Origin of the sequence: Onishia niordana, assembly GCF_004798965.1 — a bacterium.
GTDB classification, from domain to species: Bacteria; Pseudomonadota; Gammaproteobacteria; order Pseudomonadales; family Halomonadaceae; genus Onishia; species Onishia niordana.
Map to the genome: position 1 here is coordinate 56,745 of NZ_SDSD01000010.1, position 56,005 is coordinate 112,749.

The following is a 56,005-nucleotide window of genomic DNA, read 5'->3' on the forward strand; positions in this document are numbered from 1 at the left end:
AGGGCAGTAGCGCTCCAGGCTGTGCCTGGCGGGTGCTGAGCTGCCCGCTGCCGGAAGGACATTACCTGCAGATACTGGCCATCGATCCGAGCCGGTGTGCGCCAACAACTATTAGCCCCACCGCCACGGGCGCATGAGCGCTCGCCCTCGGCGAGCTTTCTCAGTTTGGCGATCAGCCACGCTCCGTGCGCTTGCGACGGCGGTTGCGACGATAGGTTCGCGCCAACGCCAGCACAAGCGCCGCCGCCACCATCAGCCCAAGCGTCAGCCCCTGCCAGGGCCGGGCGGCATCCCCCATCACGGTCTCCAGGGTGATGACGGCAGTCAGACCAACGGCCTGGCTGCCGATTGCCAGGGCACGCAGAATGTCGAAGGCAGGCTTGGCCATGAAAACTCCGGATGTGGATAACGGGATGAGTGTGGGCAGATAGGCGGGGCGATGAGACGCCCCCCCCCAAGCATGGGGCCTCATCATACCCAAGATCGCCGCCGACGAGGCAGCAAGGGAAACCAGCCGGATTAGCGCCCCGGTTTCAGCACCAGCTTGCCGGGTTGGATATCCAGGGTCACGGCGCGTGAGGCCAGACGCTCCTTCCAGCCCCAGCCCATGGCATCAGGGTCTAGACGATAGACCGGCACGTTCTCAAGCGTCTGAGCGACCAGGCGCACCACCAGGTCGGTGACCGGTGCGATATCCATCGGCAACCAGGGCGCATCGATACGGCTATCGAGCAGCGACAGCCGGCGCAGGTAGATCGCCCTTTCATCGCTGTCGTAGTAAGGCGTGCCTTCAAGGCTGAGCGCCACATCGGCGGGCAGGTTGGAGGCGAAGGCGTTGACGGCAACGCGGCCGGCCACCGCCAGGCGTATCACATCGCGACCGTCGGGACCGACAGCGAGATCGGTCGACTCAAGCGTCAACGACAACGGCGAACCAGACTTGAGCTGGGACCGATCGAAGCCTTCCACGGCCGCCGTCAACTCCTCTTGCATGGTTGCTTCACTGACCGAGTAGGACAGGCTGGAGCATCCGCTCAGGCCAAGCAGGCAAATCAGGATCAGGGGAACGAGATGGCGCATCGGGCAGACTCCGTGAGATGAGTGGGGCCATCCTGTCCCATTCCAGCCCTGCCGCCAAGAGGCAGGGCTCGCTTGGCGGTCTACCTTCCTCCAATACCGCCCAGCCCGCCGCCAGGCAGGTAACCGGCAGACAGCAAGCGAAGATCATCAGCGTGACAGCCAACGGGCGAGACAGTAGGCTGACCTGCCCGGCCGCTTCGCGGCGCGGGGCTGCTTACCTCGACTGCCTATCGCTTCTCACGATTCCCGGAGCCCGATGACATGGATGCCCTGGCCCTTGGTCCGCTGCTGATCTCACTGCCGCGTCTCTATGCCCTGGCCGCCGCGCTGCTGCTGCTGGTGCTGAGCCTTGCGCTGCTCGGCCTGCCCCGTGGCCACCACGTGCGCTGGTTCAATGGTGTACTGCTCGTCTGGTTGATCGGCGCGCGCCTGGGGTATGTGTTACTGCACCTGGATAGCTTCACCGACGCGCCGCTGGATATCCTCAAATTCTGGCAGCCCGGCTATCAGGGCCTGGCGGGACTCATCGCCGCCAGTGTCTGGACGGCCTGGACGCTACGTGCCCACATGGGGCGCATGTTGGGCGGCCTGGCGCTGCTGCTCGGCTGTTCGGCGCTATGGCTGGCCCTGGTCGGCTGGAATCCGCTGAGCAGCGGCTCCAGCCTGCGTTCGCTGCCCGAGTTGACGCTCGAGAATCTCGACGGCGAGCCGGTGGCACTCGAGACACTCACCGGCCAGCCGGTGCTGATCAACCTATGGGCCACCTGGTGTCCGCCCTGCCTGCGAGAGATGCCACTGCTCGAGAAGGTCGCCAACCGCGACGACATCACTGTCATCGTCGCTAACCAGGGCGAAGAGCTTCTTCAAGTGGTGCGCTATCTGGATGACCAGAACCTCTCATTCGACCAGGCCCTGCTCGACCCGCAGCAGCGTCTAAGCGTGATCGCCGAGTCACCGGGGCTGCCCACCAGCCTCTACTTCGATGCCGACGGCCGGCTGGTCGAGCACCATGTGGGCGAGCTCAGTCGCGCTCAACTCAAGGCCTGGACGAGCCCTTGAACATGCTATCGTCGGTTTGAGCCCCACCACCTACTTAAGCCGCGCCCCGCTTTGCTGTAAGATACCGCGCCCTGTCGTCGCCGGCTTCTTGTGCCGGTTGCGTGCGCATCGACCCTTTCAGTATCCGAGGCAGCATGAGCGAATTTTCTCCCGGCCAGCGCTGGATCAGCGACGGCGAAGCCGAGCTGGGTCTGGGCACCGTCCTGAACTGCGATTTCCGTACCGTCACTGTGCTGTTCGCCGCCAGCGAGGAAACCCGGACGTACAGCGTGCGCCAGGCGCCGCTGACCCGCGTGGTCTTCGGCAGCGGCGACCGCATCCAGTCCGCCGAGGGCTGGCAGATGCTGGTCGACGACAGCAAGGAAGAGCGTGGCTTGATCGTCTATATCGGCGAGGACGACCAGGGCCAGCTACGCGAATTGCCCGAAGCGCGGCTCGCCGACACCATGCAGTTCGACCAGGCCCGCGACCGCCTGCTGACCGGCCAGGTCGACCGCAATGACTGGTTCAACCTGCGCTTTCGTACCCTGCACCATCACAACCGCATCGAGCAGAACCCGGCATTGGGCCTTGCCGGCCCCAAGGTCGACCTGATCGATCACCAGCTCTACATCGCCGACGAGATCACCGGGCGCCACGCGCCGCGGGTGCTGCTGGCCGACGAAGTGGGCCTTGGCAAGACCATCGAGGCCGGCCTGATCCTGCACCGCTTGCTGCTCACCGGCCGCGCCGAACGGGCGCTGATCCTGGTGCCTGACAGCCTGACGCACCAGTGGCTGGTCGAACTGCTGCGCCGCTTCGCCTTGAAGGTCACCCTGCTCGATGAACACCAGAGTCAGGCGCAAAGCGAAAGCAACCCTTTCGACAGCGGCCAGCTGGTGCTGGCAAGCCAACAGTGGCTGTTCAACAACCCGCACCGTCAGTCGCAGGCCGAGGCCTGCGACTGGGACATGCTGATTGTCGACGAGGCCCATCATCTGGATTGGACGCCGGACGAACAGGGTCCCGGCTACGCTTGCGTCGAGCGCCTGTCGAAGACCATCGACGGCGTGCTGCTGCTCACCGCCACCCCTGAGCAGATGGGGCTCGAGAGCCACTTCGCACGGCTGCGCCTGCTCGACCCGGACCGCTACCAGGACCTTGAGCGTTTCAAGACCGAGGAAGCAGGCTACGTGCAGGTCGCCGAGGCCATCGATGCACTGGACACGCTGCCCGCCGCCACTCCGGCTGAAGGCAATGAGGCCCGGGCGCTGGTCGATGCGGTGATCGACGACGCCGACAGCCAGGCACTGCTCGATACGCTGGCCGAGGCCGAGAGCGACGACGCCCAGCGCGAGGCCGCAAGGCGCCAGCTCACCGAACAGCTGCTCGACCGCCACGGCACCGGCCGGGTGATGTTTCGCAACAGCCGTCGCCACGTCGGCGGCTTCCCCGACCGTGAACTGCACGTCAGCGAACTCGCCCTGCCCTCGTCCTATCGCCGGGTGCTGCGCCGCATCGAGCGCGACGAGGACTATCTCGACGAACTGCTGATCGAAACCGGCCTGGATCATCCGGACGTACTGATCTACCCGGATGCCATGTACCGGGCGCTGAGCGAAGACCCGCTGAATGCCGAGCCTTGGTGGCAGTTCGACCCCCGTGTGACCTGGCTGCTCGAGCAGCTCACCGAAGTCGGCGACGACAAGGTGCTGGTGATCGCCCATGGTCGCGATACCGCGCTGGAACTCGCCGAGGGCCTGCGGGTGCTGGGCGGCGTACAGGCGCCGGTGTTCCACGAAGGCTTGACCCTGGTCGAGCGCGACCGTGCTGCCGCCGCCTTCGCCGACACCGAGGACGGCTGTCAGGTGCTGGTGTGCTCGGAGATCGGCTCAGAAGGTCGCAACTTCCAGTTCTGCCGTCATCTGGTGATGTTTGACCTGCCCCAGCAACCGGACCAGCTCGAACAGCGCATTGGCCGGCTGGATCGCATCGGCCAACAGCACACCATCCAGCTGCATGTCCCGGTGTTCGAACAGAGCCCCGGTGCCCGACTGCTGCGCTGGTACCAGGAAGGGATGGACGCTTTCAGCGCCCCTCACGGTATCGGCAGCGAACTCTTCGCTGCCTTCGGCGATGACCTGGGTGAGGCGCTGCTCGACGAGGAAGGCCTCGAGGAGCTGATCACCGAGACGCGCGCCCTCTTCGAGACCAAGCTCAAGGAGCGCGAGGCCGGCCGCAACCGCCTGCTCGAGTACAACGCCTGCCGGCCGGCGCGTGCCGCCAGGATCATCGAGGCGATCCGTGAGCTCGACGATGACAAGGCGCTGCCACGCTACCTGGAGCAGGCGCTGGATATCTTCGGCGTCGATAGTCAGGACCTGGGCGGTGATGTCATGCATCTGCAGCCGAGCCCGCAGATGCTCGACGGCCTTCCGGGCCTGGTGAAAGGCGAAGACGGCTTTTCGGCGACCCTGTCTCGCCCCAAGGCCCTGGCTCGCGACGACGTCCAGCACCTTTCCTGGGAGCATCCGCTTATTCGCGAGATGATGGCGCGCCAGCTCGATGGCAACATGGGCAACACGGCCCTTGCCCTGCTCAAGCACCCGGCGATTCCGGGCGGTCGCCTGATGACCGAACTGGTCTTCCGCACTCACTGCCCGGCGCCGAAGAAGCTGCACGTCAACCGCTTCCTGCCAGCGACAGCGGTACGCGTGCTGCTCGACGAAAACGGCAGCAACCTGTCTTCCAAGGTCTCCTTCGGCGGTCTGGCCAAGAACCTCACCAAGGTCAAGAAGGCAGTCGCCCGCGACCTGATCAAGGACCGCCACGACCAGCTGCGCGAACTGCTGGTTCAGGGCGAACAGGAGGCCGAGCGGGAGCTGCCGAGCATCGTCGAGGCCGCACAGACCCGCATGCGCGAGACCCTGGACGGCGAGCTGTCGCGCCTCAAGGCCCTGTCGCGTCACAACCCGGCGGTGCGTGAGGATGAAATTGATGCCCTCGCCGAGACACGCGCCTCGCTGGATACCGCCATCGAAGGTACCCGGCTGCGCCTGGATGCCGTGCGGGTGATCGTCACCGTCGATACCGACTAGCCGCGCGGCGGCGCTATCCGCATGGCGTCACCTGCACGGCGCCAGCGAGCGAACACCTAGATAGAACGCCATGCGCCCGGCCATCTCGGCCGGGCGCACTGCGTTAGGGCGAAACGTTCAGGCGCATGGAAAAGAAGCGAGAAAGGCGTAACGGAGAAGCGTTACCGAGAAAGGATCGCGGTCAGCGCCTGATCGAGCGTCGGGTACGCAAAGCTGAAACCGGCGTCTTCAAGGCGCACCGGGCGCATGTCGGCACCGGTCAACAGCAGGTTGGCCATCTCGCCGAGCCCGGCCTTGAGGACAAAGGACGGTACCGCCATGAATGCCGGCCGATGCAGATGTTTCGCCAGGGTGGACGTGAACTCGGCGTTGGTCACCGGGTGCGGCGCCGAGGCGTTGAAGGGGCCGCTGAGGTCCTCGCGCTCGAGCAGGAACTCAAGCAGCGCCACCATGTCGTCGCGGTGTATCCAGGGCATGAACTGACGACCGCTGCCGAAGGGGCCGCCGAGCCCCAGCTTGAAGGGCGTCAGCATCTTGGCAAGGGTGCCGCCGTTCTTCTCGAGCACCAGCCCGGTGCGTACCCGCACCACTCGCACGCCATGGGCCTCTGCCGCCTGCGCCTCGCGCTCCCATTGCTCGCAGAGGCGATGGGCGAATTCGTCGTGGGGCGGCGTATCCTCGCTCACCCGGGTATCGCCCTGATCACCGTAGTAGCCCATTGCAGAGCCTGAAATCATCACCTTCGGTGCCGCACCGGCCTCGGCCAGCTGGCCACACAGGTTGACCAGCGCCCGGGTGATGTCGACGCGGGAGTCCACCAGGCGGCGCTTCTGCTCATCGCTCCAGCGCTTGCCGGCGATCGATTCACCGGCCAGGTTGATGATCGCCTCCGGTTGTGACTCGGCAAAGGCCATCACCGAATCCGCGACCGCCGTGTCTGCCGGCAGCAGGTCACGCGCCTTGGCGGGATCCCGGGACACCACCAACAGCTCATGGCCCGCCTCGACCAGACGACGACATAGGGGTCTGCCCACGAAGCCGGTACCACCAGTGACCAGAATACGCATGCTGCCTCCTGAAATACTGAGTTGTGTGCCCTCACCTACGCCAAGCGTGGCGCAAGATACATCAGTCGTGCCAGCGCCGGCTGCCTGTAGCAAGTGCGATGCCCCTTCATCTGCCCCCTTACAGAGCCTTGATCAGCCACCGGGTAGCCTCGACGGCATCGCGGCACTATCAAATGTTATACAGGTTTTGTACGATACTGTTAATCTGATCACGTTTCAGGCTACACCAGCCACTGGGAGGATTGATGTCCGCCAACTCTTCCATCGCCATCATCGGCGCCGGTCTCTCCGGTCTTGCCTGTGCCCGGGCACTCGCCGATTGCGGCCTCTCAAGCGAGATCTTCGATAAGGCCCGTGGCCCTGGCGGTCGCCTGAGCAGTCGACAGTTGCCCGGCGCGGTCGTCGACCTGGGCGCTCAATACTTCACCGCCCGCGAGAAACGGTTCGCTTCCCAGGTTGATGCCTGGTGCCATGAGGGGCTGGTCGCCCCCTGGCCACAACGGTTGTGGCGAATTGACGCCGAGGGCTGGCAGCTGCATCAGGACGCGCAGAGGCGCTACAGCGCCGTACCGCGCATGAGTGCCCTGACGAGAGCATTGTCGGAAGGGCTTACTCTGCATGCCCAGACGCGCATCACCGGCCTTGAGCAGTGTGCCGACGGCTGGTGGCTGGCCGACGACAAGGGGCATCATTATGGTCCCTATATGCGAGTGGTGATCACGGCACCCACTCCCCAGGCGTTAGAGCTGATCGCACCCCATGACGCGACGCTCGCCGCCGACTGTCGCGCCGTCACGCAACAGCCCTGCTGGGCTGGCTATGCGCTCTTCGATGAACCGCTCCCGGCGCTACCCGGCGTCGATGCCGATTGGCAGGCGGCCTTTGTCAATGTGGGACCGATTGGCGTGGTCAGTCGCAACGACGCCAAACCCGGCCGCCAGACACAGGGCGAAAGCCTGACCCTGCTGGCCGGCGCCGCGGCCAGTGCCGACTGGCTCGAGGATGACGCCGATACCGTCGCCTCGCGATTATTTTCGGCCTTTGCGTCGCTCTGTGGTCAACCGCTACCGACGCCACGACTGCTCGGCGCCCACCGCTGGCGCTATGCCAAGCCGATTGGAGAGACCACCGGCCCCGGCTACCGGCTCAGCACGCTGGGCCTGGCGCTGGCCGGCGATGCCTTCCGCGCCTCCCGAGTCGAGGATGCCTGGCTCTCCGGCCATGATCTGGGCCAGGCCCTGGCCGTCGAAATTGGCCAATGATCAACCGCCAGTTCAGACAGCAAACGCTAGTGTCGATGGCGATTCATAAACGCTATCGATCAATAAGCCACCATCACTACGGCACACTCCGTTCATCAAGAGGTTTTCCATGTCACACGCCCTGATCCTGCTCGCCCATGGTTCCCGTGACCCGCGCTGGAAGGCGCCCTTCGAGTCACTTGCCGACACGCTGAAGGATCGGCGCTCCACGCCACTGCGCATGGCCTACATGGAGCTTTGTGAACCGTCGCTTGAAGCCACGGTGCAAGAACTGAGCGATAGCGGCATCACTCGCGCCGACATCCTGCCCCTATTCTTCGCGGCCGGTCGCCATCTTCGCGAGGACGTCCCGGGCCAAATCACCGCTCTGGGCGAGGCACACCCCGATATCGAGCTGACGCTGCTGCCGCCGGTAGGCCAACATCCGGCCTTCGTCGATGCCTTGGCCGGCATCATCGACGAGCGAGCCGGTGACTGACCAGACATGGGAACAGGACGCCTCTCCTCCCGCAATTTGTACAACATCATTGCCTTGTATAATAATTTGCACCATTCTTAGGCCCATCAGCGACGTCGCGCAAAGCATCGGTACGTCGCTGATTCGACGACACAGCGAGAGGCTCACCAGCGCATGACTACCAAGGCGACCCATCCGGCCGATACGCCGCTCTACCCCATTCGTGAGGTCTCGCGATTGACCGGCGTCAACTCGGTGACCCTGCGCGCCTGGGAACGGCGCTACGGCCTGATTCGCCCGCAGCGCACCGCCAAGGGCCACCGCCTATATGCCTACGACGATGTGGAGCGCGTCGAACAGATACTGCAATGGCTCAACCGCGGCGTGCCCGTCAGTCAGGTGCGGGAGCTACTCGACCAACCTGCTCCAGCCGAGCCACAGGCACCGGCCATCGGCGATTGGCTAGGTCAGCGCCAGCAATGGCAAGCCGCCGTCGAGGCGCTGGACCTTGGCCGCCTGGATACGCTCTATCACCAGGCCATGGCGCTCTACCCGGTCGCCACCTGTGTCGGTGAGCTGTTCAAGCCGCTCATTGCGTCTCTCGAAGAGAGCTGGGGCGAGCAACTGGGCGCGGCCCTGCAGCGCGCGACCCTGGAATCCTTCCTACGCAGCCGCATCGGCACGCGTCTCTATCATGGCAACCAGATCAATACCGGCGGCACGGTATTGATCAGCCGACTGCCGGACGCCCATGGCATGCTCTGGGAGCTATTGATTGCCCTGACGGCAAGCGATGCGGGCTATCGTGTCCAGCTCTTCGACGATGCACTGCCCTTGAATGAGATGCCGCTGGCCGTTCAGCGTCTGGATGCCTCGGCCATGCTGGTATGCAGTGGGCAGGCCGAACGCACCGAGCTGTTTCGCCGCCAGCTGCCCAAGCTCGCCGAGCAGATCAGCGTGCCGCTGGGCCTCTGCGGGCCGGTGGCGCGTATCCGCGAACAGGAACTGGCCGACACCCAGGTGGCGGTACTCGGCGATGATCCGCTGCAGGCGATTGCCCGGCTCAAGCCGCTGACAAGGGTCCGGTAGCGCCGGGGCCGCCCCTTACCGGGCACCACCACCAGGCACCTCTCACACGGCTCTCCCACACCGTCTTCTCTCACATTGGCAGGAGCGATCATGCAAGGTGCGACTCGGGCCGGCGTGCCCCCTCGACTGGTCTGGCTACGCAGCGACCTGCGACTTCACGACAACACGGCGCTGAGCGAGGCCGCTCGCCAAGGGCCGGTGGTTGCGGTCTTCCTGCGCTGCCTGCCCCAGTGGCAGTCCCATGGCCACGGTGCCAACAAGCTCGATTTCCTCAACCGCGGGGTCGCCGCCCTGGCCGAGGATCTCGCCGGGTACAACATCCCGCTCCTGCACCGCGAGATCGCCCATTTCGACGCGGCCCCGGCCACCCTGCTGGGGCTCGCTGAAGAGGTCGGCGCCAGCGCCCTGCACTTCAATCGCGAGTACCCTCTCGACGAGTGGCGCCGTGACCAAGCGGTCATCGCCGCCTTCGAGCACCAGGGCCTGTCGGTGCGGGCCCACACCGATGCCATCGCCTTCGCCCCCGGCGAATTGCGCACCGGGCAGGGCGACTATTACAGCGTCTTCACGCCCTTCGCCAAGGCCTGGCATCGGGCGCTGACCCCGGAACAGCTGTCGCTGCGTGACGCTCCCCCCGTACAGGACCCGCTGGGCATCGAGACCGAGCCAGTGCCAACGCTTCCTGCCCTGGACGATACGCCCGCCGCGCCCAAACACTGGCCTGCCGGCGAGCAGGCCGCCGCCGACCGCCTTGAGCGTTTCCTGCGCTTCCGCGGCCGCCACTACAAGGAACAGCGTGACCTGCCGGCCGTGGCCGGTACCAGCGAGCTATCGCCTTACCTGGCGCTGGGCATGATCTCCTGGCGTCAGTGCTGCCAGGCGGTGCTGGGTGAGAACGACGGTCAGTTGAACGAAGGCGATGCAGGCCTCACCGCCTGGGTCAACGAGCTGGTCTGGCGGGAGTTCTATCAGCATATCGTGGTCGGCTTCCCCCGCGTGTGCCGCCATCGCGCCTTCCAGCAACACACCGAGGCGTTGGCCTGGCGAGATGATGAGGCCTCCTTTGCCGCCTGGTGCGAAGGACGTACCGGCTATCCGATCGTCGATGCGGCCATGCGTCAGCTGGTCGAGACCGGCTGGATGCACAACCGGCTGCGCATGATCACCGCCATGTTTCTTACCAAGCACCTGCTGATCGACTGGCGGCGCGGCGAGGCCTTCTTTCTGCGCCACCTCATCGACGGTGAATTCGCCGCCAACAATGGCGGCTGGCAGTGGGCCGCATCCACCGGTACCGACGCCGCCCCTTATTTCCGCATATTCAATCCCACCACCCAATCCCAGCGGTTCGACCCGGACGGCGCTTTCATCAAGGCCTACCTTCCCGCACTGACGCACCTTCCCGCCAAACAGCGCCATGCGCCCCCGACCAGTGATCTTCTCGGTCAAGCCGACTACCCGGCACCGATCGTCGATCACAAGGCGGCCCGCGCGCGTGCACTGGATGCCTTCAAGGCCCTCAAGAAAGACGCGTCCTGAGAGGCGCGCCCTGTACAGGAGTCATCATGTCTAACGACACGGCACTGGACACCTTCTGCGCCTTTTTCAATAAGCTAGACAAAACCTGTACAGATAAGCTGTACAACGTATACACTGACGATATCGTCTTCCAGGATCCCTTGCACCGTATCGAGGGGATTGAAGCGCTGGAAGGGTACTTTGCTGCCTTGTACACCCATGTCGAGGAATGCCGGTTCACCTTTCACCACCGCCAGCGATTAGGTGATACCGCCTTCGTCACCTGGACCATGACCCTGCGTCATCCTCGCCTGGCCGGTGGATCCTCCTATGCCGTGCACGGATGCTCACAGCTGACATTCGCGACAACAGCGGCAAATGACCCGGGAGGACAGGAGAAGGTGAAGTGCCACCGCGACTACTTTGATGCCGGAGAGCTGCTCTATGAGCGCCTGCCCGTGCTTGGCGGCGTCATCCGTCATCTCAAACGACGCGCCGGCACCTGAAACCCATTTGCCAGTGCCAACGTAGTTTACAAGACGGCCATCGTCACAAGGACTGCAGGGCAGCGTGCCCATCCAGGGCGACACGGCCGCCTGGCCAGGAGGAAGCATGACCCCATTAGCTCATCCGCAGCGTATCTGGTTGACCGGTGCGACCTCGGGCATCGGCCGTGCCCTCGCCGAGCGCCTGCTCGATGATGGCCACCGGGTTGCCCTCAGCGCCCGAAGTGCCGAGAAGCTCGAGGCACTGACAGCGGGCCGTGACAACGCACTGGCGGTGCCGCTGGACATTACCGACCGCGACGCCGTGGCCTCGGCCGGTAAGCAGATCATGGACGCGTTCGGTGGCCTGGAACTGGCCCTGCTCAACGCCGGCACCTGCGAATATCTGGATGCCCGCGACTTCGATGTCGATCTTGTCGAGCGGGTCTTCGCCCCCAACTTTCACGGCGCCCTCTACGCTATTGAGGCCGCGCTACCGCTGCTTCGCCAGGCGCGGGACGTTGACGGCAGCCGCCCGCTGCTGGCAGCCACGTCCAGTGCCTCCGCCTATCTTGCCTTGCCGCGCGCGGAAGCCTACGGCGCCTCCAAGGCAGCCCTCAGCTATTTCATGGAATCGCTGCGTCTGGACCTCGCCGCAGAAGATATCGGGGTCAGCGTGATCCACCCAGGCTTCGTCAAGACCCCGCTCACCGAGCGCAACGACTTCCCGATGCCGATGCGCGTCAGCGTCGATACCGCTGTCGAGGCGATTCTCAAAGGCCTCGAGAAGCGCGCGCTGGATATCCATTTCCCCAGGCGTTTCACCTATCTGGTCAAGCTGATGGGCATCCTGCCGCCGGGGCTGCGCTGGCGGCTCGGCAAGCGCATGACCCGCGATCGCGACAATCGCGCCTCAGGAGAGCCGTCATGAGCCGACAACGCATCGCCGTGATCGGCAGCGGCATCAGCGGCATGGCCGCGGGTTACTACCTGTCGAAGCACCACGACATCACCCTCTTCGAGGCCGCCGACCGGCTGGGCGGACACACGGCGACCATCGATGTGACGCTCGATGGTCGCGACTATGCCATCGATACCGGTTTCATCGTTTTCAATGACTGGACCTACCCGCATTTCCAGGCCCTGCTTGCAGAGCTGGATGTCCAGAGCCAGCCCACCGAGATGAGCTTCTCGGTGCACGAGCGCGCCTATGACTTCGAATATAACGGCCATACGCTGGGCTCGCTCTTCGCCCAGCGCCGCAACCTGATACGCCCGCGTTTCTATCGCATGCTGGCCGACATCCTGCGCTTCAATCGTACGGCCGTGCGCGATCTGGAGCGCGGCCGCCTGGACCCGGCACTGACTCTTGGCGACTATCTGGATGCCGGCGGCTATGGCGAGGACTTCCGTCACCGTTACCTGCTGCCGATGGGGGCCGCCATCTGGTCAGCCAGCATTCGTGACCTGATGGACTTCCCGCTGACCTTCTTCGTGCGCTTCTTCAAGAACCACGGCCTGCTGTCGATCAGTCACCGTCCCCAATGGCGCACCCTGGTGGGTGGCTCGCGGGCCTATATCCCAGCGCTGACCGCGCCCTATGCAGAAGGCATTCGACTCCAGAGCCCGGTAGACGGTATCCGCCGACACGCGGATGGCGTCGAGATATCGAGCCGCCACGGCGTCGAACGCTTCGACCAGGTGGTGATGGCCTGTCATGCCGACCAGGCGCTCGCGCTGCTCGAGGATGCCAGTGACAGCGAGCAGGAGATCCTCGGAGCCATGCCCTATCAGGACAACGAAGTGGTCCTGCACACCGACACCCGCCTGCTGCCGAAACGCCCGCGCGCCTGGGCGAGCTGGAACTACCGCATTGATGGTCGCGGCGAGAGCGCACGCGTCTCGGTCACCTATGACATGAATATCCTGCAGCGTCTGGAGGCACCGCATACGTTCTGCGTGACCCTCAACGACAGCGCCAGCATCGACCCGCGCCAGATAGTGGGGCGCTTCAGCTACGCTCACCCCTGCTTCACGCTCGCCGGCCAAGCAGCGCAGGCGCGCCACGACGAGATCTCCGGCGTCGCGCGGCGTACTCACTTCTGTGGTGCCTACTGGCGCAATGGCTTCCATGAAGACGGCGTCTGGAGTGCCCGGCGGGTGGCGATGGCACTGGGCGATACGCCCGACCCGACCGACGAGAGCAGCGACGCCCGGGCCGAGGCGGGCAGCGTCACGGAGACACCGGCATGAGCACCACGCCCCGCTCCCGGATCTATCATGGCACCCTGCGTCATCGGCGCTACCGGCCCAGGACGCATGCCTTTCGCTATGGCCTTTGGATGGCCTGGCTGGATCTCGACGAGCTGCCAGGGCTGTTTCGCGGCGTGCCGGGGTTCGGAGAGGGCCGGCTGGCGCTTGCCCGCTTCCGCCGCGCCGACTACCTGGCACCCCACGAGCGGCCGCTCAAGGAGGCCGTCAAGGACGAGCTCGCGTGCCAGCTCGGCGATGCCCCTGTCGGGCGCGTGTGCATGCTGACGCAGTTGCGTACCCTTGGGGTCGCCTTCAACCCGATCACCCTCTATTACGCCTATGACGCCGACGACCGGCTGGTCGCGCTGCTGGCAGAGGTGAGCAATACCCCCTGGGGAGAGCGAGTGCGTTACGCCTGTCGCGTCGACCCTGAGCGCCACAGCCACCAGGCCCATTTCGACAAGGCGATGCACGTCTCACCCTTCAATCCCATGGACATGATCTACCGCTGGCGTTTCTCGACGCCCGGCGAGCACCTGATGATGCATATGGAAACCTGGAAGGACGATGCCCTGCACTTCGATGCCACCCTGACCATGAAGGCGCGACCCGCGACCCGCGGTGCCATGGTGGCCACCCTGGCCAGACAGCCCTTGATGAGTATCAAGACCCTGGCCGGCATCCACCTGGAGGCCCTGCGACTCTGGGCCAAGCGGGTGCCGATCCATGACCACCCCCATCGCGAGGAGACACCGCCGTGAGTGCGACCCGCTCTGCCACCTCAGCGCCGCAGCCGGAAGCGAGTGATCGCCTTACCCGACTGCTCAAACCCCGCCTGCTTGCCCAGCTAAGTGCACTGGAGGGCGGCCAGATCATTCTGATAGAGGGTGACAGGAGCCATACGCTCGGCCGCGGCGGCCCCCTTTCCGTCACGGTCGTGGTCAAGCATCCGCAGGCTTGGCGCCGCCTGGCGCTGGGCGGCACGGTGGGTGCCGCCGAAGCCTACATGGATGGCGACTGGGAAACCGACGATCTGGTCGGCCTGACCCGGCTGTTCGCCGCCAACCTGGAGCGGGTCAACGGCGAGGTCGAAAACGGTAGCGCGCGCCTCGGTCGCTGGCTCTTGACCGCTGCCTACTCACTGCAGCGCAACACGCAGCGCGGGGCCAAGCGCAATATCTCGGCTCACTACGATCTGGGCAACGAGCTGTTCGCTACCTTCCTCGATACCGAACACTGGATGTACTCAAGCGCGGTCTTTCCGCACCCGGAGGCAAGCCTCGAAGAGGCCTCGACGCACAAGCTCGACGTGATGCTCGACAAGCTCGACGTCGGACCCGACAACCACCTACTGGAAATCGGTACCGGCTGGGGTGGGCTTGCCATTCATGCCGCCAAGAGCCGTGGCTGCCGGGTTACTACCACGACCATTTCCGACGAGCAGTACGCCCATACCGCCAAGCGTATTGAGGAGGAGGGACTTAGCGAGCGCATCACCCTGCTCAAGCAGGACTATCGCGACCTCGAGGGTCGCTATGACCGGCTGATCTCGGTGGAGATGATCGAAGCGGTGGGGCATCAGTACCTCAACACTTACCTGGCGACGCTGGACCGGCTGCTGACCGATGATGGCCTGGTGATGCTGCAGGCGATCACCATCCGCGACCAGCGCTTCGAGGCCGCCAAGCGCGAGATGGATTTCATCAAACGCTACATCTTTCCCGGCGGTTTTCTGCCATCCCATCGCGCCATCCTCGATGGCATCACCCGCCACACCAGCCTCAATGTGCTCGGCCTCGACGAAATCGGGCTGCACTATGCGCGCACCCTGCGCGAATGGCGTCATCGCTTCGAGGCGAGCCTCGATCGGGTTCGCAAGCTCGGCTATGACGAGCGTTTCATCCGCATGTGGCGATACTACCTGTGCTACTGCGAAGGGGGGTTCCTTGAGCGCAGCATCGGCACCTGTCATCTGCTGATGGCAAAGCCCGGCGCGCGTCGGGATGCGTTGACGGGGGTGCCATGAGCCGGTTTCGCCTCAGCGGCTGGAAAGCCGCCGTGGCCAACATCGCGGCCTTCCAAATTGGCTGGTTTGCCTGTGTGCTGGGGGGGAGTGCGGTAGGTGGCGTGGTTGTAGCAGTGATCCTGGGCGCACACCTTTACTGGCTCGGACGTCCCGGCGAATGGCGGCTGCTGGCGGCGTTCGCCACTCTTGGGCTGATCATCGATGGCAGTTTAGGGCTGCTGGGCGGCTTTGATTTCGCTGCCAGCACCGGCGGTGAGGCTGCCCTGGCGGACGACAGTGCTGGGCCTTGGGGGGCGCTACCGCTGCCTCTCTGGCTGTGGCTACTGTGGCCGCTGTTCGCCACCCTGCCGCAGCACTCGCTGGCCTGGCTGTGGCCTCGGCCCTGGCTGGCAGCACTGGGGGGAGCGACGAGTGGCCCGTTGTCTTACCTGGCCGGCGCACGACTCTCGGGGGTCGAACTGGCACCCTGGTTGTTGCCAGCGGAAGCCGTGGTATGGGCCTTGCTGTGCCTCGGTCTCAGCTGGCACTACAGGAGCGCCGTGTGAGCCGATAAGCGGTAGCTTCGTTAGTGGGAGAGCCTGTTAGCCGTAGAGCGCCATTAGTGGGAGAGCTCGGTTGGTGGGAAAGCTCTGGTAGTTGAATCGTTCTTTGAACTAAACCGGCAGACTCGCCATGTTCCCTGCAGATGATGTCGAGTTCCTCCCACTCAGGCGCGCCTCGATCTCACTGGCGGGTACCGGCCGCGAGAAGAGGAAACCCTGGACCTCGGGGCAGCCTTGGTCGCGCAGGAAATCTCGCTGCGCCGGTGTTTCGATGCCCTCGGCCACTACCCGCAGCAACAACCCCTCGGCCATGGCCAATACCGCGCAGACGATCGCCGCATCCGCCTTGTCGTCCGGCAGGGCCCGCACGAAAGCCCGATCCAGCTTGAGTTTGTCGATTGGCAGACGCTTCAAGTAGCTGAGAGAGGAGTAGCCGGTACCGAAGTCATCAATGGCAATCTGATGCCCTTTTTCGCGCAGCGACGTCATCCGCGGGTAGACGTCGCCCGCGCGCTCGTCGAGCAGTACCGACTCGGTGAGCTCCAGCCCAAGCAGGCTGGTCGGCACCTGATAGCGGGCAAGGCAAGCCGCCAGTCGAGACTCCAGGTCGCCCTGAATCAACTGCAAAGCGGAGATATTGACCCAGACTGGCACCACTGGCAGCCCGGCCTGCTGCCAGTGCGACAACTGGTTGATAGCCTGCTCGATCACCCAGCCCCCCAGCGGCGTCATCAAACCGTGGCGCTCGGCCAGCGGAATGAAGTCTCCCGGCGAGACCATGCCCAGCCGCGGATGACGCCAGCGCAGCAGAGCCTCCATTCCTACTAACGAGCCATCCTTGAGGCTGTGCTGCGTCTGATAATGCAGCTCGAGCTGGCCGCCATGGGCGAGCGCTGCGCGCAAATCGTTGACCAGTTCGAGCTGCCGATCTCCCGGCTGGTCGAGCGCGGGCTGGAATCGCTGATGATGGTTGCGACCATGACGTTTGGCGCTATAGAGCGCACTTTCCAGGCGCTGAAAGAGCGAACTCGAGTCACGCCCGTCATCCGGCGCGCGACAGCTACCGACGGTCAAGCCAAGACGCAGCGACTGTCCTTCCTGTTCGAAGGGGGCCGTAAGGTGATCGGATAGCTCGGCCACCCAGGCATCGTGATCATCGAAGGTGGTGGTGCGAATGACCATGAACTCGTCGCCGCCCAATCGCCCTACCACCCCACCGGCCACATAACGCGCCAGACGCTGCCCGAAACGTGCCAGCAGCCGATCGCCGGCCTCGACACCCATGGCATCGTTGATGGACTTGAAGCCGTCGATATCAATCAGCGCCATGTCTAACCCTTCGCCCGCGCGCAGGTGGCGCAGTCGCGAGCCCAGCAGCTCATGCAGACGACGGCGATTGGGCAGGCCGGTCAGCGGATCTTCGAAACCGATGCGCTGCATGTCCTGCTCACGGGCCTTATGCCGGGAAATGTCGGTAAATAGACCGACGTAATGCTTCACCTTCCCGCCGTCTTCCTGATAGGCCTGCATGCGCAGCCATTCCGGATACTGGTCACCCTGCTTGCGCTGATTCCAAATCTCTCCCTCCCACTTACCCAGAGAGTTCAGAGACTGCCAATAGCGATCGTAAAAGGCCTTGTCGTGGCGCCCCGCCGAGAGCATTGAGGGGTCCTGACCCCGAACTTCCTTGAGGGAATAGCCGGTGATCTGGGTGAACGCAGGATTGACGGTAAGGATGCGGTGGCGGGCGTCGCAGATCATGATGCCGTCCTCAGAGGCCAGCATCACCTGTTCGCCCAGAGCGCGGCGGGCATGTTCCTGGCGTGACGCGCGCCAGGCGTCCCAGATGCCCAGGCCCAGCAACAACATGGCCGTAAGGCGCGAACCGACACCGCCGGCCCAGGGCAGGGCAGCGAGACCGAGCATGCCAAGCCATATCAGCGGGCGATTAAGAGTAAAGAGCGGCCACATAAGGGATCATCAGTTGCACTGTCCATGGACTAAGGTACGAAAGAAGTTGTGCCTTTCATCTTTCTATCGGCGAACGCTACCATGGGTTTAGTGCTGAATGTTAAAAATACTGATGAACTAACGAGCGCTCTGCTACTTCCCAGACCGTTGCCAAGGGTCGCGACGTGCAATCATCTGGCGCTGCCAGTAGAATGGCTGGCAGTCTAGCTGGCCCTTGGCCCACCCTACCGTCGACTCTCGGACTGATTCTGTGATCAAGCAACACTCCTTTAGCCATGATGAGCTGCTGGCATGCAGCCAAGGTGAACTGTTCGGCCCGGGCAATGCCCAGCTGCCGGCACCCAACATGCTGATGCTCGACCGGATCTCCCACATCCATGAGGAAGGGGGTGAATACGGTAAAGGCGAACTGATCGCCGAGCTCGATATCCACCCGGACCTATGGTTCTTCGACTGCCACTTCCCCGGCGACCCGGTCATGCCCGGCTGCCTGGGGCTGGATGCCATGTGGCAGTTGGTCGGTTTCTACCTGGGGTGGCTCGGCCATCCGGGGCGCGGCCGTGCCCTGGGCTGTGGCGAGGTCAAGTTCTCGGGCCAGATTCTTCCCGACGCGAAGAAGGTCACGTACCACATCAACGTCAAGCGCATCATCACTCGGCGTCTGATTCTTGGCATCGCCGATGGCACCGTGACCGTCGACGGACGCGATATCTACCAGGCCAATGACCTGCGGGTCGGCCTATTCACCTCCACCGCGAATTTCTGATCAGGAGGCTCCCATGCGACGAGTGGTAGTCACCGGCCTGGGCATCGTGTCTTGCCTCGGCAACGACCGGCACCAGGTCCTCGATGCGCTCAAGTCAGGGCGCTCAGGCATCCGTTTCAAGGACGACTACGCTGAACGCGGCTTCCGTAGCCAAGTGGCGGGCGTTGTGGACATCGACCTCGACGAATTGGTCGATCGTAAACTTCGCCGCTTCATGGGGGATGCCGCCGCTTACGCCTACGTGAGCATGGCCCAGGCCATCGAAGACTCTGGCCTCAGCCCGGAACAGGTATCGAACGAGCGTACCGGCCTGATCGCCGGCTCCGGTGGCGCATCCAGTGCCAACCAGGTCGAAGCCGCCGATGTCATGCGCGAGAAGGGCCTGCGCCGCGTAGGGCCTTACCGGGTCACCCGCACCATGGGCAGCACCGTCTCGGCGTGCCTGGCGACCCCGTTCAAGATCAAGGGCGTCAACTACTCGATCTCCTCGGCCTGCGCCACCTCGGCTCACTGCATCGGCAGTGCCGTCGAGCAGATCCAACTCGGCAAGCAGGACGTGGTATTTGCCGGTGGCGGCGAAGAGGAACACTGGACGCTGTCCTGCCTCTTCGATGCCATGGGCGCCCTGTCGACCCACTACAACGAGACGCCGGAACAGGCCTCTCGCCCCTATGACAAGGCCCGCGATGGTTTTGTTATCGCGGGCGGTGGCGGAATGCTGGTGCTCGAGGATCTCGAACACGCCAAGGCACGTGGCGCCAAGATCTATGCCGAAGTGGTCGGCTATGGTGCCACCTCGGATGGCTATGACATGGTCGCGCCATCAGGCGATGGCGCGTCACGCTGCATGCGTCAGGCCATGGCGACCGTCGATGGCGACATCGACTACGTCAACACCCACGGCACCTCGACACCGGTGGGTGACGTCGCTGAATTGAAGGCGATCCGTGAGATGTTCGGTGACCAGACGCCGGCGATGAGTTCGACCAAGTCGCTGACCGGCCACTCGCTGGGGGCAACCGGCGTTCAAGAGGCGATCTACTCGCTGATGATGATGGAGCATCGCTTCATCGCCGCCTCGGCCAACATCGAGCAGATGGATGATGAAGCCGCAGGCTTCGACATCGTCACCGAACGACGCGACGACGTCGAGATTAGGCGCGTGCTGTCTAACAGCTTCGGCTTCGGCGGCACCAATGCCTGCCTGGTGCTGGAAAAGTTCAGCGGCTAACGCTCAGGGACTAACGCTTGGCGACTGAGGTCGCCCGGCTTTCCTGCCAACACAAAGAAGGCGCCCCTTGGGGCGCCTTCTTTGTTGATGGGTGCTCGTATACGCCGTCAGCCGCTCACCGTCTCTTTGGCAGGTGCGCTTGCCGGCCGGGCCACCTCGGAGATCTGTGCCAGGCGCCCCTCAATCCAGGCCTCGACATCGGCCATTACCGCTTCTGCCGTGCGGCCCTCTGTCTCGATGGGCGGACCAATCTCGAGGGTCAGACGCCCGGGATTCTTGACCCAGTGCCTGCCCGGCCAACGCTCTCCGGCATTGTGTACCACCGGCAATACCGGCACGCCGGCACGACAGGCGATCACCGAGCCGCTCTTGTTGTAGCGTCGACGCTCGCCTGGCGGCACCCGGGTACCCTCAGGGAAAATCAGCACCGACAACCCCTCGTCGAGGCGCGCCTTACCCTGTGTCAGCACCTGCTTCATGGCGCGTGCCGGCCTGGAGCGATCCAGGGCGATCGGCTTAAGCAATCGCAGCCCCCAGCCGAAGATCGGGAAATTCAACAATTCCTGCTTGAGCACCGTACACACCGGCGGCTTGATCAGCTGCAGATAAATGGTCTCCCACTCGCACTGGTGATTCGAGAGAATTACGCAGGGGCCCTCGGGCACATTCTCATGGCCGCTGAATTCATAGCGGACACCACAGGTAATCCGGAACCAGGCAATCACGACATGGTTGTAAAGATTTAGCAGACGATAGCGCGAGCGCAGCGGCAGCAGTGGCGCCATGGGCAACAGAAAGATCCCGCTCAGAATCATGGTCAGGAAGTAGCCGGCGTAGAAGAGCACACTGCGTAAGGCATTCATGCCGTTTCCCCTTGCTCAGTCGGCCGATAGGCTTGGCACCAGGCATCCAGCATACGTCCCACCTCCAGCCGCCAGGGTTTCTGGTGGACGCCGAACACCCGCAATACACGCCGGCAATTCAGTATTCGGCGCAGCGGTTGCCCATGATGATGGTCCAACGCCTTGAGCTCCCCGAGGACCAAGGACTGCCCAAGCCCCTCAAGACGCGTCAACAGTTGGGTACGCACCATCGAGGCGAAAGCAAAGGCACTGACGGGCTCGGTGCCGGCCAGATGATAGACTCCCCAGCTTTCAGCTCCACAATGAATCTGCTGCAACATGCCGACCAGCGCCATGGCCACCGCATCGGCAGAGGTCGGGCAGAAAACCACATCCTGAGCAGCACTCAGCTCTTCACCGCTGACCAATCGCTCGATCATGGTGCCAAGCCAGGCACCACCGCCTTCCAGAGCGAACATCGGCCCCAGCCGGGCAATAAGGTGGCGTGCCTGACGGTCGCGAATCTGCTGCCCGACAGCCATCAGCTGCCTGAGCCCCTCGTCACGGGGCTCGGGCAGGATATGTTCATCGATGGGACCGTCGAAGCCATCTTCGTAGAGCTGATCCGATACTCCCCACACCAGCGGTATACCGAGCTCCTGGCAGCAGGCCAGACAATGCTCGACTGCCTCGGCATGGGCTGTGACCACTGACGGGTCGACATCCATGGGCTGTACCAGCGGTGGAATCAACACCGCATCCGGCTTGAGCTCGGCGAGCCTTCCGACCTCGACATCCAAACCGGCTTCGATCACCAGTTCGGTATCGGTACGACGACTGGCCTCACGGGCCAGGGCCAGGCTAAGACAATGCCCGGCATCCAGTATCAACAGCTTCACGACGACTCCTTCACGGGCACCGGGTCAGCACAGGGAAAGGCTGGGCGCTTCAGAACGGAATCTCATCATCGAAGTCGTCGAAGCTGCCCGGATTGGGCGCGCCGTAGTTATTGCCCTGCTGAGGCGGCTGCTGAGGCGGTTGCTGCTGCGGGCGCTGGGGCTGGCCACCCTGTTGGCCGCCTTGCTGACCATAATTATTGCCCTGAGGGGGCTGCTGAGGCGCATTACCGTAATTACCCGCTCCACCGCCCTGCTGAGCAGCGCTGCCCTGGTTCATGCCGCCACCATAGTTACCGGCCTGCGGCGCACCCTGGGGATCATTTTGCGGGTAGCCACCCTGACCGCCCCGCGAGTCGAGCATCTGCATATCGTTGCAGACGATCTCGGTAGAGTAACGATCCTGACCGTCCTGACCCTGCCACTTGCGGGTCTGAAGGCGACCCTCAATGTAGATCTTCGAGCCTTTCTTGACGTACTGCTGGGCGATCTCGGCCAGCTTATTGAACAGCACCACCGTGTGCCACTCAGTGCGTTCCTGGCGCTGACCGCTCTGCCGATCGGTCCAGCTGTCGGTGGTGGCGATGCGCAGGTTGGCGACCGGATTACCGGAAGGCAGGAAACGTACGTCTGGGTCTTGGCCCAGATTGCCGATCAAGATGACCTTGTTTACACCACGGGCCATGTTTTGCTCCTTGATTGCGGGCGACCGCCTGGCCGCCCCTATGAATGGTGGCCGCCTAGCGGCCCTGAGCCCCGGCCACACGCGCCAGGGCCTCGCTGTCCAGTTGCTGGCGGTCGACCTTGAGGTAGGCGAGTCGCTCTTCGGGCACTACCAGCACGTCTTCAACGCCTGCCACCTCGGCGAAGCGCTCCATCAGGGTCTCCAGGGCATCGTCATGCGTCCGCTCGCCCAATGCCACCACTTCGCTTGAGAGGTGACGCGGCGTGGGCATGCCGTACAGCACCGTAAGCCATAGCGCGCCTACCAGCGTAGCACCGAAGAAGACCGCGTCCTGCCCCCACTGCTGACTCAGGGCGCCGCCCAGGACGCCACCGAGAAAGGCGCCGAGAAACTGACTGGTGGAATAGACACCCATGGCGGTACCCTTCGCGCCCGCCGGTGCCAACTTGCTGATCATCGAGGGCAAAGTCGCCTCGAGTAGATTGAAGCCCGTGAAGAAGAGCATCAACAGTGCGGCGAGCCCCCACCAACCGGTGTTCATCAGTCCCATGCCCAAAAGGCTAAGCGTCAGCCCGGCCACCGCCAGCACCATCATGCTCTTCATGCGGTGGTGTTTCTCGGCAATGATCACCAGCGGCACCATCGCCACAAAGGCAAGCCCCATGATGCCGAGATAGACCCAGCCATGCTGCTCGGCCGGCACACCCAATGCCGCCAGGCGTACCGGCACCGAAACGAAGATCATCATCAGCAGCAAGTGCAGGGCGAAGATCGAGATATCCAGGCGAATCAGGTCGCCGCGCCCCAGTAGCCCCTTGAGCTGGGAACGGTCCATGCCGACGTCTCGATGGCGCAGACGCCGTGGCGCAGGAGGAACCAGCTTCCACAATACCAGCATCCCGACCAGCGCCAGGGCGGCAGTGAACCAGAAGACTCCGCTGAGGCCGTACTGTGCGGCAAGCAGGGGGCCCAGCACCATAGCCACCGCAAAGGCCACACCGATCGACAGACCGATAGTGGCCATCGCGGCAGTGCGTACCTGCTCGCGGGTCTGGTCGGCAAGCAGCGCCATGATGGCGGCAGCCACCGCACCGCAGCCCTGCAGCCCACGACCAATGATAATGTCGACGATACTATCGGCCTGAGCCGCCACCGCGCTACCGAGGAAGAACAGCAGCAGTCCCGCGGCAATCACCGGCTTACGGCCGAGTCGATCCGACAACAAGCCAAAGGGGATCTGCAGCACGGCCTGAGTGAGTCCGTAAATCCCCAGGGCCACCCCCACCAGGAACGGCGTGGCGCCCACCAGGTCACCCCCATGCAGCGCGAGCACCGGCAGCACCATGAACAGACCCAGCATTCGCGAGGCATATAGCCCCGCCAAGCCACTGATGGCGCGACGCTCTGAGGCGTTCAGCAAACGAGAAACCATGGAGAATAGACATCCCAAACGCATGAAAGGGGCGCAGCGCGCACCTTGGGTAGATCGCGTATTCTACCGGCTTGGCCGTGCCCAGGGAAAGGCAGTGCGCCCTAAAGGCGCCTGGCTTTGGCGCCGCCCTCGACAAGCCCGTATACTCGAGCTTTTGTGCTGCACGAGGTGGCAATGGACAAGATCCTGGTCAGGGGTGCCCGCACCCACAACCTCAAGCAAATCGACGTCGAGCTACCCCGCGATAAGCTAATCGTCGTCACCGGCCTGTCTGGGTCGGGTAAGTCATCGCTTGCCTTCGATACCCTCTACGCCGAGGGGCAGCGCCGTTATGTGGAATCACTATCCACTTACGCGCGCCAGTTCCTGTCGATGATGGAAAAGCCAGACGTCGATCATATCGAGGGACTGTCACCGGCGATCTCCATCGAACAGAAATCCACATCGCATAATCCTCGCTCGACCGTCGGCACCATCACCGAAATCTACGATTATCTGCGTCTGCTGTTCGCCCGCGCCGGCACACCTCGCTGCCCGGAACATGGCGAAGACCTGGAAGCCCAGACCATCTCGCAGATGGTCGATCAGGTCCTTAACCTGCCCGAAGGCAGCAAGCTGATGCTGCTTGCCCCCGTGATCAAGGGCCGCAAGGGCGAGCATCTACAGCTGCTCAGCGAGCTGCGCGCTCAAGGCTTCGTGCGGGCGATGATCGATGGTCAGGTACTCGAGCTTGACGACCTGGCACCGCTTGAAAAGAACAAGAAGCACGACATCAGCGTGGTCGTGGATCGGGTCAAGGTGCGCGAGGACCTGACCCAGCGCCTGGCCGAATCCTTCGAGACCGCCCTGGGCCTCGCCGACGGCGTCGCGGTCGTTCACTTCATGGATGGCGAGCAGGAGGACATCAACTTCTCGGCACGCTTCGCCTGCCCGGTGTGCGGCTATTCGATCGCCGAACTCGAGCCGCGCATGTTTTCCTTCAACAATCCCGCGGGTGCCTGTTCGACCTGTGATGGACTGGGCGTCCAGCAGGTATTCGACCCGGACAAGCTGATCAGTCATCCGGAGCTGTCCCTGGCCGAAGGCGTCATCAAGGGCTGGGATCGCCGTAGCGTCTACTATTTCAGCCAGCTGCAGGCGGTGGCGGCCCATTACCGCTTCGCCCTCGAGACGCCCTGGCAGGATCTGGCCCGCCACGAGCGAGAGGTCATCCTGCACGGCAGCGGCCATGACGAGGTGTCGTTCAGCTATGTCAACGACCGTGGCCGCCAGGTCACCCGCGAGCATCCCTTCGAGGGCGTGCTGCCCAATATGCAGCGTCGCTACCGGGAGACCGAATCAAGCATGGTCCGCGAGGATCTCTCGCGCTATATCGCCGTCCAGCCATGCCCCAGCTGCGATGGCTCGCGACTGCGCAAGGAGTCACGCCATGTCTACATCGACGACCAGACGCTGCCGCAGCTGGTCGGCCTGCCGATCGGCGAGGCGCTCGCCTACTTCGGTGAGCTAAGCCTGCCGGGGCGCAAGGGCGAAATCGCCGCCAAGATCGTCAACGAGATCCACGCGCGCCTGGAATTTCTGGTCAACGTGGGGCTCGACTACCTGAACCTCGAGCGCAGTGCCGAGACCCTGTCCGGCGGCGAGGCTCAGCGCATTCGCCTGGCGAGTCAGATTGGCGCCGGCCTGGTGGGGGTCATGTACATCCTCGACGAACCCTCGATCGGTCTGCACCAGCGGGATAATGACCGCCTGCTCAAGACCCTGGAGCGGCTGCGTGACCTGGGCAATACCGTGATCGTGGTCGAACACGACGAAGACGCGATCATGGCCGCCGATCATGTACTGGATATCGGCCCCGGTGCCGGCGTGCATGGCGGCGAGATCGTCGCCCAGGGCACCCCGCAGCAGATCAAGGACACCCCGACATCGTTGACCGGTCAGTATCTCGCCGGCACGCGTCGTATCGAGGTACCGCCCTGGCGCATCCCCGGCAACCCAGAGAAGCAGCTGACGCTGACCGGCGCGTCCGGCAACAATCTGCGCGATGTCACCCTGACGCTACCGTTGGGCGTGCTGACCTGTGTTACCGGGGTCTCTGGCTCGGGCAAGTCGACGCTAATCAATGGCACTCTGATGCCGATCGCGGCCCGTGATCTCAATAAGGCGACCACTCTGACCCCCGCGGCCCACTCAAGCATCGACGGCCTCGATCAGCTCGACAAGGTCATCGACATCGACCAGAGTCCGATCGGTCGCACGCCGCGCTCCAACCCCGCGACCTACACCGGCATCTTCACGCCGATTCGTGAGCTCTTCTCCGGCACGCAGGAGGCGCGCTCCCGTGGCTACAAACCGGGACGCTTCAGCTTCAACGTCAAGGGCGGTCGCTGCGAGGCCTGTCAGGGCGAGGGCATGATCAAGGTCGAGATGCACTTTCTGCCGGACATCTACGTGCCCTGCGATGTCTGCAAGGGCAAGCGCTACAACCGCGAGACCCTGGAGATCCAGTACAAGGGCAAGAGCATTCACGAAGTTCTCGACATGACGGTCGAGGAAGCCCTTGAGTTCTTCAGCCCGGTGCCGGCCATCGCCCGCCGCCTGCAGACGCTTCTCGATGTAGGCCTGTCCTACATCCGTCTCGGCCAGAGCGCCACCACCCTGTCCGGGGGCGAAGCGCAGCGCATCAAACTGGCCAGAGAACTGGCCAAGCGCGACACCGGCAAGACGCTCTACATTCTCGACGAGCCCACCACCGGCCTGCACTTCGAGGACATTCGGCAACTCCTGACGGTGCTGCACCGTCTCCGCGACCACGGCAACACCATCGTGGTCATCGAGCACAACCTCGACGTGATCAAGACCGCCGACTGGATCATCGATCTTGGCCCCGAAGGCGGCTCTGGCGGAGGCGAGATCATCGCTGAGGGCACCCCTGAACAGGTCGCAACCAATACCCGTTCGCACACCGGGCATTTCCTCAAGCCGCTGCTTGCCAGAGTGGCGCCTGGCGAGACCGTCGAGGGTTAGCCTCTTCTTTCTCTAGGTGTCAAAAAAGCCCTGCCAACCGACGGTTGGCAGGGCTTTTTCATGTCTGGCCTCGTCACGCTGGACAGGCGTCCGCCAGATGAAAGACATCCAGGGGCACCGCACCGGCATAAAAAAACCGACTCCGGAGAGTCGGTTTTCTGTGTCAGATGACCGGAGCGAGGCTGCTAGAGGATCAATCCTCAGCGGCTTCCTCGACGACCGGACGATCGACCAGTTCGACGTAGGCCATGGGGGCGTTATCGCCGGTGCGGTAACCGCACTTGAGGATACGGACGTAACCGCCCGGACGCTCGACGTAACGCGGACCCAGCTCACTGAAGAGCTTGCCGACCGCTTCTTTGGAGCGGGTGCGGCTGAAGGCCAGACGACGGTTGGCGACACTGTCCTGCTTGGACAAGGTGATCAGCGGCTCGACATGACGACGCAGCTCCTTGGCCTTGGGCAGGGTTGTCTTGATCACTTCATGCTCGACCAGGGACACGCACATATTCTTGAACATGGCCTGACGGTGCGAGCTGTTGCGATTTAATTGGCGACCACTCTTACGATGACGCATGGTTGTAATTCCTTACCAAACTGGGACTCGAGGCGACGCTCACGCGGAGGCCTTGTCGTCCTTCAGGCTTGCCGGCGGCCAGTTTTCCAGCCGCATGCCAAGGGACAGACCGCGGGTGGCCAACACATCCTTGATTTCGTTCAAGGACTTCTTGCCGAGATTCGGGGTCTTCAACAGCTCCACTTCGGTGCGCTGAATCAGATCGCCGATGTAATAAATATTCTCGGCCTTGAGGCAGTTGGCACTGCGTACGGTCAACTCGAGATCGTCTACGGGGCGCAGCAGGATGGGATCGATCTGATCCTCTTCCTCTACCACTTCCTGCTCCTTGTCGGCTTCCAGGTCGACGAACGCGGCCAGCTGCTCTTGCAGGATGGTCGCGCTGCGACGGATCGCCTCTTCCGGATCCAGGGTGCCGTCGGTTTCCAGGTCGATGATCAGCTTGTCGAGGTCAGTACGCTGCTCGACACGCGCGGCATCCACGGAGTAGGAAACACGACGCACAGGGCTGAAGGTTGCATCCAGCTGCAGGCGACCGATGGCGCGGGACTCGTCCTCGGCGCCAATGCGGGTATCCGCCGGCTCGTAACCACGACCGCGAGCCACCTTGAGCTGCATCTTCAGCTCGGCGCCCTCGTTCACGTGAGCAATCACGTGGTCGGGATTGACGATCTCGACATCATGGTCGGCGGAAATATCACCGGCCGTGACGACGCTAGGGCCCTGCTTGTTCAGCGTGAGCATTGCTTCGTCGCGGCTATGCATCTTGATCGCCACGTCTTTGAGGTTAAGAAGCATCTCGATGACGTCTTCTTGAACCCCTTCGATCGCACTGTACTCATGGTCGACTCCTGCAATCTCGACTTCCACGACGGCACAGCCGGGCATGGAGGACAACAGGATGCGACGCAGAGCGTTTCCTAGGGTGTGACCGAAACCGCGCTCGAACGGCTCGAGCACGATCTTCGCGTGGTGCGCGCTGATCTCTTCGACCTTGATATCGCGAGGACGGAGAAACTCTGTCACTGAACGCTGCATATGAACACCTTTCAGGCTGCCAAACGGATACTCGGTACTCGACCGGACCACCTTGATGGTCCGGCGCCGCTAAGCGGATTACTTCGAGTACAGCTCGACGATCAGGTTTTCGTTGATGTCGGCAGACAAGTCGCCGCGTTCAGGCAGAGCCTTGAAAGTGCCTTCCATCTTCTTGGAGTCGACGTCGACCCAGGACACATCACCGCGGTTGGCGGCGATGGACAGCGCACTCTGGATGCGCGCCTGGTTCTTGGCCTTCTCGCGAACGCTGACCACGTCACCCGGCTTGACCTTGTAGGAAGCCACGTTGACGGTACGGCCGTTCACGGTGAGGGCCTTGTGACTGACCAGCTGACGCGCTTCAGAGCGAGTCGAGCCGAAGCCCATGCGGTAGACGACGTTGTCCAGTCGGGTTTCGAGAAGCTGCAGCAACACTTCGCCGGTCGCGCCCTTAACACGGGCCGCTTCCTTGTAGTAGTTGCGGAACTGCTTCTCGAGTACGCCGTACATGCGACGTACTTTCTGCTTCTCGCGAAGCTGCAAGCCGTAGTCGGAAAGACGCTGACGGCGCTGGCCGTGTACACCCGGAATCTGCTCGGATTTACACTTTTTCTCGAAGGGAGTCACACCACTCTTCAGGAAGAGATCGGTGCCTTCACGACGAGACAGTTTACACTTCGGTCCAATATAACGAGCCATGAGTCTGTCTCCTTAAACGCGGCGTTTCTTCGGCGGACGGCAGCCGTTGTGGGGAACGGGCGTCGCGTCGGTGATGCTTTGCACGCGGAAACCGGCGGCATTGAGAGCACGCACGGCGGACTCACGACCAGGTCCAGGACCTTTGACCAGCACGTCTACGTTTTTCACACCATACTCGGCTGCAGCAGTTGCTGCACGTTCACTTGCCACTTGAGCAGCGAACGGGGTGCTCTTGCGAGAACCACGAAAACCCGAACCACCGGCTGTCGCCCATGACAGAGCGTTGCCCTGGCGGTCTGTGATCGTCACGATAGTGTTGTTAAAAGAGGCGTGGATATGCGCAACGGCATCCACTACCTGCTTTTTAACCTTTTTGCGATTACTACGCGGGTTAGCCATGTTGATGTTTCTTCCTGTCTTAACGCCAGAACATGCGTATTATTTGCGAATCGGCTTACGCGGGCCCTTACGGGTACGCGCATTGGTCTTGGTACGCTGACCACGCAGCGGAAGACCACGACGATGACGCAGACCACGGTAGCAACCCAGATCCATGAGACGCTTGATATTCAGCGTCGTATCACGGCGAAGGTCGCCTTCTACGGTGTACTTGCCAACCTCAGTACGCAGGCTGTCGACTTCATCTGAAGACAGCTCCTGCACCTTGGCGGTCGGCGCGATACCGGCAGCTGCACAGATATCCACTGCGCGAGTACGGCCGATCCCGAAGATATAGGTCAGCGAGATCGCCGCATGCTTGTTGTCCGGGATATTGACGCCTGCAATACGGGCCATCAGCTTTCTCCGAAATTTGAGCGGCTTGCTCGTTTAATCATCTATAAAAGGCGCAACAGCATACCCCTTTACCCAGCTAAGGGCAAGGGGCATGCCGGCACCCGGTTGAATACAGCCGCCAGGTTTATCCCTGGCGCTGCTTGTGCCGAGGCTCCGTGCAGATGACGCGGACAGCGCCATTGCGACGGATAATCTTGCAGTTACGGCACATCTTCTTAACGGAAGCTCGAACTTTCATCGTTCTCTCCAAAACGCGTACAGCATGCTTAGCGCATGCCGCCGCTACCGTAGCCTTTCAGGTTGGACTTCTTCATCACCGAGTCGTACTGGCTCGACATCAAATGCGACTGCACCTGCGACATGAAATCCATGATGACAACCACCACGATCAGCAACGACGTTCCGCCAAAGAAGAAGGGAACGTTCCACGCCACGATCAGGAATTGGGGCATCAAGGATACAGCAGTGATGTACAGGGCACCAAACAGAGTCAGACGTGTCATGACCTTGTCGACATAGCGAGCGGTCTGCTCACCAGGACGAATGCCCGGCAGGAAGGCCCCTGACTTCTTGAGGTTGTCAGCGACATCCTTGGGGTTGAAGACCAGCGCTGTGTAAAAGAAGCAGAAGAATATCACCGCCGCGCCGAAAAGCAAGATGTACAGCGGCTGTCCCGGCCCGAGAGCCAGTGATGCCGTCTGAAGCCAGTCCATGCCCTCACCGGCGCTAACCCACTGGCCGAGCGAGGCGGGGAACAGCAGAATGCTCGACGCGAAGATCGCCGGGATAACACCCGCCATATTGACCTTCAGCGGCAGATAGCTGCTCTGACCCGCATACATCTTGTTGCCCACCTGGCGGCGTGGATAGTTTACCGTGATGCGGCGTTGGCCGCGTTCGATAAACACCACGAAAGCCACCGTGGCGACGCCGAGGACCGTCAATGCCAGCAAGGGCAGCACGTTCCAGGCACCGTCGTTGCGAGCCAGTTCAAACGACTGACCCACTGCGCCCGGCAGCCCCGCGACGATCCCCGCGAAGATCAGCAGCGAAATGCCGTTGCCGATACCCTTCTCGGTGATCTGCTCACCCAGCCACATCATGAACACTGCACCGGCCACGAACGTTACCACGGCAGTGAAGTAGAAGCTGAAGTCAGCGGTATAGGCGATCCCTTGGCCAGCCAGGCCGACGGACATGCCGACGGCTTGGACGAAAGCCAGGAGCACCGTACCGTAGCGGGTATATTGGCTGATCTTGCGGCGGCCGGCCTCACCTTCTTTCTTCAACTGTTCCAGTCGAGGCGAGACCGCCGACAAGAGCTGCATGATAATCGACGCCGAGATATAGGGCATGATGCCCAGGGCGAAGATGCTCATGCGCTCAAGCGCACCACCCGAGAACATGTTGAACATGCCAAGGATGGTGCCCTGCTGCTCCCTAAACAAGGCAGCAAGCTGGTCAGGATTGATACCGGGCACGGGAATGTGAGCACCGATGCGGTACACCACAATGGCGAGGAGCACAAAGCGCAGACGCGCCCAGAGTTCACTCAGACCGCTGCCCATCGCCGGCATATTTCCTGACTTAGCCATTTAGTCCTCTACCTTGCCGCCAGCGGCTTCGATCGCGGCCCGGGCACCCTTGGTGACCTTGAGACCGCGGACGGTAACCGCTTTGTTCAGTTCGCCAGAGAGGAGCACCTTCGCATAACGCGTGGCGTCCTTGAGCACATTGGCTTGCTTCAGCGTGTCCAGATCGACAACTTCACCGTCGACCTTGGCAAGCTCAGCCAGACGAACTTCTTCGCTGACCAGAGACTTGGCTGATGTGAAACCGAATTTCGGCAGACGACGCTGCAACGGCATCTGACCGCCTTCGAAACCGGGCTTCACTGAGCCGCCTGTGCGTGACTTCTGGCCCTTGTGACCACGGCCACCGGTCTTGCCCAGACCGGAGCCAATGCCACGTCCGACACGCTTTTCGGCGTGCTTGGAACCCGGTGCCGGGCTCAGGCTATTGAGTTTCATGGATTACTCTCCCTCTACACGCACAAGGTAATTTACCTTGTGGATCATGCCGCGCACGGCAGGGGTGTCTTCCAGCTCGACCGTGTGACCGATGCGACGCAGGCCAAGACCATTGATAGTGGCCTTGTGCTTGCCCAACACGCCGATGGTACTGCGGATCTGGGTAACCTTGATCGTTGCTGCCATGGTGTCTTACCCCGTGATCGCTTCGACAGACAGGCCACGCTTGGCGGCGATGTCTTCCGGAGATTGCATGGAAGCGAGACCATTGATGGTCGCGCGAACCACGTTCACCGGATTGGTGGATCCGTAGCACTTAGCCAGTACGTCATGGACGCCAGCCAGTTCGAGCACGGAGCGCATAGCGCCGCCAGCGATGATCCCGGTACCTTCAGAGGCCGGCTGCATGTACACCTTGGAGGCACCGTGACGGGCCTTGACCGGGTACTGCAGCGTGTGACCGCTGAGGCTCACCTTGACCATATTGCGACGCGCCTGGTCCATGGCCTTTTGGATCGCGACCGGCACTTCACGTGCCTTGCCGCGGCCAAAACCGACACGACCACTGCCATCGCCGACGACGGTCAGAGCGGTGAAACCGAAGATACGGCCACCCTTGACCACCTTGGCGACACGGTTGACCTGCACCAACTTCTCTTGCAGATCGCCGCTGTTCTGTTCGTTCTTCGCCATCGTAAAACCCTTTAGAATTCCAGGCCGCCTTCACGAGCGGCGTCGGCCAGGGCCTTGACTCGACCGTGGTACCGGAAACCGGCACGATCGAAGGCAACCTGAGTGATGCCTGCTTCCTTAGCGCGTTCAGCAATCAGCGCGCCAACCTTAGCAGCGGCGTCTGAGTTACCGGTCGCACCCTCACGAAGCGCCTTGTCCAGCGTGGAAGCGCTGGCGAGGACCTTGCCACCATCCGGCGAGATAATCTGCGCGTAGATGTGGCGAGGGGTACGGTTGACGCTCAGGCGATACACGCCCAGCTCGCGCATCTTGGCGCGAGCACGGCGGGCACGACGGAGACGAGATTCTTTCTTCGCGTTCATAACCCTGCCTTACTTCTTCTTGGCTTCTTTACGACGGATCTGCTCGTCACCGTACCGTATACCCTTGCCCTTGTAGGGTTCAGGCGGACGGAAGGCGCGGATTTCCGCGGCGACCTGGCCGAGACGCTGCTTATCGGCGCTTTTCAGCACGATAGTGGTGTTCTTGGGCGTTTCCGCCACGACACCTTCCGGCAGCGCGTATTCGACCGGGTGAGAGAAGCCCAGTGTCAGGTTGAGCGTCTTGCCACTTGCCTGGGCACGATAGCCGACGCCATTGATCTCGAGGGACTTGGTGAAGCCCTCTGTGACACCGGTGACCATGTTCTGGACCAGTGCACGGGTGGTACCAGCCATCGCCCAGCTCTTGGCAGTTTCGCTCGGAGCGAAGGTCAGCTGACCTTCCTCCTGACCGATCACGACCTGGTCGTGAAGAGTCATTGCGAGTTCGCCCTGACCGCCCTTGACGGTCAGTTGATTGCCGTCGATTTTTACATCGACGCCGCTCGGCAATTTAACCGGATATTTGGCTACGCGGGACATTCCAAACTCCTAGAATACGGTGCAGAGGACTTCACCACCAACACCAGCATGACGGGCCGCACGATCTGTCATCACGCCATTCGAGGTGGAAACGATCGCGATACCCAGGCCATCGGCTACCTTCGGCAGCTCAGCCTTGCCTTTGTACGAGCGCAGCGACGGCTTTGACACCCGCTGGATATGCTCGATGACGGCCTTACCCTCGAAGTACTTGAGGTTAACGGCCAGTTCAGGCTTGGTGCCTTCAGCGACGCTGTAGTCGTTGATAAAGCCTTCTTCTTTCAGTACGCGGGCCACCTCAACCTTCAGCTTGGAAGACGGCATGGTAACCGTCTCCTTGGTGGCCATCTGCGCATTACGGATACGAGTGAACATATCCGCCAGCGTATCTTGCATGCTCATTACGTTGCGCTCCTGATAATTCTGCGTGGCGTTACCAGCTGGACTTCTTCAGTCCAGGGACATCGCCACGCATGGCGGCTTCACGCAGCTTGTTACGGCCCAAGCCAAACTTGTTGTAGTAACCGTGCGGACGGCCAGTGATACGGCAGCGATTACGCTGACGCACCGGGCTGGAGTCGCGCGGCAACTGCTGCAGCTTGAGCTGCGCGTCGAAGCGCTCTTCATCGGAAGCGTTGACGTCACTGATGAGGGCCTTGAGCTTTGCGCGCTTGGCCGCATACTTATCGACCAGCTTCGCACGCTTCTGCTCGCGTTCTACCATGCTTTTCTTTGCCATGATCCCACCCTTATTTCTTGAACGGGAAGTTCAGCGCACGCAGTAGCGCACGGCCTTCTTCATCGGTGTTGGCAGACGTGGTGATGGTGACATCCAGACCACGGATCCGGTCGATCTTATCATACTCGATCTCCGGGAAAATGATCTGCTCACGCACCCCCATCGAATAGTTGCCACGGCCGTCGAAGGACTTCGGGTTGAGACCACGAAAGTCACGAACGCGGGGGATCGCGATGTTCACCAGACGATCCAGGAAGTCCCACATGCGCTCGCGGCGCAGTGTGACCTTGATCCCGATCGGCCAACCTTCACGCACCTTGAAGCCCGCGATGGACTTGCGTGCCTTGGTCACCATCGGCTTTTGACCGGAGAGCTTCTCCAGATCGCCGACGGCATTGTCGATCAGCTTTTTGTCGCTGGTCGCTTCGCCGATGCCCATGTTCAGGGTCACTTTAGTGATCCTGGGCACCTGCATCACGTTGGCGTAGCTAAACTGCTCTTTGAGTTGAGCTGCCACCTCGTTTTGATAACGTTCTTTCAAGTTCGCCATTTTGCTACCCGACTCACGTTAGGCGTCGATCTGCGTCTGCGTCGACTTGTAGATACGTACCTTGGTACCGTCTTCTGTCACCTGGAAGCCGACTCGATCCGCTTTGCCGGTCTCCTGATTGAAGATGGCCACGTTGGACGCGTGAATCGGAGCTTCGCGCTCGACGATACCGCCTTGATTGCCTGCCATCGGATTAGGCTTGGTGTGACGCTTGATCATGTTCACACCTGCCACCACGTAGCGATCGTCCTGGAGGACGCGCTTGATGGTGCCACGCTTACCTTTGTCCTTGCCGGCAATGACGATCACTTCATCGTCACGTTTGATTTTTTGCATATCCGCCTCGCTCCTTACAGCACTTCAGGCGCCAAGGAAATGATCTTCATGAACTTTTCGGTACGGAGTTCACGAGTGACCGGCCCAAAAATACGGGTGCCGATCGGCTGCTCGTTGGTGTTGTTCAACAGAACCGCCGCATTTCCATCGAAGCGGATCAGCGAACCGTCATTACGACGGACGCCACTACGAGTCCGAACCACGACCGCCTTCATGACCTGGCCTTTCTTGACCTTGCCACGCGGAATGGCTTCTTTAACTGTTACTTTGATGATATCGCCTACGCGAGCATAGCGACGGTGTGAGCCGCCAAGCACCTTGATGCACTGCACCCGGCGCGCCCCGCTGTTGTCGGCGACATCCAGCATTGACTGCGTCTGAATCATCGGTTTTCTCCAAACCTAATCTGACTGCACTGGTTTCGAGCGCGGGGCATTTAGCCCTTGGCCTGCTCAACCACTTCGACCAGCGTCCAGGACTTCTTCTTAGACAGGGGACGGCATTCCTCAATGGAAACCGTGTCACCTGACTTCGCCTGGTTCTGCGCGTCATGGGCGTGCAGCTTGGTGGAGCGCTTCACGTATTTGCCGTAGATCGGATGCCGCTCGCGGCGCTCAATCATGACGACGATAGATTTGTCCATCTTGTCGCTCACCACTTTACCGGTGAGCGTCCGGACTTTCTGTTCTTCGGACATCTCAATCACCTGCCTTCTCGTTGAGCACAGTCTTCACGCGGGCAACATCCCGACGAACCTGCTTGAGCAGATGGGTCTGGCTCAGCTGGCCAGTGGCCTTCTGCATGCGCAGGTTGAACTGCTCGCGGAGGAGTTCGAAGAGCTGCGCCTGCAGGTCTTCTACTGACTTTTCGCGAATTTCCTGGGCTTTCATCACATCACCGTCCGTTTCACAAAGGTGGTGGCGACCGGAAACTTCTGAGCGGCCAGGCCGAAGGCCTCACGAGCCAGCTCTTCAGAAACGCCTTCAATCTCATAGAGGACACGGCCGGGCTGGATCTGCGCGACCCAGTACTCGACAGAGCCCTTGCCCTTACCCATACGGACTTCAAGGGGCTTCTTGGAGATCGGCTTGTCCGGGAAAACCCGGATCCAGATCTTGCCGCCACGCTTAACATGGCGAGTGATGGCACGACGCCCAGCTTCGATCTGACGCGCGGTCACGCGTCCACGACCGGTGGCTTTCAAGCCATATTCGCCAAAACTAATCTTGCTTCCGCGCTGCGCCAGGCCGCGGTTGCGACCCTTCTGCACCTTGCGGAATTTCAAACGCTTAGGTTGTAACATCGATCCGCTCTCCCCTTACCTGGAACCTTTCTTCTTGGAGGGCGCGCTCTGCGGCTGATTAGCCTTGGCGCGGACCTCTTCGATGCCCCCGAGGATTTCACCCTTGAAGACCCAGACCTTGACGCCGATGACGCCATAGGTGGTGTGAGCTTCGTAGGTCGCGTAATCGATGTCGGCACGCAGCGTATGAAGCGGCACACGACCTTCGCGGTACCATTCGGTACGTGCGATTTCCGCACCACCAAGACGACCAGACAACTGGATCCTGATGCCGCCGGCGCCGAGGCGCATGGCGTTCTGTACGGCGCGCTTCATGGCACGACGGAACATGACACGACGCTCGAGCTGGCCACAGACGTTCTGGGCGACGAGCTTGGCGTCGAGTTCCGGCTTGCGCACTTCTTCGATGTTGACGTGAACCGGCACGCCCATCATCTGGGTGACGTCACGACGCAGCTTGTCGACGTCCTCACCCTTCTTGCCAATCACGATGCCCGGACGGGCAGTGTGAATGGTGATACGAGCATTATTAGCCGGACGCTCGATGTGAATGCGACTAACGGAAGCGTTCTTCAGACGCTCCTCGAGGAAGCTACGCACTTCGAGATCATTATTCAGCTTGTCGGCATAAGCACCGCGCTCGGCATACCAGACCGAGTTGTGGTCTTTAACGATGCCCAGCCGAATACCTGTCGGATTTACTTTCTGACCCATCTGGTCGACTCCTACTTCTCGGCTACCATAACGGTGATGTGGCAGGTGCGCTTCAAGATACGATCCGCACGGCCCTTGGCACGCGGCTTGATACGCTTGAGCGTCATGCCCTCATCGACACAGATGGTCGAGACACGCAGCTCGTCGATGTCCATGCCGTTGTTTTCTTCCGCATTCGCGATGGCGGACTGCAGCACTTTCTTGACCAGCTTGGAGGCCTTCTTCGGTGAGAAGGTCAGCAGGTCGAGTGCTTCGGCGACAGGTTTACCGCGCACCTGGTCAGCCACCAAACGGGCCTTCTGGGCGGATAAACGAGCGCCACGCAGCTTAGCTGTGACTTCCATCTCTCAATCCTCTTTGGCTTACCGTTTGGCTTTCTTGTCCGCCGCATGACCGCGATAGGTGCGGGTAGCAGCGAATTCGCCCAGCTTGTGGCCAACCATTTCCTCGGAGACGTGCACCGGGACATGTTGACGCCCGTTATGGACCGCAATGGTGAGCCCGACCATGTTGGGCAGGATCATCGAACGACGCGACCAGGTCTTGATCGGTTTGCGGTCGTTCTTCTCCACTGCAGTCTCAACCTTCTTCAGCAGATGAAGGTCAATGAAAGGACCTTTCTTCAGTGAACGTGGCACAGCCGTTACCTCTTAATGTCTGTTACTTGGCCTTGCGGCGACGAACGATCAGCTTATCGGTGCGCTTGTTCTTGCGAGTCTTGTAACCCTTGGTGGGGACGCCCCACGGGGTAACCGGGTTACGACCACCACTGGTGCGGCCTTCACCACCACCATGTGGGTGATCCACCGGGTTCATCGCAACACCGCGAACTGTCGGGCGAACGCCACGCCAGCGTTTGGCACCGGCCTTGCCCAGTTGACGGAGGCTGTGCTCAGAGTTGCTCACTTCACCCAAGGTGGCGCGGCACTCAGCCAGGATCTTGCGCATCTCGCCGGAGCGAAGACGCACAGTGGCGTAGTTGCCTTCACGCGCCACTAGCTGGGCACTGGTGCCGGCACTGCGTGCGACCTGAGCGCCTTTACCGGGCTTCAGCTCGATGCAATGCACAGTGGAACCGACCGGAATGTTACGCAGCGGAAGGGTGTTACCCTTCTTGATCGGCGCGTTGACACCGGACTCGACGCGATCGCCAGCCTTCACACCCTTGGGTGCGATGATGTAGCGACGCTCGCCGTCCAAGTACTTCAGCAGCGCGATGTGTGCGCTACGGTTCGGATCGTATTCCAGGCGCTCGACGATGGCCGGAATGCCATCCTTGATGCGCTTGAAATCGACCTGACGGTAGTGCTGACGGTGCCCACCACCCACGTGACGTGTGGTGATACGACCGTTGTTGTTACGCCCACCCGAGTGCGACTGCTTTTCCAGCAGCGGCGCGTGCGGCCGCCCCTTGTACAGATCGTCGGAAACGATCTTGACCAGGTGGCGACGACCGGCGGATGTGGGTTTGGTCTTGACGATTGCCATTATCCGTACTCCTGCCCTTATTCGGCGCCAGAGAAGTCTTCAAGGGTCTCACCCGCGGCGAGAGTTACATACGCCTTGCGGTAACCCTTGCGCTGGCCCAAGCCATTGGCGGTGCGCTTGGTCTTGCCCTTGATGTTCAGGACCTGCACGCGATCAACCTTCTTGCCGAACAGCGCCTGAACGGCCTGCTTGATTTCCGGCTTGGTCGCGTCAGAGGCCACCTTGAACACGTACTGGTTGTTCTCGGCGGCGGAGGCGGCCTTCTCGGTCATGTGCGGACCGAGCAGAACCTTGAATACGCGTTCCTGGTTCATGCCAGCTTCTCCTCGAATTTGCGCAGGGCGGAGACGGTGACCAGCACCTTGTCGAAGGCGACCAGGCTCACCGGATCGGCGGCAGCGACGTCCACCACATCCACGTGCGGGATGTTGCGAGCGGCCAGGTAAAGGTTCTCGTCAACTTCTTCGGTGACGATCAGCGCTTTTTCCAGGCCCAGCTCATTAAGCTTGGCGGTCAGCTGCTTGGTCTTGGGTGCGTCGACGGAAATATCTTCGACGATGACCAGACGCTCCTGGCGGACCAGCTCAGAAAGAATCGAGCGGATCGCGGCCCGGTACATCTTGCGGTTGACCTTCTGGGTGTAGTCCTGAGGACTAGCCGCAAAGGTCACACCACCGGCACGCCAGATCGGCGAACGGATGGTACCAGCACGAGCGCGACCGGTGCCCTTCTGGCGCCACGGCTTCTTGCCACCGCCACGTACAGCAGCGCGGTTCTTCTGAGCGCGGGTGCCCTGACGGCCGGCAGCCAAATAGGCAGTCACGACCTGATGGACCAGCGCTTCGTTGAATTCTTTGCCGAAGGTGGCGTCGGAAACTTCGACTGTTCCGGCGCTAGCACCTGAAAGATTCAGATTCATTGGATCAAATCCCCTTAGCGAGCTTTCACGGCACTGCGAACAACAACGTCGCTACCCGGTGCACCCGGTACGGCGCCCTTGATAAGCAGCAGATTGCGTTCAGCGTCGACGCGCACGACTTCCAGGCTCTGCACGGTGCAGCGGACATTGCCCAGCTGACCGGCCATCTTTTTGCCTTTGAAGACGCGACCCGGGGTTTGACACATGCCGATGGAACCCGGAGCACGGTGTGCCAGGGAGTTACCATGGGTGTTGTCTTGGGTACGGAAGTTCCAGCGCTTGACGGCGCCCTGGAAACCCTTGCCCTTGGAGGTGCCGGTCACATCAATCTTCTGACCAGCTTCAAAGAGGGATACGGTGAGCTCGCCACCCACTTCCGGAGCTTCGTCGCCTTCAGCCAGGCGGAACTCCATCAGCGAACGGCCGGCCTCGGTACCTGCCTTGGCAAACTGTCCAGCTTGCGCTTTGGTCAGGTGCTTGGCCTTGCGTGAGCCAGAGGTAACCTGCACGGCACTGTAGCCGTCAACATCGACGGTCTTAACGCGCGTAATGCGGTTAGGCTCAACTTCGATAACGGTTACGGGCACGGATGCGCCATCTTCGGTGAAGACACGGGTCATCCCGGACTTCTTACCGACCAAACCGATAGTCATGTTCAGTCTCCTATAGTGTACGGGGCTATCACCCGCTATGGCTGCCCTTTCCAGAGCATTCCACTAGCACATTGTGTGACGCCATCTCGGCGTGACGGTGGCAGCTCGTTGAGCGGCGACCGTGAGTGTCTAGTGAGGTCTCAGTTGAGTTTGATTTGCACGTCAACGCCGGCGGCGAGATCGAGCTTCATCAGTGCATCAACGGTCTTTTCAGTGGGTTCGACGATGTCGAGCACACGCTTATGAGTGCGGATCTCATACTGGTCACGCGCGTCTTTATTGACGTGCGGAGAAACCAGGATGGTGTAGCGCTCACGATTGGTCGGCAGCGGGATCGGACCGTGGACCTGAGCACCGGTACGCTTGGCGGTCTCAACGATCTCCGCGGCGGACTGGTCGATCAGGCGATGGTCGAACGCTTTCAACCGAATGCGAATCTTCTGGTTCTGCATTTGCCCTAAACTCCAATGGATGTCGACGGCGCGAGCCGTCTACCCACGCATTCAAAGGATGCGCATTATAGGCATGGAGTCTCGCAGAGTCAAACCCTGCGAGACAACATGCGCAGAAAGGGGGCTCCCGCAGGAGCCCCCTTCGATCATCGGGTGAGCCTAAGGCTTACTTAATGATCTTGGCGACAACACCGGCGCCGACGGTACGGCCGCCTTCGCGAACGGCGAAGCGCAGGCCTTCTTCCATGGCGATCGGTGAGATCAGAGTGACAGTCATCTTGACGTTGTCACCCGGCATCACCATCTCAACGCCTTCCGGCAGCTCACAGGTACCAGTAACGTCAGTGGTACGGAAGTAGAACTGCGGACGATAGCCCTTGAAGAACGGCGTGTGACGACCACCCTCGTCCTTGGACAGCACGTAGATTTCGGCTTCGAAAATGGTGTGCGGCGTGATGGTGCCCGGCTTGGCCAGAACCTGACCACGCTCGACGTCGTCACGCTTGGTGCCACGCAGCAGGGCGCCAACGTTCTCGCCGGCACGACCTTCGTCGAGCAGCTTGCGGAACATCTCGACACCAGTAACGGTAGTCTTGACGGTGTCCTTGAGGCCGATGATCTCGACTTCTTCGCCCGGCTTGACCACGCCACGCTCGACACGACCGGTCACAACGGTACCGCGACCAGAGATGGAGAACACGTCTTCGATCGGCATCAGGAACGGCTGATCGATAGCGCGCTCCGGCTCCGGGATGTACGCGTCCATGGCCTTGATCAGGTCGGCAACGGCGGTGGTACCCATGCCGTTGTCGTCCTTGCCTTCGAGGGCCATCAGCGCAGAGCCGATGATGATCGGAGTGTCGTCACCCGGGAAGTCGTACTCGGCGAGCAGCTCGCGCACTTCCATTTCGACCAGCTCGAGCAGCTCTTCGTCGTCGACCATGTCGGCCTTGTTCAGGAACACGACGATGAACGGCACGCCGACCTGACGCGAGAGCAGGATGTGCTCACGAGTCTGCGGCATCGGGCCGTCGGCAGCGGAGCAGACCAGGATAGCGCCGTCCATCTGGGCAGCACCGGTGATCATGTTCTTGACGTAGTCAGCGTGACCCGGGCAGTCGACGTGCGCGTAGTGACGCACTTCGGACTGGTATTCCACGTGAGCGGTAGAGATGGTGATACCACGCTCACGCTCTTCCGGGGCGTTATCGATGGAGTCGAACGCACGAGCGTCGCCACCGAAGACTTCTGCAGAAACGCGTGTCAGAGCCGCTGTCAGGGTAGTCTTACCATGGTCAACGTGACCGATGGTGCCGACGTTGATATGCGGTTTGGAACGTTCGAATTTTTCCTTAGCCACTGCTATAACCTCTTTACGTTAGCTAACGGTTAACCGTTCTGGTTGATGACGGCTTCCACGATACTGGAGGGAGCCTCGTCGTACTTCGCAAACTCCATGGAGTAGCTTGCACGGCCCTGGCTCTGAGAGCGCAGATCGGTTGCATAACCGAACATCTCAGCCAGCGGCACCATTGCGCGGATGGTCTTCCCTGAGGAAGTATCATCCATGCCCTGCACCAGACCGCGACGACGGTTAAGATCGCCCATGACGTCACCCATGAATTCCTCGGGGGTCACGACTTCGACCTTCATCATCGGCTCCAGCAGCACGGCCTTGGCCTTCTTGGCACCTTCTTTGATCGCCATGGATGAAGCGATCTTGAACGCGGTCTCGTTGGAGTCCACGTCGTGATAGGAACCATCGTACAGCGTGACCTTGACGTCGATCATCGGGTAACCCGCGATGACACCGTTCTGCAGCTGTTCATAGGCCCCTTTCTCGACAGCAGGCACGTATTCCTTCGGAACCACGCCGCCGACGATTTCAGACGAAAACTTGAAGTGCATCTCCTCGTCATCGCCCTTGTCTTCTGCCGTCAGCGGTTCGATGCGCAGATACACATGACCGAACTGACCGCGACCGCCTGACTGACGAACAAACTTGCCTTCCTGTTCGACGCTGTGACGGATGGTCTCGCGATAGGCAACCTGCGGCTTACCGATATTCGCCTCGACCTTAAACTCGCGACGCATACGGTCAACGATGATATCGAGGTGCAGTTCGCCCATCCCGGAGATGATGGTCTGACCGGTTTCCTCGTCAGTCTTGACCTGGAAGGACGGATCCTCCTGGGCCAGCTTGCCGAGGGCGATGCCCATCTTCTCCTGGTCCGCCTTGGACTTCGGCTCAACAGCCACCGAGATCACCGGATCCGGGAACTCCATGCGCTCAAGAATGATCTTGTCAGTCAGGTCGCACAGGGTGTCACCGGTAGTGACGTCCTTCAGGCCGATGCAAGCGGCGATATCGCCGGCCAGCACTTCCTTGATCTCTTCGCGAGAGTTGGAGTGCATCTGCACGATACGGCCGACGCGCTCTTTCTTGCTCTTGACAGAGTTGAAGACGCTGTCGCCAGACTTCAAGACCCCGGAATACACACGGATGAAGGTCAGGGTACCAACGAACGGGTCGGTAGCGATCTTGAAGGCCAGGGCGGCGAAGGGCGCACTGTCATCGGCCTCACGGGTCGCGATGGTGCCGTCCTTGTCGTCAAGCTCACCTTCAATGGCCTTGACCTCGGTGGGTGACGGCATGTACTCGATGACGCCATCCAGTACGGCCTGCACACCCTTGTTCTTGAACGCCGAGCCACAGGTCACCAGGACGATTTCGTTGTCGAGGGTACGACGACGCAGACCGGCCTTGATTTCCTCGATGGAAAGATCGCCCTCTTCGAGGTACTTATCCATCAGTTCTTCGGAAGCCTCGGCGGCCGACTCGACCATCTCCTCGCGATACTTCTCGGCGGTCTCTTGCAGCTCGGCCGGGATGTCAACCAGGTCATAGTTCATGCCGTGGTTTTCTTCGTCCCAGAGGATCGCCTTCATCTGCAGCAGGTCGACGACGCCCTTAAAGCCATCTTCGGCGCCCCAGTTGATCTGGATCGGCACCGCATTGGCGTTCAGGCGCGACTTCAGCTGGTCGAGGACCATGAAGAAATCGGCGCCGGCACGGTCCATCTTGTTGACGAACACCATGCGCGGGACTTCGTACTTGTTGGCCTGACGCCAGACGGTCTCGGTCTGCGGCTGCACACCAGAGCTTGCACACAGCACGACGACCGCACCATCGAGCACACGCAAGGAACGTTCGACTTCGATGGTGAAGTCAACGTGCCCCGGGGTGTCGATGATGTTGATACGGTGCTCATCGAACTGCTTGTTCATGCCCTGCCAGAAGCAAGTGGTAGCGGCGGAGGTAATGGTGATACCCCGCTCCTGCTCCTGCTGCATCCAGTCCATGGTGGCGGCGCCATCATGAACCTCACCCACCTTGTGAGACAGGCCGGTGTAAAACAGGACACGCTCGGTAGTGGTGGTCTTCCCGGCGTCGACGTGGGCAACGATACCGATATTACGGTAGCGCTTAAGCGGTGTCTTACGTGCCACGGTGGAATTCCCCGTTAGTTGGAGGCGCCCAGGCATATGGGCACCTCATGTGACGAAGCCTGCTTAGAAGCGGTAGTGCGAGAAGGCCTTGTTGGCCTCCGCCATGCGGTGCACGTCTTCGCGCTTCTTCACAGCGGCGCCCTTGCCTTCGGCGGCATCGAGCATCTCACCGGCCAGACGCTGCACCATGGTCTTTTCACCACGGTTACGAGCAGCGTCGGCCAGCCAGCGCATGGCCAGAGCCTGACGGCGTGACGGACGGACTTCAACGGGCACCTGGTAAGTAGCACCACCGACACGGCGAGATTTTACCTCGACCATGGGCTGGATGGTTTCCAGCGCCTTGTCGAAAATCTCCAGCGGATCATCATTGTTGCGCGCGGTAACGTGATCCAGCGCGCCATAGACGATGCGTTCAGCTACAGACTTTTTGCCGCTGATCATGAGGTGGTTCATGAACTTTGCCAGGCGCTCACTTCCGAACTTCGGATCCGGGAGGATTTCGCGCTTCGCGACAACTCTTCTTCTAGGCATGATAAGCCCTCAAATTAAGGGGTCCTTCAGGTAAACCCGAGACTGGCATGGGTGCTCCCACGACGCTCGACCTTACTCTTATCAGACCGATGCAATAGGGTGTAGCGGTAGCGTGCGAGTCTTTAGGACTTCGGACGCTTGGTGCCGTACTTGGAACGGCCCTGCCTACGATTCTGGACACCGGAGGTGTCGAGAGCGCCGCGAACGGTGTGATAGCGCACACCCGGCAAGTCCTTCACTCGGCCGCCGCGAATCAGCACGACAGAGTGTTCTTGCAGGTTGTGACCTTCACCACCGATGTAGGAGGCGACCTCATACCCGTTGGTCAAGCGAACACGACACACCTTACGCAGTGCGGAGTTCGGCTTCTTCGGGGTAGTGGTGTATACGCGAGTGCAAACACCGCGACGTTGCGGGCAGGCCTGCAGCGCCGGGACGTCACTCTTGACGACGGGGCGCTTGCGCGGCTTGCGCACGAGCTGGTTAATAGTTGCCATGGTCTGTAGCTGACTCCAATGATTGCCTTGGCCTAACAATAGCGAACGCGGGCGTACCCACCCCACTATTAAAGGCTGCGCATTCTACTGTCTCAGAGCAATCTACGTCAATACCGGCGCCATCAGGCGCCGGTATTGAGCAGGCTCCGCTTAGATCTCGTCGTCATCCGAGTCGAGGGCGGTGAGCTGAGCGCCCAACTCCTGCTCGACGTCCTGGGCCGACGGCTGAACCACGCGCTCGGCGTCTTCGCGACGACGGCGACGCTCCGCATGGTGGGTAAGCCCCGTACCGGCCGGGATCAGACGTCCCACCACCACGTTTTCCTTCAGGCCGCGCAGGTAATCGCGCTTGCCTGTCACCGCCGCCTCGGTCAGCACCCGTGTGGTCTCCTGGAAGGAGGCCGCGGAGATGAACGACTCGGTGGCGAGACTCGCCTTGGTAATACCCAACAGCAGGCGATGGTACTTGGCCGGGAACTTGCCTTCCTGCTCCAGGCGCGCATTCTGCTCGAGAACACGCACCACTTCGACCTGATCACCGGTGATGAAGTCGGAATCACCCGCATCGGTGATCTCGACCTTGCGCAGCATCTGACGCACGATCACTTCGATGTGCTTGTCGTTGATGCCCACACCCTGGAGGCGGTAGACCTCCTGGACCTCTGCGGTGATGTACTTGGCCAGCTCGCTGACGCCCAACAGACGCAGAATGTCATGCGGATTGCTGGGACCATCGGAGATGACCTCGCCCTTCTCGACGGTTTCACCCTCGAAGACCGCAATCTGGCGCCATTTCGGGATCAGCATCTCGAACGGGTCGCCATCGGCCGGAGTAATCGTCAAGCGACGCTTGCCCTTGGTCTCCTTGCCGAAGCTAAGCACGCCGCTGACTTCAGCGAGAATCGCCGATTCCTTGGGCTTACGCGCCTCGAACAGGTCGGCCACACGCGGCAGACCACCGGTGATGTCCTTGTTCGCCGTCGCTTCGACCGGGATACGGGCGACCACTTCACCGACACCCACCGAGGCACCGTTCTCGATCGAGACGATGGCCTTGCCGGGCAGCAGGTACTGTACCGGTGTGTTGGAGCCCGGCAGCGAGATGTGCTGACCCGCGTCGTCGGCCAGCATGATCATCGGGCGCTTGTCGCGACCCGATGCCGGGCGCGCGGCGGACTCGATCACCTCGATAGAAGACAGGCCGGTCATCTCGTCCACGCTACGGTGGATGGAGACCCCTTCATCCATATCGATGTACTGCGCCTTACCTTCGACCTCAGCAACGATCGGATGGGTGTGCGGATCCCACTTGGCGACAGTCTGTCCACCATCAACCAGCTCGCCGTCCTTGACCGACAGCTCGGCACCGTAGGGCAGCTTGTAGTACTCGCGCTCACGACCGTGATCGTCGGCGACGGCCAGGGCACTGGAGCGGGATACCACCACCAGCTTGCCATCGGCACGCTCTACCGACTTGATGTTGTGCAGGCGCACCTTGCCGCCGTGCTTGACCTGGACACTGTCGACAGCAGAGGCGCGCGATGCTGCACCACCGATGTGGAAGGTACGCATGGTCAGCTGGGTACCCGGCTCACCGATCGACTGAGCGGCGATGACACCGACCGCTTCACCGGTATTGACCTGATGGCCACGCGCCAGGTCACGGCCGTAACAGGCCGAGCACACGCCGTGCGGCGTGTCACAGGTGATGGTCGAGCGCACCACGATCTCGTCGACACCCATGGTGTCGAGCTCGGCACACCAGGCTTCGTCGAGCAGGGTGCCGCGCGGGATCAACACTTCCTCGGTGGCCGGATCGACCACGTCCAGCGCAACCACACGGCCCAGCACACGCTGTGCCAGGGAGACGATGATATCGCCCCCTTCGATGACCGGGTGCAGCGTCAGGCCATTCTCGGTGCCGCAGTCCGGCTCGGTGATCACCAGGTCCTGCGCCACGTCGACCAGGCGACGCGTCAGGTAACCCGAGTTGGCCGTCTTGAGGGCCGTATCCGCCAAGCCCTTACGAGCACCGTGAGTGGAGATGAAGTACTGGAGTACGTTCAGACCCTCACGGAAGTTGGCGGTGATCGGCGTCTCGATGATCGAGCCGTCCGGCTTGGCCATCAGGCCACGCATGCCCGCCAGCTGGCGGATCTGGGCGGCACTACCACGCGCACCGGAGTCAGCCATGATGAACACGCTGTTGAAGGAGTCCTGTTCGACCTCTTCACCATCACGGTTGATCACGCTCTCCTTGGAGATGCCGGTCATCATCGCCTTGGCGACCTTGTCATTGGCCTTGGACCAGATATCGATGACCTTGTTGTACTTCTCGCCCGCGGTCACTAGACCGGAGGAGAACTGGTCCTCGATTTCCTTCACCTCGTCCTCGGCCCCATCGACGATACTCTTCTTTGAGTCGGGGATGACGAAGTCGTTGACGCCGATCGAGGCGCCGGACCAGGTGGCCAGACGGAAGCCGGTGTACATCAGCTGGTCGGCAAAGACCACGGCGTCTTTGAGGCCGGTACGACGATAGACCTCGTTGATCAGCCCGGAGATGGCCTTCTTCTTCATCGGCTGGTCGACCAGCTCGAAAGGCGATCCCTTGGGCAGGATGCTGAACAGCATCGCACGACCGACAGTGGTGTCGTAGATCGTCGACCGCTCCACCAGCTCACCGCCTTCTTCCTCGGGCAGGAACTCGGTCAGACGCACTTTGACACGCGCGTGCATCGAGACACTCTGAGTCCCAAAGGCCCGCTCGACCTCCTTGAGGTCAGAGAAGATCATGCCTTCGCCCTTGGCGTTGATCTTCTCGCGGGTCATGTAATACAGACCCAGCACCACGTCCTGAGACGGCACGATGATCGGATCACCGTTGGCCGGCGACAGCACGTTGTTGGTGGCCATCATCAGCGCACGGGCTTCGAGCTGGGCTTCCAGGGTCAGCGGTACGTGGACCGCCATCTGGTCACCGTCGAAGTCGGCGTTGTAAGCGGCACAGACCAGCGGATGGAGCTGGATGGCCTTGCCTTCGATCAGCAGCGGCTCGAAGGCCTGGATGCCCAGGCGGTGCAGGGTCGGCGCACGGTTCAGCAGTACCGGGTGCTCGCGGATGACATCGGCGAGGATGTCCCACACCTCCGGCAGCTCGCGCTCGACCATCTTCTTGGCGGCCTTGATGGTGGACGCCTGGCCGCTGGACTGCAGCTTGGAGTAGATGAACGGCTTGAACAGCTCAAGCGCCATCTTCTTCGGCAGGCCGCACTGATGCAGACGCAGGGTCGGACCCACGGTGATCACGGAACGGCCCGAGTAGTCGACACGCTTGCCCAGCAGGTTCTGACGGAAACGCCCCTGCTTGCCCTTGATCATGTCGGCGAGCGACTTCAGCGGGCGCTTGTTGGAACCGGTGATGGCGCGACCACGACGACCGTTGTCGAGCAGAGCATCCACGGATTCCTGCAGCATGCGCTTCTCGTTGCGCACGATGATGTCCGGCGCATTGAGGTCGAGCAGACGCTTGAGGCGGTTGTTGCGGTTGATCACACGACGATACAGATCGTTGAGATCCGAGGTCGCGAAACGACCACCGTCCAGCGGTACCAGCGGACGCAGGTCCGGCGGCAGCACCGGCAGCACTTCCATGACCATCCAGGCCGGCGCGTTGCCGGACTTGGAGAAGGCCTCGAGCAGCTTGAGTCGCTTGGACAGCTTCTTGATCTTGGTCTCGGAGTTCGTCTGCGGGATTTCCTCACGCAGATGATTGATCTCCTCGTCCAGATCGATGTCCTTGAGCAGCGCCTGAACGGCCTCGGCACCCATGCGGGCATCGAAGTCGTCACCAAACTCCTCGAGGGCCTCGAAATACTGCTCGTCGTTGAGCAGCTGACCACGTTCGAGGGTGGTCATGCCCGGGTCGACGACCACGAAGCTTTCGAAGTAGAGCACGCGCTCGATATCACGCAGGGTCATGTCCAGGAACATGCCGATGCGCGACGGCAGCGATTTCAGGAACCAGATGTGCGCAACCGGGCTAGCCAGTTCGATGTGGCCCATACGCTCGCGGCGAACCGCGGCCTTGGTGACCTCGACGCCGCACTTCTCGCAGATAATACCGCGGTGCTTCATGCGCTTGTACTTGCCGCACAGGCACTCGTAATCCTTCACCGGGCCAAAGATCTTGGCGCAGAACAGGCCATCACGCTCCGGCTTGAAGGTACGGTAGTTGATAGTCTCGGGCTTCTTTACTTCACCGTAAGACCAGGAGCGGATCAGGTCCGGTGACGCGAGCGTGATTCTGATCGCGTCGAACTCTTCGGACTGTGCCTGCGACTTGAGAACTTTAACCAAATCTTTCATAGGTCGGCTCCGTTGCGGAGTTGTCATAGGCGGGGGCGGCGTGTTGCCCGCCCCCGCGGACCATCTTTCTCGAGCACTGTCGTGAGTACTGTCGCCAGTACTGACTCAAGCCCCGGGTGCTTAGCCTTCCAGCTCGATGTCGATGCCCAGCGAGCGGATTTCCTTCACCAATACGTTGAAGGATTCCGGCATGCCCGCCTGCATGGAGTGATCGCCATCCACGATGCTCTTGTACATCTTGGTACGACCTTCCACGTCATCGGACTTGACCGTGAGCATCTCCTGGAGGGTATAGGCTGCACCGTAGGCTTCCAGGGCCCAGACCTCCATCTCACCGAAGCGCTGACCGCCGAACTGCGCCTTGCCGCCCAGCGGCTGCTGGGTGACCAGCGAGTACGAGCCAGTGGAGCGCGCGTGCATCTTGTCGTCGACCAGGTGGTTCAACTTGAGAATGTACATGTAGCCAACGGTGACCGGGCGATCGAAGGACTCACCGGTACGGCCATCGTAGAGCGTCATCTGGCCGGAATCAGGCAGATCGGCAAGCGTCAGCAGATGCTTGATCTCGTGCTCCTTGGCACCGTCGAAGACCGGCGTTGCCATCGGCACACCACTCTTGAGGTTCTTGGCCAGGGCGATCACCTCATCGTCGGACAGCGAGCTGATGTCCTCAAGACGCGAGCCTTCGGTGTTGTACACCTTGCCGAGGAATTCGCGAATCTCGCCAACCTGCTGCTCACGGGCGTCGCGAAGCATATGCTCGATCTTGACGCCGAGACCACGTGCCGCCATGCCCAGGTGCGTCTCGAGGATCTGACCCACGTTCATGCGCGATGGCACGCCCAAGGGGTTCAGGACCACGTCGACCGGCTCACCGCCATCGTCAAAGGGCATATCCTCGATCGGCATGATCGCGGAGATGACACCCTTGTTACCGTGACGGCCGGCCATCTTGTCACCCGGCTGGATGCGACGCTTGACGGCCATGTAGACCTTGACGATCTTCAGCACGCCCGGCGCCAGATCGTCGCCCTGCGTCAGCTTGCGCTTCTTGTCTTCGAAGCGCTCGTCCATTTCCTTGCGACGGGTCTCGAGTTGCTCATCCGCCTGAGCCAGCAGCTCATTCAGCGACTCATCCTGCATGCGCAGTTTGAACCACTGCTGACGCGGCAGTTCTTCGAGATACTCCTCGGAGAGCACATCGTCCTTCTTGAGCTTGGGCCCACCGTTGACCGGCTGACCGGTCAGGGTGCGCTTGAGACGCTCGAAGGTCGCATCTTCGGCGATACGGTACGTCTCCTGAAGGTCCTTGCGCACCTCATCGAGCTGCATCTGCTCGATCGACAGCGCGCGGGAGTCCTTCTCGACACCGTCGCGGGTAAAGACCTGGACGTCGATGACCGTACCCTTCATGCCGGTCGGGGCACGCAGGGAGGTATCCTTAACGTCGGAGGCCTTCTCACCGAAGATGGCACGGAGCAGCTTCTCTTCCGGCGTCAGCTGGGTCTCGCCCTTGGGCGTGACCTTGCCGACCAGGATGTCGCCCGGACCGACCTCGGCACCGATATAGACCACGCCGGCCTCATCGAGTTTGCCCAGTGCGGACTCGCCAACGTTGGGGATATCCGAGGTAATTTCCTCGGCGCCCAGCTTAGTGTCGCGCGATACGCAGGTCAGTTCCTGGATATGGATGGTGGTGAAGCGATCTTCCTGCACCACGCGCTCCGAGAACAGGATGGAGTCCTCGAAGTTGTAGCCGTTCCAGGGCATGAAGGCGATGCGCATGTTCTGGCCAAGCGCCAGATCACCCATGTCGACGGACGGGCCGTCGGCAAGGATGTCGTCCTTCGAGACCCGGTCACCCGGGCGCACGATCGGGCGCTGGTTCATGCAGGTGTTCTGGTTCGAACGGGTGTACTTGGTCAGGTTGTAGATATCCACACCGGCTTCACCGCCGATGATTTCATCTTCATTGACCCGCACCACGACACGACGCGCATCCACCGAATCGATCACACCACCGCGGCGAGCCACGGCGCAGACGCCGGAGTCACGGGCGACGAAGCGCTCCATGCCGGTACCGACCAGCGGCTTGTCCGCACGCAGTGTCGGCACGGCCTGACGCTGCATGTTGGCCCCCATCAGGGCGCGGTTGGCGTCATCGTGCTCGAGGAAGGGGATCAGGGCCGCGGCCACGGACACCACCTGACGCGGCGACACGTCCATCATGGTGACCTTGTCCGGCGCCATGAAGGTGGTCTCGCCGCGGTGACGGACCTGCACCAGGTCATCGACCAGGTAGCCGTTCTCGTCGACGGTCGCAGACGCCTGAGCGATGACGAAGTTGCCCTCTTCGATCGCGGAGAGCTGCATCACGTCATCGGTGATCTGACCATCCACCACCTTGCGATACGGTGTCTCGAGGAAACCGTAGCTGTTGGTGTGGCTGTAGGTCGCCAGCGAGTTGATCAGGCCGATGTTCGGGCCTTCCGGCGTTTCGATCGGGCACAGACGACCATAGTGAGTGGCGTGAACGTCACGCACCTCGAAGCCGGCACGCTCACGGGTCAGACCGCCCGGGCCGAGCGCCGAGACGCGACGCTTGTGCGTGACCTCGGACAGCGGGTTGTTCTGGTCCATGAACTGCGAGAGCTGGCTCGAGCCGAAGAACTCTTTCACCGCCGCCGCCACCGGCTTGGCGTTGATCAGGTCCTGCGGCATCAGGCCTTCGCTTTCGGCCATCGACAAGCGTTCCTTGACCGCGCGCTCGACGCGCACCAGGCCAACACGGAACTGGTTCTCGGCCATCTCGCCGACGCAACGGATGCGACGGTTGCCCAGGTGGTCGATATCGTCGACATCGCCGAAGCCGTTGCGGATCGCAATCAGCTCCTTGAGGACATCGAGGATGTCGCCATTGTCCAGCACGCCGGAGCCGGTATCGGCATCACGACGCAGACGGCGATTGAACTTCATCCGCCCCACGCCCGACAGGTCGTAGCGATCTTCGGTGAAGAACAGGTTGTGGAACAGCGTCTCGGCGGCTTCCTTGGTCGGCGGCTCACCGGGGCGCATCATGCGGTAAATCTCGACCAACGCTTCGAGCTGGCTGCGCGTGCCATCCAGCTTGAGGGTATCGGAGATGAACGGGCCGCAATCCAGGTCGTTGGTGTACAACGTCTGAAGCGTCGTGATGCCGGCGGTCGCCAGCTTCTCGAGCAGCTCGGCGGTGATCTCTGTGTTGCACTCGCAGATCAGCTCGCCGGTCTTCGGATCGACCTGATCCTTGGCCAGCGTCTTGCCGTAGAGGTACTCCATCGGCACTTCGAGACGCTCAAGCCCCGACTTTTCCATCTGGCGGATGTGCTTCTGGGTGATGCGGCGACCTTCCTCGACGATCACGCTGCCATCGGCATCCTTGATGTCGAAGGTCGCGGTCTCACCGCGCAGGCGCGACGGCACCAACTCCACCGAGAACCCGCTCTTCTCGATATGGAAGATGCTGGTCTCGAAGAAGTGATCGAGGATCTCCTCGGCGCTCATGCCCAGCGCGCGCAGCAGCACGGACGCCGGCAGCTTGCGGCGACGGTCGATACGCACGAAGACGTTGTCCTTGGGATCGAACTCGAAATCGAGCCAGGAGCCGCGGTAAGGGATAACCCGCGCGGAGTACAAGAGCTTGCCTGACGAGTGGCTCTTGCCTTTATCGTGATCGAAGAACACACCCGGCGAGCGATGCAACTGGGAGACGATGACGCGTTCGGTACCGTTGACCACGAAGGTACCGTTCTCGGTCATCAGGGGGATTTCCCCCATGTAAACTTCCTGCTCCTTGATATCCTTGATCGCCTTGTTCGATGATTCACGATCGTAGATGATCAGGCGCACCTTGACGCGCAGCGGTGCCGAATAGGTGACCCCGCGCAGCTGACATTCCTTGACGTCGAAGGCCGGCGTGCCGAAACGATAGCTGACATACTCGAGAGCAGCGTTGCCCGAGAAGCTCTCGATCGGGAATACGGACTTGAAGGCGGCATGCAGGCCGAGCTCGAGCCGCTCTTCCGGCGAGCGATCCTGCTGGAGGAAGTCGTAGTAGGAATCAAGCTGGATGGCCAGCAGGTAGGGCACATCCATCACTTGGGGCAGTTTGCCGAAATCCTTGCGGATGCGTTTTTTCTCAGTGTATGAGTAAGCCATCTGTATTCCCCAGCTTGTTCACCATGGGTGACCGATGCGAGTCGGCGCCACCTGACGGGATGGGTCCCGTCAGGCGCTGACGGCAAGCCCCCTCATGGAAGCTCGCCGTCGGAATTCGGCTAGCGGCGTCGCCTAGAGGCGGGCAGCTAGTAACAACAGAAAAAGGCCGGTAGCGGGAAGCCCGCCACCAGCCGTGGAAGCTTACGCAGCGCGTGAAGCCGTGGGCACAAGAATTACTTGAGCTCCACGCTCGCGCCGGCTTCTTCCAGCTTCTTCTTCGCTTCTTCAGCGTCGTCCTTGGCCATCGCTTCCTTGATGGTCGCCGGCGCGCCGTCGACGGCACCCTTGGCTTCCTTCAGGCCGAGACCAGTGATCTCGCGGACGGCCTTGATGACGTTGACTTTCTTGTCGCCAGCGCCGGTCAGCACCAGGTCGAATTCAGTCTGCTCTTCTTCAGCTTCGGCTTCACCGCCACCCGGGCCAGCGACAACAGCGGCAGCTGCGGTCACGCCGAATTTCTCTTCCATCGCTTCGATCAGGCCAGCCACTTCCATGACGGTCATGTCGGCGACGGCGTTGATGATGTCTTCTTGGGTAAGTGCCATGTTCAATTTCCTAGACTTTGCGGAGCCTCGGCCAGGTGACCAAGTGCTCATGATTCAATGATCGGTACAGGCTACTCAGAGAAACGCGCCAATCAGGCAGCGGCCGTTTCTTCCTTCTGGTCGCGCAGTGCCGCGAGAGTACGAACCAGCTTGCCGGCAGAAGCTTCCTTCATGACGGACATCAGCTTGGCGATCGCCTCATCGTGTGTCGGCAGCGTGGCCAGACGATCGAGGTCGGAAGCCGGGATGAGCTCACCGTCATATGCCAGCGCCTTGACTTCGAAGTCCTTCTGACCTTTGGAGAACTCCTTGAACAGACGGGCGGCAGCGCCCGGGTGCTCGTAGGAGAAGGCCAACATGGTCGGACCCGAGAAAGTCTCGTCCAGAATCTCCCAGGGAGTTCCGGACAGGGCGCGACGTGCCAGCGTGTTGCGAACAACACGAATCTGCACGCCATTCTCGCGCGCCTGCTTGCGCAGGTCGGTCATGGCTCTAACGTCCACACCGCGAGAATCGGCAACTACGACGGAAAGAGCGTCCTTAGCGGCCTCACTGACCTCGGCAACAATTGCTTTCTTGCCTTCGAGAGCTAGTGGCACAGTGATCACTCCTTCGTGCCGGAACCAGGAGGCTCATGCCTCCGAGTACCGGGGGTTACCATCTCCCCTTACCTATGGGTAAGAGGGCTTGGGTGATGGTGCACACCAGTAGCTGGCGGCCACACCATCTGCGCAGGCATCCCTTTCGGGAAGATTAAGCCAAGTCTTGCAGACAAGGCTTGGCGCCTGCGGTCTTTGACGGCGCCCCGAACTCCACGAAGAAGAGCGGGGACCGCAAAGTATCTTTGGCTACGCCGATCAAACGTAAGAAGAATGATCGACGGTGAGACCCGGGCCCATGGTGGTGGACAGGGTCAGCTTCTTGAAATACACACCCTTGGACGTGCTGGGCTTGAGACGCTTGAGGTCTGCGACCAGCGCTTCAAGGTTGCCGCGGATATCGTCAGCTGCGAAATCCACTTTGCCCAGGGTCGTGTGAATGATGCCGTTCTTGTCGGTACGGAAACGCACCTGACCAGCCTTGGCGTTCTTGACCGCGGTCGCGACATCCGGCGTCACGGTGCCGACCTTCGGGTTCGGCATCAGGCCACGCGGACCGAGGATCTGGCCCAGCTGACCGACAACGCGCATGGCGTCCGGCGAGGCGATAACCACGTCAAAGTCGAGCTGACCTTTCTTGACCTGTTCGGCCAGGTCATCCATGCCCACGATGTCGGCGCCGGCTTCTTTAGCGGCATCGACGTTGGCACCCTGGGTGAACACGGCAACGCGAACGTCCTTGCCAGTGCCGTTGGGCATGACGGTGGCGCCACGCACGACCTGGTCGGATTTGCGCGGATCAACGCCCAGATTGATGGCGACGTCGAGGGATTCCTTGAAGTTGACGGTGGACAACTCGCCGAGGAGCGTCACTGCGTCATCCAGAGAATAGACCTTGGACGTGTCGACCTGCTCTTTGATCTTCAAAGCGCGCTTGGACAGTTTAGCCATGATCAGAGACCCTCCACGTTGAGGCCCATGCTGCGGGCGCTACCAGCGATGGTACGCACCGCGGCGTCAAGATCAGCAGCCGTCAGATCCG

Annotated in this window: 62 protein-coding genes (2 of these 62 only partly in view); 16 read left to right on the forward strand and 46 right to left on the reverse strand. The window is 61.5% G+C overall.

Annotated features, from left to right (window positions below; translation table 11 throughout):
• A protein-coding gene (locus tag ETC27_RS15565) for a VOC family protein (protein WP_136255892.1) crosses the window boundary here: on the forward strand, nt 1-137 show its end. Its footprint begins 277 nt before the window's first position; 137 of the gene's 414 nt are visible here — the last part of the coding sequence; the start codon falls outside the window, past its left edge; it ends in the stop codon at nt 135-137.
• Between the two features lie 35 nt (nt 138-172).
• On the opposite strand, the gene ETC27_RS15570 is transcribed toward ETC27_RS15565, so the two are convergent.
• Both ETC27_RS15570 and ETC27_RS15575 read right to left on the reverse strand, forming a co-directional pair.
• Complete coding sequence (locus ETC27_RS15570) at nt 173-388, reverse strand: hypothetical protein (protein ID WP_136255893.1); 216 nt, start codon at nt 386-388, stop codon at nt 173-175.
• A gap of 131 nt (nt 389-519) precedes the next feature.
• Entirely contained in the window at nt 520-1,080 is a 561-nt protein-coding gene (locus ETC27_RS15575) for a YceB family lipoprotein (protein WP_136255894.1), read from the reverse strand.
• A gap of 261 nt (nt 1,081-1,341) precedes the next feature.
• On the opposite strand from ETC27_RS15575, the gene ETC27_RS15580 reads away from it, so the two are divergent.
• Together ETC27_RS15580 and rapA are read left to right on the forward strand one after the other, a co-directional pair.
• Entirely contained in the window at nt 1,342-2,139 is a 798-nt protein-coding gene (locus ETC27_RS15580; RefSeq protein WP_136255895.1) for a TlpA family protein disulfide reductase, read from the forward strand.
• Nucleotides 2,140-2,273: 134 nt separating this feature from the next.
• Nucleotides 2,274-5,216 carry an RNA polymerase-associated protein RapA gene (rapA, locus tag ETC27_RS15585; RefSeq protein WP_136255896.1) on the forward strand — a complete coding sequence of 981 codons (2,943 nt, stop codon included), beginning with the start codon at nt 2,274-2,276 and terminating at the stop codon, nt 5,214-5,216.
• A 161-nt stretch (nt 5,217-5,377) separates the two neighbouring features.
• Here the strand turns inward: rapA and ETC27_RS15590 are convergent, their stop codons facing one another.
• The gene (locus ETC27_RS15590; protein ID WP_136255897.1) at nt 5,378-6,283 is read right to left on the reverse strand and encodes a TIGR01777 family oxidoreductase; all 906 of its coding nucleotides are present in this window, start codon (nt 6,281-6,283) and stop codon (nt 5,378-5,380) included.
• Nucleotides 6,284-6,528: 245 nt separating this feature from the next.
• Between ETC27_RS15590 and ETC27_RS15595 the strand changes: the two genes are divergently transcribed.
• The 10 genes from ETC27_RS15595 (at nt 6,529) to ETC27_RS15640 (ending at nt 15,918) form a co-directional block, all read left to right on the forward strand.
• Nucleotides 6,529-7,545 (forward strand): NAD(P)/FAD-dependent oxidoreductase, encoded by a 1,017-nt coding sequence (locus ETC27_RS15595; protein WP_136255898.1) that lies wholly within the window; start codon nt 6,529-6,531, stop codon nt 7,543-7,545.
• A gap of 109 nt (nt 7,546-7,654) precedes the next feature.
• Nucleotides 7,655-8,023, forward strand: a complete 369-nt coding sequence (locus tag ETC27_RS15600) for a sirohydrochlorin chelatase (RefSeq protein ID WP_136255899.1) — start codon at nt 7,655-7,657, stop codon at nt 8,021-8,023.
• 153 nt (nt 8,024-8,176) lie between these two features.
• Complete coding sequence (locus ETC27_RS15605; protein ID WP_136255900.1) at nt 8,177-9,091, forward strand: MerR family transcriptional regulator; 915 nt, start codon at nt 8,177-8,179, stop codon at nt 9,089-9,091.
• A gap of 90 nt (nt 9,092-9,181) precedes the next feature.
• Nucleotides 9,182-10,630 carry a deoxyribodipyrimidine photo-lyase gene (gene phrB, locus ETC27_RS15610; RefSeq protein ID WP_439331814.1) on the forward strand — a complete coding sequence of 483 codons (1,449 nt, stop codon included), beginning with the start codon at nt 9,182-9,184 and terminating at the stop codon, nt 10,628-10,630.
• A 26-nt stretch (nt 10,631-10,656) separates the two neighbouring features.
• On the forward strand, nt 10,657-11,115 hold the full coding sequence (locus ETC27_RS15615) for a nuclear transport factor 2 family protein (protein ID WP_136255901.1): 459 nt from the start codon (nt 10,657-10,659) through the stop codon (nt 11,113-11,115).
• Nucleotides 11,116-11,221: 106 nt separating this feature from the next.
• Nucleotides 11,222-12,025, forward strand: a complete 804-nt coding sequence (locus ETC27_RS15620) for an SDR family NAD(P)-dependent oxidoreductase (RefSeq protein WP_136255902.1) — start codon at nt 11,222-11,224, stop codon at nt 12,023-12,025.
• Entirely contained in the window at nt 12,022-13,347 is a 1,326-nt protein-coding gene (locus tag ETC27_RS15625; protein ID WP_136255903.1) for an NAD(P)/FAD-dependent oxidoreductase, read from the forward strand. The genes ETC27_RS15620 and ETC27_RS15625 overlap by 4 nt, the downstream gene beginning before the upstream one ends.
• Complete coding sequence (locus ETC27_RS15630) at nt 13,344-14,108, forward strand: DUF1365 domain-containing protein (protein WP_136255904.1); 765 nt, start codon at nt 13,344-13,346, stop codon at nt 14,106-14,108. Before ETC27_RS15625 ends, ETC27_RS15630 begins: the two co-directional genes overlap by 4 nt.
• Nucleotides 14,105-15,373 (forward strand): SAM-dependent methyltransferase, encoded by a 1,269-nt coding sequence (locus tag ETC27_RS15635; RefSeq protein ID WP_136255905.1) that lies wholly within the window; start codon nt 14,105-14,107, stop codon nt 15,371-15,373. Before ETC27_RS15630 ends, ETC27_RS15635 begins: the two co-directional genes overlap by 4 nt.
• Nucleotides 15,370-15,918 (forward strand): DUF2878 family protein, encoded by a 549-nt coding sequence (locus ETC27_RS15640; protein WP_136255906.1) that lies wholly within the window; start codon nt 15,370-15,372, stop codon nt 15,916-15,918. The genes ETC27_RS15635 and ETC27_RS15640 overlap by 4 nt, the downstream gene beginning before the upstream one ends.
• Nucleotides 15,919-16,026: 108 nt before the next feature.
• On the opposite strand, the gene ETC27_RS15645 is transcribed toward ETC27_RS15640, so the two are convergent.
• Nucleotides 16,027-17,886: a putative bifunctional diguanylate cyclase/phosphodiesterase gene (locus ETC27_RS15645; RefSeq protein ID WP_136255907.1), complete on the reverse strand. Its 1,860-nt coding sequence runs from the start codon at nt 17,884-17,886 to the stop codon at nt 16,027-16,029.
• Nucleotides 17,887-18,136: 250 nt separating this feature from the next.
• On the opposite strand from ETC27_RS15645, the gene fabA reads away from it, so the two are divergent.
• Together fabA and fabB are read left to right on the forward strand one after the other, a co-directional pair.
• Complete coding sequence (gene fabA, locus ETC27_RS15650; RefSeq protein ID WP_136255908.1) at nt 18,137-18,652, forward strand: 3-hydroxyacyl-[acyl-carrier-protein] dehydratase FabA; 516 nt, start codon at nt 18,137-18,139, stop codon at nt 18,650-18,652.
• A gap of 13 nt (nt 18,653-18,665) precedes the next feature.
• On the forward strand, nt 18,666-19,883 hold the full coding sequence (gene fabB, locus ETC27_RS15655; protein WP_136255909.1) for a beta-ketoacyl-ACP synthase I: 1,218 nt from the start codon (nt 18,666-18,668) through the stop codon (nt 19,881-19,883).
• Between the two features lie 107 nt (nt 19,884-19,990).
• Here the strand turns inward: fabB and ETC27_RS15660 are convergent, their stop codons facing one another.
• The 4 genes from ETC27_RS15660 to ETC27_RS15675 are packed head-to-tail and all read right to left on the reverse strand — an operon-like array spanning nt 19,991 to nt 23,738.
• Nucleotides 19,991-20,746: a lysophospholipid acyltransferase family protein gene (locus ETC27_RS15660; RefSeq protein WP_136255910.1), complete on the reverse strand. Its 756-nt coding sequence runs from the start codon at nt 20,744-20,746 to the stop codon at nt 19,991-19,993.
• Entirely contained in the window at nt 20,743-21,624 is an 882-nt protein-coding gene (locus ETC27_RS15665) for a sugar nucleotide-binding protein (protein WP_136255911.1), read from the reverse strand. Before ETC27_RS15665 ends, ETC27_RS15660 begins: the two co-directional genes overlap by 4 nt.
• Nucleotides 21,625-21,673: 49 nt before the next feature.
• A complete protein-coding gene (locus ETC27_RS15670) occupies nt 21,674-22,306 on the reverse strand; it encodes a single-stranded DNA-binding protein (RefSeq protein WP_136255912.1) in 633 nt (210 codons plus the stop codon).
• 55 nt (nt 22,307-22,361) lie between these two features.
• Nucleotides 22,362-23,738 carry an MFS transporter gene (locus ETC27_RS15675; RefSeq protein ID WP_136255913.1) on the reverse strand — a complete coding sequence of 459 codons (1,377 nt, stop codon included), beginning with the start codon at nt 23,736-23,738 and terminating at the stop codon, nt 22,362-22,364.
• A 174-nt stretch (nt 23,739-23,912) separates the two neighbouring features.
• On the opposite strand from ETC27_RS15675, the gene uvrA reads away from it, so the two are divergent.
• Complete coding sequence (gene uvrA / locus ETC27_RS15680) at nt 23,913-26,765, forward strand: excinuclease ABC subunit UvrA (RefSeq protein ID WP_136255914.1); 2,853 nt, start codon at nt 23,913-23,915, stop codon at nt 26,763-26,765.
• Nucleotides 26,766-26,958: 193 nt separating this feature from the next.
• Here uvrA and rplQ read toward each other — a convergent pair whose 3' ends face one another.
• The 38 genes from rplQ to rplK all read right to left on the reverse strand — a co-directional run.
• Nucleotides 26,959-27,342 carry a 50S ribosomal protein L17 gene (gene rplQ / locus ETC27_RS15685; RefSeq protein ID WP_136255915.1) on the reverse strand — a complete coding sequence of 128 codons (384 nt, stop codon included), beginning with the start codon at nt 27,340-27,342 and terminating at the stop codon, nt 26,959-26,961.
• A gap of 39 nt (nt 27,343-27,381) precedes the next feature.
• Nucleotides 27,382-28,380, reverse strand: a complete 999-nt coding sequence (locus tag ETC27_RS15690) for a DNA-directed RNA polymerase subunit alpha (RefSeq protein WP_136255916.1) — start codon at nt 28,378-28,380, stop codon at nt 27,382-27,384.
• Between the two features lie 78 nt (nt 28,381-28,458).
• Entirely contained in the window at nt 28,459-29,079 is a 621-nt protein-coding gene (gene rpsD, locus ETC27_RS15695; RefSeq protein WP_136255917.1) for a 30S ribosomal protein S4, read from the reverse strand.
• Between the two features lie 12 nt (nt 29,080-29,091).
• Entirely contained in the window at nt 29,092-29,478 is a 387-nt protein-coding gene (rpsK, locus tag ETC27_RS15700; protein WP_011505752.1) for a 30S ribosomal protein S11, read from the reverse strand.
• 39 nt (nt 29,479-29,517) lie between these two features.
• A complete protein-coding gene (gene rpsM / locus ETC27_RS15705) occupies nt 29,518-29,874 on the reverse strand; it encodes a 30S ribosomal protein S13 (protein WP_092527180.1) in 357 nt (118 codons plus the stop codon).
• Between the two features lie 124 nt (nt 29,875-29,998).
• Nucleotides 29,999-30,112, reverse strand: a complete 114-nt coding sequence (gene rpmJ, locus ETC27_RS15710; protein ID WP_031384759.1) for a 50S ribosomal protein L36 — start codon at nt 30,110-30,112, stop codon at nt 29,999-30,001.
• Between the two features lie 28 nt (nt 30,113-30,140).
• Nucleotides 30,141-31,469, reverse strand: coding sequence for a preprotein translocase subunit SecY (secY, locus tag ETC27_RS15715; RefSeq protein WP_136255918.1), 1,329 nt, complete (start codon nt 31,467-31,469; stop codon nt 30,141-30,143).
• Nucleotides 31,470-31,904: a 50S ribosomal protein L15 gene (rplO, locus tag ETC27_RS15720; RefSeq protein ID WP_136255919.1), complete on the reverse strand. Its 435-nt coding sequence runs from the start codon at nt 31,902-31,904 to the stop codon at nt 31,470-31,472.
• Between the two features lie 3 nt (nt 31,905-31,907).
• The gene (rpmD, locus tag ETC27_RS15725) at nt 31,908-32,090 is read right to left on the reverse strand and encodes a 50S ribosomal protein L30 (protein ID WP_092527186.1); all 183 of its coding nucleotides are present in this window, start codon (nt 32,088-32,090) and stop codon (nt 31,908-31,910) included.
• 6 nt (nt 32,091-32,096) lie between these two features.
• Nucleotides 32,097-32,597, reverse strand: coding sequence for a 30S ribosomal protein S5 (rpsE, locus tag ETC27_RS15730; RefSeq protein ID WP_136255920.1), 501 nt, complete (start codon nt 32,595-32,597; stop codon nt 32,097-32,099).
• A gap of 11 nt (nt 32,598-32,608) precedes the next feature.
• Nucleotides 32,609-32,959: a 50S ribosomal protein L18 gene (rplR, locus tag ETC27_RS15735; protein ID WP_136255921.1), complete on the reverse strand. Its 351-nt coding sequence runs from the start codon at nt 32,957-32,959 to the stop codon at nt 32,609-32,611.
• Nucleotides 32,960-32,968: 9 nt separating this feature from the next.
• Nucleotides 32,969-33,499 carry a 50S ribosomal protein L6 gene (rplF, locus tag ETC27_RS15740; RefSeq protein ID WP_136255922.1) on the reverse strand — a complete coding sequence of 177 codons (531 nt, stop codon included), beginning with the start codon at nt 33,497-33,499 and terminating at the stop codon, nt 32,969-32,971.
• A 9-nt stretch (nt 33,500-33,508) separates the two neighbouring features.
• Nucleotides 33,509-33,901, reverse strand: a complete 393-nt coding sequence (gene rpsH, locus ETC27_RS15745) for a 30S ribosomal protein S8 (RefSeq protein WP_136255923.1) — start codon at nt 33,899-33,901, stop codon at nt 33,509-33,511.
• A 31-nt stretch (nt 33,902-33,932) separates the two neighbouring features.
• The gene (rpsN, locus tag ETC27_RS15750; RefSeq protein ID WP_136255924.1) at nt 33,933-34,238 is read right to left on the reverse strand and encodes a 30S ribosomal protein S14; all 306 of its coding nucleotides are present in this window, start codon (nt 34,236-34,238) and stop codon (nt 33,933-33,935) included.
• A 10-nt stretch (nt 34,239-34,248) separates the two neighbouring features.
• Nucleotides 34,249-34,788: a 50S ribosomal protein L5 gene (gene rplE / locus ETC27_RS15755; RefSeq protein ID WP_136255925.1), complete on the reverse strand. Its 540-nt coding sequence runs from the start codon at nt 34,786-34,788 to the stop codon at nt 34,249-34,251.
• Between the two features lie 18 nt (nt 34,789-34,806).
• The gene (rplX, locus tag ETC27_RS15760) at nt 34,807-35,124 is read right to left on the reverse strand and encodes a 50S ribosomal protein L24 (RefSeq protein ID WP_136255926.1); all 318 of its coding nucleotides are present in this window, start codon (nt 35,122-35,124) and stop codon (nt 34,807-34,809) included.
• A 14-nt stretch (nt 35,125-35,138) separates the two neighbouring features.
• Nucleotides 35,139-35,510: a 50S ribosomal protein L14 gene (rplN, locus tag ETC27_RS15765; RefSeq protein WP_092527211.1), complete on the reverse strand. Its 372-nt coding sequence runs from the start codon at nt 35,508-35,510 to the stop codon at nt 35,139-35,141.
• A 50-nt stretch (nt 35,511-35,560) separates the two neighbouring features.
• Nucleotides 35,561-35,821 carry a 30S ribosomal protein S17 gene (gene rpsQ, locus ETC27_RS15770; protein WP_136255927.1) on the reverse strand — a complete coding sequence of 87 codons (261 nt, stop codon included), beginning with the start codon at nt 35,819-35,821 and terminating at the stop codon, nt 35,561-35,563.
• 1 nt (nt 35,822) lies between these two features.
• Nucleotides 35,823-36,014 carry a 50S ribosomal protein L29 gene (rpmC, locus tag ETC27_RS15775; protein WP_136255928.1) on the reverse strand — a complete coding sequence of 64 codons (192 nt, stop codon included), beginning with the start codon at nt 36,012-36,014 and terminating at the stop codon, nt 35,823-35,825.
• Complete coding sequence (gene rplP / locus ETC27_RS15780; protein ID WP_136255929.1) at nt 36,014-36,427, reverse strand: 50S ribosomal protein L16; 414 nt, start codon at nt 36,425-36,427, stop codon at nt 36,014-36,016. The genes rpmC and rplP overlap by 1 nt, the downstream gene beginning before the upstream one ends.
• 15 nt (nt 36,428-36,442) lie before the next feature.
• Nucleotides 36,443-37,141: a 30S ribosomal protein S3 gene (rpsC, locus tag ETC27_RS15785; RefSeq protein WP_136255930.1), complete on the reverse strand. Its 699-nt coding sequence runs from the start codon at nt 37,139-37,141 to the stop codon at nt 36,443-36,445.
• Between the two features lie 11 nt (nt 37,142-37,152).
• Complete coding sequence (gene rplV, locus ETC27_RS15790) at nt 37,153-37,485, reverse strand: 50S ribosomal protein L22 (RefSeq protein WP_136255931.1); 333 nt, start codon at nt 37,483-37,485, stop codon at nt 37,153-37,155.
• An 18-nt stretch (nt 37,486-37,503) separates the two neighbouring features.
• Nucleotides 37,504-37,779, reverse strand: coding sequence for a 30S ribosomal protein S19 (gene rpsS / locus ETC27_RS15795; protein WP_072824351.1), 276 nt, complete (start codon nt 37,777-37,779; stop codon nt 37,504-37,506).
• A gap of 22 nt (nt 37,780-37,801) precedes the next feature.
• Nucleotides 37,802-38,629, reverse strand: coding sequence for a 50S ribosomal protein L2 (gene rplB, locus ETC27_RS15800; RefSeq protein WP_136255932.1), 828 nt, complete (start codon nt 38,627-38,629; stop codon nt 37,802-37,804).
• Between the two features lie 17 nt (nt 38,630-38,646).
• The gene (gene rplW, locus ETC27_RS15805; RefSeq protein ID WP_092527236.1) at nt 38,647-38,943 is read right to left on the reverse strand and encodes a 50S ribosomal protein L23; all 297 of its coding nucleotides are present in this window, start codon (nt 38,941-38,943) and stop codon (nt 38,647-38,649) included.
• Entirely contained in the window at nt 38,940-39,548 is a 609-nt protein-coding gene (gene rplD, locus ETC27_RS15810) for a 50S ribosomal protein L4 (protein WP_136255933.1), read from the reverse strand. The genes rplW and rplD overlap by 4 nt, the downstream gene beginning before the upstream one ends.
• Before the next feature lie 14 nt (nt 39,549-39,562).
• Nucleotides 39,563-40,201, reverse strand: coding sequence for a 50S ribosomal protein L3 (rplC, locus tag ETC27_RS15815; protein WP_136255934.1), 639 nt, complete (start codon nt 40,199-40,201; stop codon nt 39,563-39,565).
• 140 nt (nt 40,202-40,341) lie between these two features.
• On the reverse strand, nt 40,342-40,653 hold the full coding sequence (gene rpsJ / locus ETC27_RS15820) for a 30S ribosomal protein S10 (RefSeq protein ID WP_136255935.1): 312 nt from the start codon (nt 40,651-40,653) through the stop codon (nt 40,342-40,344).
• A 166-nt stretch (nt 40,654-40,819) separates the two neighbouring features.
• The gene (tuf, locus tag ETC27_RS15825; protein ID WP_136255936.1) at nt 40,820-42,013 is read right to left on the reverse strand and encodes an elongation factor Tu; all 1,194 of its coding nucleotides are present in this window, start codon (nt 42,011-42,013) and stop codon (nt 40,820-40,822) included.
• Nucleotides 42,014-42,042: 29 nt separating this feature from the next.
• Nucleotides 42,043-44,163 (reverse strand): elongation factor G, encoded by a 2,121-nt coding sequence (fusA, locus tag ETC27_RS15830; protein ID WP_136255937.1) that lies wholly within the window; start codon nt 44,161-44,163, stop codon nt 42,043-42,045.
• A gap of 63 nt (nt 44,164-44,226) precedes the next feature.
• The gene (gene rpsG, locus ETC27_RS15835) at nt 44,227-44,697 is read right to left on the reverse strand and encodes a 30S ribosomal protein S7 (RefSeq protein ID WP_136255938.1); all 471 of its coding nucleotides are present in this window, start codon (nt 44,695-44,697) and stop codon (nt 44,227-44,229) included.
• Nucleotides 44,698-44,819: 122 nt separating this feature from the next.
• Nucleotides 44,820-45,194: a 30S ribosomal protein S12 gene (rpsL, locus tag ETC27_RS15840; protein ID WP_136255939.1), complete on the reverse strand. Its 375-nt coding sequence runs from the start codon at nt 45,192-45,194 to the stop codon at nt 44,820-44,822.
• A 150-nt stretch (nt 45,195-45,344) separates the two neighbouring features.
• A complete protein-coding gene (gene rpoC, locus ETC27_RS15845; RefSeq protein WP_136255940.1) occupies nt 45,345-49,562 on the reverse strand; it encodes a DNA-directed RNA polymerase subunit beta' in 4,218 nt (1,405 codons plus the stop codon).
• A gap of 120 nt (nt 49,563-49,682) precedes the next feature.
• A complete protein-coding gene (gene rpoB / locus ETC27_RS15850; protein ID WP_136255941.1) occupies nt 49,683-53,759 on the reverse strand; it encodes a DNA-directed RNA polymerase subunit beta in 4,077 nt (1,358 codons plus the stop codon).
• Nucleotides 53,760-53,992: 233 nt separating this feature from the next.
• Nucleotides 53,993-54,364 carry a 50S ribosomal protein L7/L12 gene (rplL, locus tag ETC27_RS15855; RefSeq protein WP_136255942.1) on the reverse strand — a complete coding sequence of 124 codons (372 nt, stop codon included), beginning with the start codon at nt 54,362-54,364 and terminating at the stop codon, nt 53,993-53,995.
• 92 nt (nt 54,365-54,456) lie between these two features.
• Nucleotides 54,457-54,963: a 50S ribosomal protein L10 gene (gene rplJ / locus ETC27_RS15860; RefSeq protein ID WP_136255943.1), complete on the reverse strand. Its 507-nt coding sequence runs from the start codon at nt 54,961-54,963 to the stop codon at nt 54,457-54,459.
• 258 nt (nt 54,964-55,221) lie between these two features.
• Complete coding sequence (gene rplA / locus ETC27_RS15865) at nt 55,222-55,914, reverse strand: 50S ribosomal protein L1 (protein WP_136255944.1); 693 nt, start codon at nt 55,912-55,914, stop codon at nt 55,222-55,224.
• 2 nt (nt 55,915-55,916) lie between these two features.
• Nucleotides 55,917-56,005 carry the 3' end of a 50S ribosomal protein L11 gene (gene rplK, locus ETC27_RS15870; RefSeq protein ID WP_136255945.1) on the reverse strand. The gene runs 343 nt beyond the window's last position, so the window shows 89 of its 432 coding nt (coding positions 344-432); its start codon lies beyond the right edge, outside the window; the stop codon is at nt 55,917-55,919.

Coding starts and splice junctions, on each gene's coding strand:
- ETC27_RS15570 (WP_136255893.1), bottom strand. CDS start 388: ATGGCCAAGCCTGCCTTCGACATTCTGCGTGCCCTGGCAATCGGCAGC.
- ETC27_RS15575 (WP_136255894.1), bottom strand. CDS start 1,080: ATGCGCCATCTCGTTCCCCTGATCCTGATTTGCCTGCTTGGCCTGAGC.
- ETC27_RS15580 (WP_136255895.1), top strand. CDS start 1,342: ATGGATGCCCTGGCCCTTGGTCCGCTGCTGATCTCACTGCCGCGTCTC.
- rapA (WP_136255896.1), top strand. CDS start 2,274: ATGAGCGAATTTTCTCCCGGCCAGCGCTGGATCAGCGACGGCGAAGCC.
- ETC27_RS15590 (WP_136255897.1), bottom strand. CDS start 6,283: ATGCGTATTCTGGTCACTGGTGGTACCGGCTTCGTGGGCAGACCCCTA.
- ETC27_RS15595 (WP_136255898.1), top strand. CDS start 6,529: ATGTCCGCCAACTCTTCCATCGCCATCATCGGCGCCGGTCTCTCCGGT.
- ETC27_RS15600 (WP_136255899.1), top strand. CDS start 7,655: ATGTCACACGCCCTGATCCTGCTCGCCCATGGTTCCCGTGACCCGCGC.
- ETC27_RS15605 (WP_136255900.1), top strand. CDS start 8,177: ATGACTACCAAGGCGACCCATCCGGCCGATACGCCGCTCTACCCCATT.
- phrB (WP_439331814.1), top strand. CDS start 9,182: ATGCAAGGTGCGACTCGGGCCGGCGTGCCCCCTCGACTGGTCTGGCTA.
- ETC27_RS15615 (WP_136255901.1), top strand. CDS start 10,657: ATGTCTAACGACACGGCACTGGACACCTTCTGCGCCTTTTTCAATAAG.
- ETC27_RS15620 (WP_136255902.1), top strand. CDS start 11,222: ATGACCCCATTAGCTCATCCGCAGCGTATCTGGTTGACCGGTGCGACC.
- ETC27_RS15625 (WP_136255903.1), top strand. CDS start 12,022: ATGAGCCGACAACGCATCGCCGTGATCGGCAGCGGCATCAGCGGCATG.
- ETC27_RS15630 (WP_136255904.1), top strand. CDS start 13,344: ATGAGCACCACGCCCCGCTCCCGGATCTATCATGGCACCCTGCGTCAT.
- ETC27_RS15640 (WP_136255906.1), top strand. CDS start 15,370: ATGAGCCGGTTTCGCCTCAGCGGCTGGAAAGCCGCCGTGGCCAACATC.
- ETC27_RS15645 (WP_136255907.1), bottom strand. CDS start 17,886: ATGTGGCCGCTCTTTACTCTTAATCGCCCGCTGATATGGCTTGGCATG.
- fabB (WP_136255909.1), top strand. CDS start 18,666: ATGCGACGAGTGGTAGTCACCGGCCTGGGCATCGTGTCTTGCCTCGGC.
- ETC27_RS15660 (WP_136255910.1), bottom strand. CDS start 20,746: ATGAATGCCTTACGCAGTGTGCTCTTCTACGCCGGCTACTTCCTGACC.
- ETC27_RS15670 (WP_136255912.1), bottom strand. CDS start 22,306: ATGGCCCGTGGTGTAAACAAGGTCATCTTGATCGGCAATCTGGGCCAA.
- ETC27_RS15675 (WP_136255913.1), bottom strand. CDS start 23,738: ATGGTTTCTCGTTTGCTGAACGCCTCAGAGCGTCGCGCCATCAGTGGC.
- uvrA (WP_136255914.1), top strand. CDS start 23,913: ATGGACAAGATCCTGGTCAGGGGTGCCCGCACCCACAACCTCAAGCAA.
- rplQ (WP_136255915.1), bottom strand. CDS start 27,342: ATGCGTCATCGTAAGAGTGGTCGCCAATTAAATCGCAACAGCTCGCAC.
- ETC27_RS15690 (WP_136255916.1), bottom strand. CDS start 28,380: ATGCAGCGTTCAGTGACAGAGTTTCTCCGTCCTCGCGATATCAAGGTC.
- rpsD (WP_136255917.1), bottom strand. CDS start 29,079: ATGGCTCGTTATATTGGACCGAAGTGTAAACTGTCTCGTCGTGAAGGC.
- rpsK (WP_011505752.1), bottom strand. CDS start 29,478: ATGGCTAACCCGCGTAGTAATCGCAAAAAGGTTAAAAAGCAGGTAGTG.
- rpsM (WP_092527180.1), bottom strand. CDS start 29,874: ATGGCCCGTATTGCAGGCGTCAATATCCCGGACAACAAGCATGCGGCG.
- rpmJ (WP_031384759.1), bottom strand. CDS start 30,112: ATGAAAGTTCGAGCTTCCGTTAAGAAGATGTGCCGTAACTGCAAGATT.
- secY (WP_136255918.1), bottom strand. CDS start 31,469: ATGGCTAAGTCAGGAAATATGCCGGCGATGGGCAGCGGTCTGAGTGAA.
- rplO (WP_136255919.1), bottom strand. CDS start 31,904: ATGAAACTCAATAGCCTGAGCCCGGCACCGGGTTCCAAGCACGCCGAA.
- rpmD (WP_092527186.1), bottom strand. CDS start 32,090: ATGGCAGCAACGATCAAGGTTACCCAGATCCGCAGTACCATCGGCGTG.
- rpsE (WP_136255920.1), bottom strand. CDS start 32,597: ATGGCGAAGAACGAACAGAACAGCGGCGATCTGCAAGAGAAGTTGGTG.
- rplR (WP_136255921.1), bottom strand. CDS start 32,959: ATGAACGCGAAGAAAGAATCTCGTCTCCGTCGTGCCCGCCGTGCTCGC.
- rplF (WP_136255922.1), bottom strand. CDS start 33,499: ATGTCCCGCGTAGCCAAATATCCGGTTAAATTGCCGAGCGGCGTCGAT.
- rpsH (WP_136255923.1), bottom strand. CDS start 33,901: ATGAGCATGCAAGATACGCTGGCGGATATGTTCACTCGTATCCGTAAT.
- rpsN (WP_136255924.1), bottom strand. CDS start 34,238: ATGGCAAAGAAAAGCATGGTAGAACGCGAGCAGAAGCGTGCGAAGCTG.
- rplE (WP_136255925.1), bottom strand. CDS start 34,788: ATGGCGAACTTGAAAGAACGTTATCAAAACGAGGTGGCAGCTCAACTC.
- rplX (WP_136255926.1), bottom strand. CDS start 35,124: ATGCAAAAAATCAAACGTGACGATGAAGTGATCGTCATTGCCGGCAAG.
- rplN (WP_092527211.1), bottom strand. CDS start 35,510: ATGATTCAGACGCAGTCAATGCTGGATGTCGCCGACAACAGCGGGGCG.
- rpsQ (WP_136255927.1), bottom strand. CDS start 35,821: ATGTCCGAAGAACAGAAAGTCCGGACGCTCACCGGTAAAGTGGTGAGC.
- rpmC (WP_136255928.1), bottom strand. CDS start 36,014: ATGAAAGCCCAGGAAATTCGCGAAAAGTCAGTAGAAGACCTGCAGGCG.
- rplP (WP_136255929.1), bottom strand. CDS start 36,427: ATGTTACAACCTAAGCGTTTGAAATTCCGCAAGGTGCAGAAGGGTCGC.
- rpsC (WP_136255930.1), bottom strand. CDS start 37,141: ATGGGTCAGAAAGTAAATCCGACAGGTATTCGGCTGGGCATCGTTAAA.
- rplV (WP_136255931.1), bottom strand. CDS start 37,485: ATGGAAGTCACAGCTAAGCTGCGTGGCGCTCGTTTATCCGCCCAGAAG.
- rplB (WP_136255932.1), bottom strand. CDS start 38,629: ATGGCAATCGTCAAGACCAAACCCACATCCGCCGGTCGTCGCCACCTG.
- rplW (WP_092527236.1), bottom strand. CDS start 38,943: ATGAACCAGGAACGCGTATTCAAGGTTCTGCTCGGTCCGCACATGACC.
- rplD (WP_136255933.1), bottom strand. CDS start 39,548: ATGAATCTGAATCTTTCAGGTGCTAGCGCCGGAACAGTCGAAGTTTCC.
- rplC (WP_136255934.1), bottom strand. CDS start 40,201: ATGACTATCGGTTTGGTCGGTAAGAAGTCCGGGATGACCCGTGTCTTC.
- rpsJ (WP_136255935.1), bottom strand. CDS start 40,653: ATGCAGAACCAGAAGATTCGCATTCGGTTGAAAGCGTTCGACCATCGC.
- rpsG (WP_136255938.1), bottom strand. CDS start 44,697: ATGCCTAGAAGAAGAGTTGTCGCGAAGCGCGAAATCCTCCCGGATCCG.
- rpsL (WP_136255939.1), bottom strand. CDS start 45,194: ATGGCAACTATTAACCAGCTCGTGCGCAAGCCGCGCAAGCGCCCCGTC.
- rpoC (WP_136255940.1), bottom strand. CDS start 49,562: ATGAAAGATTTGGTTAAAGTTCTCAAGTCGCAGGCACAGTCCGAAGAG.
- rpoB (WP_136255941.1), bottom strand. CDS start 53,759: ATGGCTTACTCATACACTGAGAAAAAACGCATCCGCAAGGATTTCGGC.
- rplL (WP_136255942.1), bottom strand. CDS start 54,364: ATGGCACTTACCCAAGAAGACATCATCAACGCCGTCGCCGACATGACC.
- rplA (WP_136255944.1), bottom strand. CDS start 55,914: ATGGCTAAACTGTCCAAGCGCGCTTTGAAGATCAAAGAGCAGGTCGAC.